The 55,872-nt window shown below is 68.5% G+C and carries 55 protein-coding genes and 1 tRNA gene (1 of these 56 cut by a window edge); 20 read left to right on the top strand and 36 right to left on the bottom strand.

What is annotated here, in order from left to right; genetic code table 11:
• Nucleotides 1–958 carry the 5' portion of a class II fructose-bisphosphate aldolase gene (gene fbaA, locus ACRX5W_RS01140; protein WP_436785975.1) on the bottom strand. 65 nt of this gene lie to the left of the window's left edge, so only the first 958 of its 1,023 coding nucleotides appear in the window; it begins with the start codon at nt 956–958; its stop codon lies beyond the left edge, outside the window.
• A gap of 155 nt (nt 959–1,113) precedes the next feature.
• Nucleotides 1,114–2,496 carry an FAD-dependent oxidoreductase gene (locus tag ACRX5W_RS01135; RefSeq protein WP_436785974.1) on the bottom strand — a complete coding sequence of 461 codons (1,383 nt, stop codon included), beginning with the start codon at nt 2,494–2,496 and terminating at the stop codon, nt 1,114–1,116.
• Between the two features lie 209 nt (nt 2,497–2,705).
• On the opposite strand from ACRX5W_RS01135, the gene ACRX5W_RS01130 reads away from it, so the two are divergent.
• Entirely contained in the window at nt 2,706–3,404 is a 699-nt protein-coding gene (locus ACRX5W_RS01130) for a DedA family protein (protein ID WP_436785973.1), read from the top strand.
• 132 nt (nt 3,405–3,536) lie between these two features.
• Here the strand turns inward: ACRX5W_RS01130 and pyrE are convergent, their stop codons facing one another.
• From pyrE to ACRX5W_RS01110, 4 genes are all read right to left on the bottom strand, one after another.
• The gene (gene pyrE / locus ACRX5W_RS01125) at nt 3,537–4,076 is read right to left on the bottom strand and encodes an orotate phosphoribosyltransferase (protein ID WP_436785972.1); all 540 of its coding nucleotides are present in this window, start codon (nt 4,074–4,076) and stop codon (nt 3,537–3,539) included.
• A 107-nt stretch (nt 4,077–4,183) separates the two neighbouring features.
• Nucleotides 4,184–4,879, bottom strand: coding sequence for a CoxG family protein (locus ACRX5W_RS01120; protein ID WP_436785971.1), 696 nt, complete (start codon nt 4,877–4,879; stop codon nt 4,184–4,186).
• Between the two features lie 137 nt (nt 4,880–5,016).
• Complete coding sequence (locus tag ACRX5W_RS01115) at nt 5,017–5,910, bottom strand: hypothetical protein (protein ID WP_436785970.1); 894 nt, start codon at nt 5,908–5,910, stop codon at nt 5,017–5,019.
• Nucleotides 5,907–6,407 carry a DUF2617 family protein gene (locus ACRX5W_RS01110; protein ID WP_436785969.1) on the bottom strand — a complete coding sequence of 167 codons (501 nt, stop codon included), beginning with the start codon at nt 6,405–6,407 and terminating at the stop codon, nt 5,907–5,909. The genes ACRX5W_RS01115 and ACRX5W_RS01110 overlap by 4 nt, the downstream gene beginning before the upstream one ends.
• A 273-nt stretch (nt 6,408–6,680) precedes the next feature.
• On the opposite strand from ACRX5W_RS01110, the gene ACRX5W_RS01105 reads away from it, so the two are divergent.
• Complete coding sequence (locus tag ACRX5W_RS01105; protein ID WP_436785968.1) at nt 6,681–7,859, top strand: pyridoxal phosphate-dependent aminotransferase; 1,179 nt, start codon at nt 6,681–6,683, stop codon at nt 7,857–7,859.
• Nucleotides 7,860–7,995: 136 nt separating this feature from the next.
• Here the strand turns inward: ACRX5W_RS01105 and ACRX5W_RS01100 are convergent, their stop codons facing one another.
• The 3 genes from ACRX5W_RS01100 to clpB form a co-directional block, all read right to left on the bottom strand.
• Nucleotides 7,996–8,478 (bottom strand): YbjN domain-containing protein, encoded by a 483-nt coding sequence (locus ACRX5W_RS01100; RefSeq protein ID WP_436785967.1) that lies wholly within the window; start codon nt 8,476–8,478, stop codon nt 7,996–7,998.
• Between the two features lie 103 nt (nt 8,479–8,581).
• A complete protein-coding gene (locus ACRX5W_RS01095) occupies nt 8,582–9,664 on the bottom strand; it encodes an RNA ligase (ATP) (protein WP_436785966.1) in 1,083 nt (360 codons plus the stop codon).
• Between the two features lie 125 nt (nt 9,665–9,789).
• Complete coding sequence (gene clpB, locus ACRX5W_RS01090) at nt 9,790–12,417, bottom strand: ATP-dependent chaperone ClpB (protein WP_436785965.1); 2,628 nt, start codon at nt 12,415–12,417, stop codon at nt 9,790–9,792.
• Between the two features lie 289 nt (nt 12,418–12,706).
• Between clpB and ACRX5W_RS01085 the strand changes: the two genes are divergently transcribed.
• Together ACRX5W_RS01085 and ACRX5W_RS01080 are read left to right on the top strand one after the other, a co-directional pair.
• Complete coding sequence (locus ACRX5W_RS01085) at nt 12,707–13,111, top strand: pyridoxamine 5'-phosphate oxidase family protein (RefSeq protein WP_436786744.1); 405 nt, start codon at nt 12,707–12,709, stop codon at nt 13,109–13,111.
• Between the two features lie 30 nt (nt 13,112–13,141).
• On the top strand, nt 13,142–14,320 hold the full coding sequence (locus tag ACRX5W_RS01080) for a protein kinase domain-containing protein (protein WP_436786743.1): 1,179 nt from the start codon (nt 13,142–13,144) through the stop codon (nt 14,318–14,320).
• A gap of 19 nt (nt 14,321–14,339) precedes the next feature.
• Here the strand turns inward: ACRX5W_RS01080 and ACRX5W_RS01075 are convergent, their stop codons facing one another.
• The 3 genes from ACRX5W_RS01075 to ACRX5W_RS01065 all read right to left on the bottom strand — a co-directional run bounded on the left by ACRX5W_RS01075 (nt 14,340) and on the right by ACRX5W_RS01065 (nt 16,176).
• Entirely contained in the window at nt 14,340–15,377 is a 1,038-nt protein-coding gene (locus tag ACRX5W_RS01075) for a hypothetical protein (protein WP_436785964.1), read from the bottom strand.
• Between the two features lie 153 nt (nt 15,378–15,530).
• Nucleotides 15,531–15,914: an ATP-binding protein gene (locus ACRX5W_RS01070; RefSeq protein ID WP_436785963.1), complete on the bottom strand. Its 384-nt coding sequence runs from the start codon at nt 15,912–15,914 to the stop codon at nt 15,531–15,533.
• 13 nt (nt 15,915–15,927) lie between these two features.
• Nucleotides 15,928–16,176 (bottom strand): hypothetical protein, encoded by a 249-nt coding sequence (locus tag ACRX5W_RS01065; protein ID WP_436785962.1) that lies wholly within the window; start codon nt 16,174–16,176, stop codon nt 15,928–15,930.
• 114 nt (nt 16,177–16,290) lie between these two features.
• Between ACRX5W_RS01065 and ACRX5W_RS01060 the strand changes: the two genes are divergently transcribed.
• Entirely contained in the window at nt 16,291–17,013 is a 723-nt protein-coding gene (locus ACRX5W_RS01060; protein ID WP_436785961.1) for a GntR family transcriptional regulator, read from the top strand.
• Between the two features lie 80 nt (nt 17,014–17,093).
• A complete protein-coding gene (locus tag ACRX5W_RS01055) occupies nt 17,094–20,549 on the top strand; it encodes a hypothetical protein (protein WP_436785960.1) in 3,456 nt (1,151 codons plus the stop codon).
• Nucleotides 20,550–20,761: 212 nt separating this feature from the next.
• Here ACRX5W_RS01055 and ACRX5W_RS01050 read toward each other — a convergent pair whose 3' ends face one another.
• The 5 genes from ACRX5W_RS01050 to ACRX5W_RS01030 form a co-directional block, all read right to left on the bottom strand.
• Complete coding sequence (locus ACRX5W_RS01050; RefSeq protein ID WP_436785959.1) at nt 20,762–21,238, bottom strand: heat shock protein transcriptional repressor HspR; 477 nt, start codon at nt 21,236–21,238, stop codon at nt 20,762–20,764.
• A 1-nt stretch (nt 21,239) separates the two neighbouring features.
• Nucleotides 21,240–22,409 carry a molecular chaperone DnaJ gene (dnaJ, locus tag ACRX5W_RS01045; protein WP_436785958.1) on the bottom strand — a complete coding sequence of 390 codons (1,170 nt, stop codon included), beginning with the start codon at nt 22,407–22,409 and terminating at the stop codon, nt 21,240–21,242.
• A gap of 37 nt (nt 22,410–22,446) precedes the next feature.
• The gene (gene grpE / locus ACRX5W_RS01040) at nt 22,447–23,076 is read right to left on the bottom strand and encodes a nucleotide exchange factor GrpE (RefSeq protein ID WP_436785957.1); all 630 of its coding nucleotides are present in this window, start codon (nt 23,074–23,076) and stop codon (nt 22,447–22,449) included.
• Complete coding sequence (gene dnaK, locus ACRX5W_RS01035) at nt 23,073–24,926, bottom strand: molecular chaperone DnaK (RefSeq protein ID WP_436785956.1); 1,854 nt, start codon at nt 24,924–24,926, stop codon at nt 23,073–23,075. Before dnaK ends, grpE begins: the two co-directional genes overlap by 4 nt.
• A gap of 135 nt (nt 24,927–25,061) precedes the next feature.
• On the bottom strand, nt 25,062–26,720 hold the full coding sequence (locus ACRX5W_RS01030) for an outer membrane protein assembly factor BamB family protein (protein ID WP_436785955.1): 1,659 nt from the start codon (nt 26,718–26,720) through the stop codon (nt 25,062–25,064).
• A 244-nt stretch (nt 26,721–26,964) separates the two neighbouring features.
• Here ACRX5W_RS01030 and ACRX5W_RS01025 point away from each other — a divergent pair, with 244 nt between their 5' ends.
• From ACRX5W_RS01025 to ACRX5W_RS01015, 3 genes are all read left to right on the top strand, one after another.
• Nucleotides 26,965–29,337 carry a (Fe-S)-binding protein gene (locus tag ACRX5W_RS01025; RefSeq protein WP_436785954.1) on the top strand — a complete coding sequence of 791 codons (2,373 nt, stop codon included), beginning with the start codon at nt 26,965–26,967 and terminating at the stop codon, nt 29,335–29,337.
• Nucleotides 29,338–29,507: 170 nt separating this feature from the next.
• Nucleotides 29,508–30,395 carry a Yip1 family protein gene (locus tag ACRX5W_RS01020; protein ID WP_436785953.1) on the top strand — a complete coding sequence of 296 codons (888 nt, stop codon included), beginning with the start codon at nt 29,508–29,510 and terminating at the stop codon, nt 30,393–30,395.
• Nucleotides 30,396–30,693: 298 nt separating this feature from the next.
• Nucleotides 30,694–31,326: a bifunctional DNA primase/polymerase gene (locus ACRX5W_RS01015; protein ID WP_436785952.1), complete on the top strand. Its 633-nt coding sequence runs from the start codon at nt 30,694–30,696 to the stop codon at nt 31,324–31,326.
• Between the two features lie 244 nt (nt 31,327–31,570).
• Here ACRX5W_RS01015 and ACRX5W_RS01010 read toward each other — a convergent pair whose 3' ends face one another.
• Nucleotides 31,571–32,068: a phosphoribosyltransferase gene (locus ACRX5W_RS01010; protein WP_436785951.1), complete on the bottom strand. Its 498-nt coding sequence runs from the start codon at nt 32,066–32,068 to the stop codon at nt 31,571–31,573.
• 15 nt (nt 32,069–32,083) lie between these two features.
• Entirely contained in the window at nt 32,084–32,659 is a 576-nt protein-coding gene (gene dcd, locus ACRX5W_RS01005) for a dCTP deaminase (protein ID WP_436785950.1), read from the bottom strand.
• A 134-nt stretch (nt 32,660–32,793) separates the two neighbouring features.
• Between dcd and ACRX5W_RS01000 the strand changes: the two genes are divergently transcribed.
• Nucleotides 32,794–32,867 (top strand) — tRNA-Gly (locus ACRX5W_RS01000).
• Nucleotides 32,868–32,917: 50 nt separating this feature from the next.
• Here ACRX5W_RS01000 and ACRX5W_RS00995 read toward each other — a convergent pair.
• From ACRX5W_RS00995 to ACRX5W_RS00940, 12 genes are all read right to left on the bottom strand, one after another.
• Nucleotides 32,918–34,099: a tyrosine-type recombinase/integrase gene (locus ACRX5W_RS00995; protein ID WP_436785949.1), complete on the bottom strand. Its 1,182-nt coding sequence runs from the start codon at nt 34,097–34,099 to the stop codon at nt 32,918–32,920.
• Nucleotides 34,099–34,326, bottom strand: a complete 228-nt coding sequence (locus tag ACRX5W_RS00990) for an excisionase family DNA-binding protein (protein WP_436785948.1) — start codon at nt 34,324–34,326, stop codon at nt 34,099–34,101. The genes ACRX5W_RS00995 and ACRX5W_RS00990 overlap by 1 nt, the downstream gene beginning before the upstream one ends.
• Nucleotides 34,323–35,897 carry a replication initiator gene (locus ACRX5W_RS00985; RefSeq protein WP_436785947.1) on the bottom strand — a complete coding sequence of 525 codons (1,575 nt, stop codon included), beginning with the start codon at nt 35,895–35,897 and terminating at the stop codon, nt 34,323–34,325. Before ACRX5W_RS00985 ends, ACRX5W_RS00990 begins: the two co-directional genes overlap by 4 nt.
• Nucleotides 35,898–35,929: 32 nt before the next feature.
• Nucleotides 35,930–36,262 carry a hypothetical protein gene (locus tag ACRX5W_RS00980; RefSeq protein WP_436785946.1) on the bottom strand — a complete coding sequence of 111 codons (333 nt, stop codon included), beginning with the start codon at nt 36,260–36,262 and terminating at the stop codon, nt 35,930–35,932.
• A complete protein-coding gene (locus ACRX5W_RS00975; protein ID WP_436785945.1) occupies nt 36,259–37,587 on the bottom strand; it encodes an FtsK/SpoIIIE domain-containing protein in 1,329 nt (442 codons plus the stop codon). The genes ACRX5W_RS00980 and ACRX5W_RS00975 overlap by 4 nt, the downstream gene beginning before the upstream one ends.
• Nucleotides 37,588–37,697: 110 nt before the next feature.
• Complete coding sequence (locus tag ACRX5W_RS00970) at nt 37,698–38,096, bottom strand: plasmid replication, integration and excision activator (RefSeq protein ID WP_436785944.1); 399 nt, start codon at nt 38,094–38,096, stop codon at nt 37,698–37,700.
• Nucleotides 38,097–38,218: 122 nt separating this feature from the next.
• The gene (locus ACRX5W_RS00965) at nt 38,219–39,052 is read right to left on the bottom strand and encodes an integrase (RefSeq protein WP_436785943.1); all 834 of its coding nucleotides are present in this window, start codon (nt 39,050–39,052) and stop codon (nt 38,219–38,221) included.
• 10 nt (nt 39,053–39,062) lie between these two features.
• Nucleotides 39,063–39,905, bottom strand: coding sequence for a sigma-70 family RNA polymerase sigma factor (locus ACRX5W_RS00960; RefSeq protein ID WP_436786742.1), 843 nt, complete (start codon nt 39,903–39,905; stop codon nt 39,063–39,065).
• Nucleotides 39,906–40,059: 154 nt separating this feature from the next.
• The gene (locus tag ACRX5W_RS00955; RefSeq protein ID WP_436785942.1) at nt 40,060–40,440 is read right to left on the bottom strand and encodes an ATP-binding protein; all 381 of its coding nucleotides are present in this window, start codon (nt 40,438–40,440) and stop codon (nt 40,060–40,062) included.
• A gap of 121 nt (nt 40,441–40,561) precedes the next feature.
• Nucleotides 40,562–41,395: a helix-turn-helix domain-containing protein gene (locus ACRX5W_RS00950; protein WP_436785941.1), complete on the bottom strand. Its 834-nt coding sequence runs from the start codon at nt 41,393–41,395 to the stop codon at nt 40,562–40,564.
• Nucleotides 41,396–41,711: 316 nt separating this feature from the next.
• The gene (locus tag ACRX5W_RS00945; RefSeq protein ID WP_436785940.1) at nt 41,712–43,373 is read right to left on the bottom strand and encodes an ATP-binding protein; all 1,662 of its coding nucleotides are present in this window, start codon (nt 43,371–43,373) and stop codon (nt 41,712–41,714) included.
• A complete protein-coding gene (locus ACRX5W_RS00940) occupies nt 43,373–43,882 on the bottom strand; it encodes a hypothetical protein (RefSeq protein WP_436785939.1) in 510 nt (169 codons plus the stop codon). The genes ACRX5W_RS00945 and ACRX5W_RS00940 overlap by 1 nt, the downstream gene beginning before the upstream one ends.
• Before the next feature lie 372 nt (nt 43,883–44,254).
• Here ACRX5W_RS00940 and ACRX5W_RS00935 point away from each other — a divergent pair, with 372 nt between their 5' ends.
• From ACRX5W_RS00935 to ACRX5W_RS00925, 3 genes are all read left to right on the top strand, one after another.
• Nucleotides 44,255–44,773 carry a hypothetical protein gene (locus ACRX5W_RS00935; protein WP_436785938.1) on the top strand — a complete coding sequence of 173 codons (519 nt, stop codon included), beginning with the start codon at nt 44,255–44,257 and terminating at the stop codon, nt 44,771–44,773.
• A 368-nt stretch (nt 44,774–45,141) separates the two neighbouring features.
• Nucleotides 45,142–45,516 (top strand): DUF6247 family protein, encoded by a 375-nt coding sequence (locus ACRX5W_RS00930; RefSeq protein WP_436785937.1) that lies wholly within the window; start codon nt 45,142–45,144, stop codon nt 45,514–45,516.
• Nucleotides 45,513–45,803 (top strand): hypothetical protein, encoded by a 291-nt coding sequence (locus tag ACRX5W_RS00925; protein ID WP_436785936.1) that lies wholly within the window; start codon nt 45,513–45,515, stop codon nt 45,801–45,803. The genes ACRX5W_RS00930 and ACRX5W_RS00925 overlap by 4 nt, the downstream gene beginning before the upstream one ends.
• Nucleotides 45,804–46,232: 429 nt before the next feature.
• Here the strand turns inward: ACRX5W_RS00925 and ACRX5W_RS00920 are convergent, their stop codons facing one another.
• On the bottom strand, nt 46,233–46,652 hold the full coding sequence (locus ACRX5W_RS00920; RefSeq protein WP_436785935.1) for a helix-turn-helix domain-containing protein: 420 nt from the start codon (nt 46,650–46,652) through the stop codon (nt 46,233–46,235).
• 153 nt (nt 46,653–46,805) lie between these two features.
• Nucleotides 46,806–46,928, bottom strand: a complete 123-nt coding sequence (locus tag ACRX5W_RS00915) for a hypothetical protein (protein WP_436785934.1) — start codon at nt 46,926–46,928, stop codon at nt 46,806–46,808.
• Nucleotides 46,929–47,105: 177 nt separating this feature from the next.
• On the opposite strand from ACRX5W_RS00915, the gene ACRX5W_RS00910 reads away from it, so the two are divergent.
• Nucleotides 47,106–48,437, top strand: a complete 1,332-nt coding sequence (locus ACRX5W_RS00910) for a class I SAM-dependent methyltransferase (protein WP_436785933.1) — start codon at nt 47,106–47,108, stop codon at nt 48,435–48,437.
• Nucleotides 48,438–48,469: 32 nt separating this feature from the next.
• Here the strand turns inward: ACRX5W_RS00910 and ACRX5W_RS00905 are convergent, their stop codons facing one another.
• Both ACRX5W_RS00905 and ACRX5W_RS00900 read right to left on the bottom strand, forming a co-directional pair.
• Nucleotides 48,470–49,168, bottom strand: coding sequence for a DUF4232 domain-containing protein (locus ACRX5W_RS00905; RefSeq protein ID WP_436785932.1), 699 nt, complete (start codon nt 49,166–49,168; stop codon nt 48,470–48,472).
• A gap of 540 nt (nt 49,169–49,708) precedes the next feature.
• A complete protein-coding gene (locus ACRX5W_RS00900; protein WP_436785931.1) occupies nt 49,709–50,125 on the bottom strand; it encodes a Fur family transcriptional regulator in 417 nt (138 codons plus the stop codon).
• Between the two features lie 82 nt (nt 50,126–50,207).
• Between ACRX5W_RS00900 and ACRX5W_RS00895 the strand changes: the two genes are divergently transcribed.
• The 3 genes from ACRX5W_RS00895 to ACRX5W_RS00885 all read left to right on the top strand — a co-directional run bounded on the left by ACRX5W_RS00895 (nt 50,208) and on the right by ACRX5W_RS00885 (nt 53,703).
• The gene (locus tag ACRX5W_RS00895; RefSeq protein ID WP_436785930.1) at nt 50,208–50,453 is read left to right on the top strand and encodes a hypothetical protein; all 246 of its coding nucleotides are present in this window, start codon (nt 50,208–50,210) and stop codon (nt 50,451–50,453) included.
• Between the two features lie 425 nt (nt 50,454–50,878).
• A complete protein-coding gene (locus ACRX5W_RS00890; protein ID WP_436785928.1) occupies nt 50,879–52,387 on the top strand; it encodes an alkaline phosphatase D family protein in 1,509 nt (502 codons plus the stop codon).
• 113 nt (nt 52,388–52,500) lie between these two features.
• Entirely contained in the window at nt 52,501–53,703 is a 1,203-nt protein-coding gene (locus ACRX5W_RS00885; RefSeq protein WP_436785927.1) for a hypothetical protein, read from the top strand.
• Between the two features lie 158 nt (nt 53,704–53,861).
• On the opposite strand, the gene ACRX5W_RS00880 is transcribed toward ACRX5W_RS00885, so the two are convergent.
• Complete coding sequence (locus ACRX5W_RS00880) at nt 53,862–54,365, bottom strand: O-acetyl-ADP-ribose deacetylase (RefSeq protein ID WP_436785926.1); 504 nt, start codon at nt 54,363–54,365, stop codon at nt 53,862–53,864.
• Nucleotides 54,366–54,588: 223 nt separating this feature from the next.
• Between ACRX5W_RS00880 and ACRX5W_RS00875 the strand changes: the two genes are divergently transcribed.
• From ACRX5W_RS00875 to ACRX5W_RS00865, 3 genes are all read left to right on the top strand, one after another.
• On the top strand, nt 54,589–54,870 hold the full coding sequence (locus ACRX5W_RS00875; protein ID WP_436786741.1) for a MerR family transcriptional regulator: 282 nt from the start codon (nt 54,589–54,591) through the stop codon (nt 54,868–54,870).
• Between the two features lie 287 nt (nt 54,871–55,157).
• Nucleotides 55,158–55,361, top strand: coding sequence for a cold-shock protein (locus tag ACRX5W_RS00870; RefSeq protein ID WP_436785925.1), 204 nt, complete (start codon nt 55,158–55,160; stop codon nt 55,359–55,361).
• Between the two features lie 117 nt (nt 55,362–55,478).
• On the top strand, nt 55,479–55,781 hold the full coding sequence (locus ACRX5W_RS00865) for an SCO5918 family protein (protein ID WP_436785924.1): 303 nt from the start codon (nt 55,479–55,481) through the stop codon (nt 55,779–55,781).
• The last annotated feature ends 91 nt before the right edge of the window (nt 55,782–55,872 follow it).

The raw sequence follows: 55,872 nt of genomic DNA, 5'->3' as shown, positions 1-55,872 counted from the left end.
ACGTCTCGGCGGCCTTGCCGTACGAACGCGGGTCGTACTGCTTCTTGTTGCCGACCTCGCCGTCGATCTTGAGCACGCCGTCGTAGTTGCGCATCATGTGGTCGACGATCGGGCGGGTGAAGGCGTACTGCGTGTCGGTGTCGACGTTCATCTTCACCACGCCGTAGTCGACCGCCTCGCGGATCTCTTCGAGCAGCGAGCCCGAACCGCCGTGGAACACCAGGTCGAACGGGCGCTCCTTGCCGTGCTTCTCGGCGACCGCGTCCTGAATCTCCTTGAGGATCGACGGGCGCAGCACCACGTTGCCCGGCTTGTAGACGCCGTGCACGTTGCCGAAGGTCGCCGCCAGCATGTAGCGGCCCTTCTCGCCGAGACCGAGGGCCTCGACGGTCTTCAGCGCGTCCTCGGGGGTGGTGTAGAGCTTGTCGTTGATCTCGTTGTCGACGCCGTCCTCCTCGCCGCCGACGACGCCGATCTCCACCTCCATGATGATGCGCGCGGCCGCGCACTTGGCGATGAGCTCCCGGGCGATGGTCAGGTTCTCGTCGAGCGGCACCGCCGAGCCGTCCCACATGTGCGACTGGAAGAGCGGGTCGAGGCCCTTCTTGACGCGCTCGGCCGAGATGTCGACGAGCGGACGCATGAAGCCGTCCAGCTTGTCCTTCGGGCAGTGGTCGGTGTGCAGGGCGATGTTGACCGAGTACTTCTCGGCGACGACCTTCGCGAACTCGGCGAACGCGACCGAACCGGTGACCATGTCCTTCACGGTGGTGCCGGAGAGGAACTCCGCGCCGCCGGTGGACACCTGGATGATGCCGTCGCTCTCCGCCTCGGCGAAGCCGCGCAGGGCGGCGTTCAGGGTCTGGGACGAGGTCACGTTGATCGCGGGGTAGGCGAACCGACCGGCCTTCGCGCGGTCGAGCATCTCGGCGTAGACCTCGGGAGTTGCGATGGGCATGCGTTTGGCTCCTCGTCAAACATGCGTGCGGCGGATATGAGGGTTTCGACACGGATGGCCGTATCACCGCTTGTCGCCCATCCTGGCAGACCGGTTGTGCGGAGACACGTTCCTCCCCCGGCCGCTGTCCACTTGAGTCGTACCCCGCGGGCCTTTCAGCTCACCGTCCCCGCGACCTTCCGCGCGGCCTTGCGCGCGGCGACGAGAATCGGGTCCCAGACCGGCGAGAACGGCGGCGCGTATCCGAGGTCGAGGGCGGTCACGTCCTCGACCGTCATGCGCGCGGTCAGCGCGACCGCGGCGACGTCGATGCGCTTGGCGGCGCCGTCGCGGCCGACGATCTGCACGCCCAGCAGCCGCCCGCTCACGCGTTCGGCGATCATCTTCACCGTCATCTTGTCCGCGCCCGGGTAGTAGCCGGCCCGCCCGGTCGATTCGATGACCGCCGTCTCGTACGCGAAGCCGGCCGCGTCGGCGTCCTTCTCGCGCAGGCCGGTGCGGCCGATCTCCAGATCGCAGACCTTGCTCACCGCGGTGCCGACCACTCCGGGGAACGTCGCGTACTCGCCGCCGATGTTCATGCCCGCCACCCGGCCCTGCTTGTTGGCGTGGGTGCCGAGCGGGATGTGCTGGAAACGCCCGGACACCAGGTTCAGCACCTCGACGCAGTCGCCGGCGGCCCAGATGCCGGCGTGCCGCTCGTCGCCGCCCCACACGCGCATCCGCAGGTCGGTGCGGAGGCCGCCGCTGTCGCCGAGCGGCAGCCCCGCGTCGCGGGCGAGTTCGGTGGCCGGGCGTACGCCGGTGCCGAGCACGACGATGTCGGCCGGGTACTCCGCGTCGGCGGTGACCACGGCCCGCACACGCCCGTCGGCGTGCGTGTCGACGCCCTGGATGTCGGCGTGCGTGACGACGTCGATGCCCAGCGCCTCCATCTGCGTGTGCACCAGGACGCCCATGTCGGGGTCGAGGGTGGACATCGGCTGCGCGCCGCGGTCGAGCACCGTCACCGCGAGGCCGCGCTGCTTCATCGCCTCGGCCATCTCGATGCCGATGTAGCCTCCGCCGACGACGACCGCCCGCGTCTGCGACGAGTCGAGCGCGTCGATCAGCGCGCGGCCGTCGTCGAGCGTCTGCACACCGAACACCCCGGGCGCGTCGATGCCCGGGACGGGCGGCCGGACCGGGGTCGCGCCCGTCGCGATGACCAACTGGTCGAACTCGATGCGGTCGCCGGCGCCGGTCGCGGTGTCGCGTACGTCGACCGCTCGCTTGTCCAGGTCGATGCCCTCGGCCTCGGTGCGCAGCCGCACGTCGAGGCCGCGCCTGCGGTGTTCCTCGGGCGTCCGGGCGACCAGCGCGTCGGGGCCGGTGACGACGCCGCCGACCCAATAGGGCACGCCGCACGCGGAGTACGAGGTATATGGGCCGCGTTCGACGACCACGATCTCCAGTTCGTCGGGCCCCCTGCGGCGCCGCGCCTGCGACGCGGCGGCGGCACCCGCCGCGTCGCCGCCGATGACCACCAGTCGTTCCATGCGCTTCAGCTCCGTAGTCCCGCTGTCACCTGCGCTCATCCTCACCCCGCGGCTCGGCCGTCGTGCCACCGGGCGGCGGTCGGGAACGCCGTACCGCAAGTGCGGGAGCGGGAGGCGGGGTTCGATACGCCGGATCCGAACGCGGATGCGAACATCCCGCTCTGCCGACCGAATTCCGCGCGCCCGCGAATTGCGGCTACCCTGCGCAGGTGGATTCCCTCGCTGTGAACGTGCTCGACGCCACGTCACTCATTTCGACATTCGGACTCATCGGCATCCTCGCGATCATCTTCGCGGAAACGGGCCTTCTCGTCGGGTTCTTCTTCCCCGGCGACTCGATGCTCTTCCTCGCCGGCGTGGCCGCCTCCAGCTCGGCCGAGAAGGTCGTCGGCACGAGCCTGCCCCTGACCTGGCTGCTCATCGGTTCGCCGCTGTGCGCGATCGCCGGTGCGCAGCTCGGCCACTTCATCGGGGCCAAGGCCGGTCCCAAAATGTTCAACAAACCGAATTCAAAGCTTTTCAAAAAAGAGTACGTCGAGAAGGCCGAGCATTACTTCGACAAGTTCGGCCCCGCCAAGGCCGTCGTGCTCGCCCGGTTCATTCCGATCGTGCGCACCTTCCTGAACCCGGTCGCGGGCGTGCTGGAGATGCCGGCGAAGAAGTTCTTCCTGTGGAACGTCGTCGGCGGCATCGTCTGGACGCTCGGCATCATCCTGGCCGGCTACTTCCTCGGCGACGCGATCGGCGACAGCATCGACAAGTACCTGCTGCCGGGCATCGCGGTCATCGTCCTGGTGTCGCTGCTGCCGATCTTCATCGAGGTCTTCCGCGAGCGGCAGGCGAAGAAGCGCGGCACCGCCGCGGTCGCCGAGACGGTCGACGAGCCGGTCGCCCAGAACAGCAACTGATCCCGGCGAACTCCGAGCACCGGCTAGGGAGTCCGCAACCCGGCACACGGCGAACGACCAGGCGCCCACGGCTTTTCGGCCGGGGCGCCTGGTCGTTCGCGATTATGCGGGGTCGTCCGGGGCCTCCTGGGCTCAGCCGAGGCCGAGGTCGGCGAGGGTGTACGCGGTGACGTAAGGCAGCCCGGCGGCCTCGATCGCCGGTGCGGCACCGCGTTCGACGATCACCGCCACGCCGACGACCTCGGCACCCGCCTCACGCAGTGCCTCGACGGCGGTGAGCACCGAACCGCCTGTGGTGGAGGTGTCCTCGACCGCGAGCACGCGTCGTCCGGCCACGTCGGGCCCTTCGATCCGGCGTTGCAGGCCGTGTGCCTTCCCGGCCTTGCGGACGACGAACGCGTCGAGCTTGCGGCCCCGGGCCGCGGCGGTGTGCAGCATCGCGGCCGCGACCGGATCGGCGCCGAGGGTGAGACCGCCGACCGCGTCGTAGTCGAGCCCGGCGGTCGCGTCGAGCATCACGGAGCCGACCAGCGGGGCCGCTTCGGCGTCCAGCGTCACGCGGCGCAGGTCGACGTAGTAGTCGGCCACCTTGCCGGACGAGAGGGTGACCCGGCCGTGCACGACGGCCTTGTCCTTGATCTGGGCGAGAAGGGCATCACGGTCGGCGCTCATGCCGGAAAGCCTAGTCCGGTGCCCGGAGCGGCCCGTCCCGCACCTTGGCCGCGGGACGGAATGTGCCCGACGAAGCTTTTCCTCCCACGGCCGTGGCCGCGGTCCGATCAGCCCTGGTCGCGCGCCTCGTGCCGGCGACGGCGGCGGGCGCGGAACGCTCGGAGGCCGCGGCCGGTGAGGATCACGCCGACGACCAATACGGCGGGCGGACCGACCTTGCGCAGGAGCGGCCGGCCGCGCACCGGCTCGGGGTCGGGGGTGGCGACGACCACCGGGCGGCCGTTCGGGGCGCTCGCCCTGCGCGCGGTGGTCCGGCGTACCGGCACGATGTCGGGCACTTCCTGGTCGCGGACGGGAGCGAGCTCCTCGGCGAGCGCGGCGGTGAATCGGTCCGCCAGGCGCCGCCAGGCGGCGGACAGTTGCTCGGACGGCAGTTCGGCGGTGCGGCCCTGCACGGTCACCGAGCCGTCGAACACCAGTCGCGTGGAAGCGCCTTCGTCATCGAGGCGGATCGTCAGCACGGCCTTGATCGGTGCCTCGCCGCGCGCCTCGGCGCCTTCGGCGGCGACCACGATCGCGAGCGGCAGATCGTCGGCCTCGGTGACGGCGATGGTGCCCTTGTACGTCACCGTCGTACCGCCCGCCCGCAGGCGCAGCCGTCCGGTGAGCTGCGGCCCCTCGCCGCCGTTGCGAGGGGGAGCGTCGTTGATGAGTCCGGGGACACACTCGGCCAAACGGGCCGGATCGTGGAACAGTCCCCACACGAGCCGGACCGGAATCGGCACCACGACCTCGTATGCCACGGCTACGCCTTCCCTCCTCCGCCTGCGGACGCCCGCGGGTTCGCCGCAACGGATCCTGTCGGCTTGGCATGCGCTTGCGCGTTACCACGGGGGCACCGCAGGCACAACTGTGCGACACCGCGCGCACCGGAGGAAGCCTACGCACCGGTCCGACAAGCGGACGAACATGTCGGCCTGTCACCTTCGCGCGTCGCCGTCGGTGGCGTTGGGCCGAACGCAGCAACCACGGCGATGACGACGAGCACGGAGGCCACCAGCAGGCACATCCGGCTGCGCGCCCGCCCGCCCAAATCCGCGCGGAAGAGCCAGAGCACGACGCATGTGCCGACCAGCGCGTTGACCGCGCCGACGACCGCGACAGTGCCGACCTCGCCGAGTGCGGGCAGCAGGAGAAAAGGGAAGAGCAGGCCGCCGCCCAGGGCGCCGACGTAGTCGGCGGCAAACAGGTCGGCGACCGCGTGCCCGGCGTCCTGCCTGCGGATGCGCTGCACGAGGGTCATCAGGAGCGGGATCTCGGCGCCGACGAGGATGCCGGTGGCGACGCAGACGGCGAGCATGCCCACGCGGTAGAGGTCGAGGTAGTGCGCCGCGGCGTACACCGCGGTCACCGACGTGCCGCCGACGGCCGCGAGCACACACTCGACGACGGCGAAGGCCTCCGCCGGCCGGTCTCCGAACGGCTTCGCGGCCAGCGCGCCGATGCCCATCGCGAAGACCATGACGGACAACACGATCGAGGTCTCGGCGACCGGGTCGGGTCCGAGCGTGCCGGCGAGGGAGACCAGGGCCAGCTCGTACACCAGTCCGCAGGCGGAGCAGACGAGCACCGCGGCAAGGACCAGCCATCGGGCGGCGGTCGGAGGGAGGGGGAGGGCGGACGGGACATGTTCGGCAGCCGGTTGATCGGCGACTCGGTGTTCTGTCGCGTGAGGCGCCGCGGCCTGGTCCGCCGGGGCTTCGCGAACGGGTGTTTCGAGGCCTGCGGCCGGCCGGGCTCCGGTGTGGGCGATGTCGGGCTCGGGCCGCTTCACGTGGCGCGGCTGCGGGTGCTCACGATCCGGCCTTCCTGCGGGTACGTGTGCCACGTCCACCAGCCGATCCCCGGACCGCAGTGCTCGGCCGTGATCGCGGTGACCGCGTTGGGCACACCGGGATAGGCGCCGACCATCCCGCCCGGATGGCTCTCGACGGAGGCGACCAGGCATCGCACGCGGGCCTCGAAACGGTCGTCCGGGAGGTATTCGACCAGCGAGGTGAACTCGTAGTCCCACCCGTCGACGCGTTGTGCGGCGCGGGCGGGCAGCGGGACTCGCGGGCCGGAGCCAAGGCATGCCACGGTCTCCGAGAACACGCCGCGCGGGGCGTGGACAAGCACTTGGTGCGACGCGCCGAGCAGGCGCAACTCCAGGCGCACGCCGTCCAGTTCGAGCGGTCGCAGGGCAAGGGGGCGTATCGGGCGCAAGCCCAGGTACCAGCCGAGGGCGTCGGCCCGGGTGTCGGTGTACGCGGTCGTCAGTTCGGCATGCATGGCGGCGAGTCGGCTTCGGCGCGGCGCGCGATATCGGCGCGTGTGTTCGCGCGGGCGGGCGGAGAGACGTGAGGGGGCGTGAAACACCCCGATGCGCGGGGTTCAATTCACGTTAAGCGCTGAGCGCTACTCCGTCGTCACCCGTGACGGTGAAAGATGTTCACTCGCCAGAGTGAATTTCCGGGTGGAGGCGGCAGGCTGTTCGAGGATCGACCCGGATACCGGTGTCGCCGGAGCTGTTGACCTCCGTCATCTGAAGAGGAAGTGGTGCCCATGGGCAGGCCCCTGCTGAACCGCCGTCTGGACGGCCTGGGCACGACGATCTTCGCCGAGATGTCGGCCCTGGCCGCGAAGACCGGTGCCATCAACCTCGGCCAGGGGTTCCCGGACACGGACGGGCCCGACGAGATCCGCGAGGCAGTCGTCGCCGCCCTGCGGGACACGGAGGCGCACTACAACCAGTACCCGCCCGGTCCCGGGCTGCCGGATCTGCGGCTGGCGATCGCCGAACACCGCGAGCGCTTCCACGGCATGCGCTACGACCCGGACACCGAGGTACTGGTCACCACCGGCGCCACCGAGGCCATCGCCGCCGCGGTGCTCGCGCTCGTCGAGCCAGGCGACGAAGTGGTGGCGCTGGAGCCCTATTACGACTCGTATGCCGCGTGCATCGCGATGGCCGGCGGAGTGCGTGTGGGCGTACCGCTGCGCCCGCCCAATTTCCGACTCGACACCGACGCGCTGCGCGCCGCCGTCACCCCGCGCACGCGCCTGATCATGCTCAACACGCCGCACAACCCGACGGGCACCGTTCTCACCCGCGACGAGCTCGCCGCGGTCGCCGAAATCGCGGTGGAGCACGACCTGTTGGTGGTCACGGACGAGGTGTACGAGCACCTGGTCTTCGACGGTGAGCACATCCCGCTCGCGTCGCTGCCGGGAATGCGCGAGCGCACGGTGACGATCAGTTCGGCGGGCAAGACGTTCTCGTTCACCGGTTGGAAGATCGGATGGGTGTGCGCGACACCGGAGTTGGTCGCGGCGGTGCGTACGACGAAGCAGTTCCTGACGTACGTCTCCGGCGGCCCGTTCCAGCCCGCGGTGGCCCGTGCGCTGCGCCTGCCCGACGCGTATTACGCGGCGTTCCGGGACGACATGCTCATCAAGCGCGATGTGCTGGTGGCGGGTCTGGAGGCGGCCGGGCTGACGGTCTACCGGCCGCAGGGCACGTACTTCATCACGACGGACATCACCCCGCTGGGCTTCGACGACGGTCTGGCCTTCTGCCGCCGGCTGCCGGAACTGTGCGGGGTGGTCGCGGTCCCGGAGATGGTCTTCTTCGACGACACCCCACAGGCGCAGAAGATCGGGCGGCCGCTGGTCCGGTTCGCGTTCTGCAAGCGCGTGGATGTGCTCGCCGAGGCCGCGAAGCGGCTCGCGACGCTGTCTTGACGGGGGGCACGAACCGCGGGTCGACGGCGCGAAAAGGGCTCGTGCGGGCTGACGCCTACGACCGCACGTCGCGGACCACGGGAGGAAACCGCCGTCTTCCGGCACGTTTCCCCCCATGGTCACGCGGGGCGCGCAGTCAGGTGGTTCCGGCGTCCGCCGGGGGGATCTGCTCGGTGAGCCAGTTCGAGAACGAGATGCACGTGCTGATCCACGCGCGGGTCGTGAACACGAACAGCTCGCGGTTGATCCCGGGCTCAAGGTCGAGCTGCGCCTCGGCGATGACGCGCAGGCGGCCGTCGTCGTGAACGTGGGTGTAGGCCTTCGGCCAGAAGTACTGCCGGTGCCAGTCGTCCAGGACCTCCAGAATGCGCAGCTTCTCGGTCACGTCGAACTCACGATCGAGGAACATCCGGACCGTGTAGATCTCGGAGCTCTCGCCCTTGAGCATGAAGTAGATGCGGAAGCCCTCCCACGGCGCACCGACATCTCCCTCTTCGTCGACGAAGTGGTTGATCTGGAGCTCGGTGAGGACTTGCTTGATCAGATCCTGCGTCGGCCGGACGACCGGCGACGCGGGAACGAAGTTCGGCCTCGGGATCGAGGACGGGTCGATGCTCATTGCTTTCCTCTCCTGACGTCTCCCCGTCATCCTCCCCCATTCGGCCGTTCCCCGGTGAGCGCGGTCACACGAGGTCACCGGGCGTTTCCGTGCCGTATGGGGATCACTCGTACTCGGTACCGCCCTTCCGGGTCAGGTAGGCGTCCGACACCAGCTTGCCGATGGCCCGCGAGCCGGTGACGTCGCTGCGGCGCTCCCTGGCAGGTCGTACGACCAGGCCCTCGCGCAGGTGGGCGGCGGTGCCCGAGACGGTTTCGCGGCCCTCGGCGAGGGCGATCAGCGTGGCTTCGTCGTACGGCCCGGCGAACAGCCGCGGCGCCGTCGGGAGGCGTACCGACAGCCCGGCGAGGACGCCTTCCAGCTCCTCGGCGTCCACCCACCGCACGGCGCCGCTCGCGTCCGAGAGCGCGACGTCGAAGACGGCGTAACCCGGCAGTTCGGCACTCGCCTTCGCGCCGTACGCGAGGTCCTGGACGCCTTGGCCGAACACCTCGCCGAAGACGCCCACCCGTTCGGCGCCGAAAATGGCCGCGAGCTTGGCGGCGGCCTCCGGCACCCGGTGGCCCAGCACCGTGCGCCAGTAGAGGTTCTTGTCGTCGCGGGCGAGCGCGAGGCCCTTCGCGCCGAAACCTTTCGACGACACGAAGTCACCGTCCGGTGTCAGCGTGTAGAGGCAGGCGGTGCCGTGGATCTTCTCGGTCGCGACCACCGGCTCACCGGCCGTGAAGAGCCCGGGATAGCGCTTGATGTTCTCGATGTCGTGCCACGGCAGCAGCCCGGCTGCCGCGACGACATTGCCGCTCATGTGCACGGGGATCGGCGGGACCCACTTCACGATGCCCAACTCGGCGGCGAAGTCCCGGCCTTCGGTATGCGCGGCGGCCAAGTCGACACCCCCGAGCGCCTCGGGACGGCACACGATGCCCTGCGACAGCTCGCCGCGCAGCCGGATCGCCTTGACGCGGTTCTTGTCCGCGCCCGCGAGCCGTCCGGTGAGCCCGAGTTCGTCGATCAGCGTGTCGGGGAGCACCGCCTGCTCGGGTATGTAGACCGCCCAATCCCCGTCCCGGTAGGCGCCTTTGGCCACGACGGCCCGGTACAGGCCGACCTGGGCAAGTTCGAGCGCGTCGGCGTTGGGGTGCGGATGGATCGTCACCCGCTCTGCGGTGACACGGAGTGTGGACATGTTCCGCAGGGTGACACCCGGACAGCCGTTCCTGCGAAAGGTTTTCGCGCGGCGGAGTCCGTTGCGTGCGCAGCCGCTTCATGCGGAAGGCCCGCCGGATGGGCGGGCCTTCCGTGCGCCCCGGGTCAAAGGGTCTTGGCCGACCCGGCGTGTGTCCTCGCCGCCTCCGGACGGACGACGAGGGTGTCGCTGATGAGATCGACGTCGACGATCACCGTGTCGCCGTCGCCGACTTCTCCGGCCAGGAGTTCGCGGGCCAGTTGGTCGCCGATCGACGTCTGGACCAGTCGGCGCAGCGGCCGGGCGCCGTACGCCGGGTCGTAGCCGGTCAGGGCCAGCCATTCGCGTGCGGCGTCGGTGACGCGGAGCGTGATGCGGCGGTCGGACAGGCGCGCGGCGAGGCGGGCGACGGCCAGGTCCACGATGTGGGCGAGTTCGTCGGTGCCCAGGGCGTCGAAGACCACGATGTCGTCGAGCCGGTTGAGGAACTCCGGCTTGAACGACATGCGGACGACGTCCATCACGCTCGCCTTCTGCTCGGCCGGCTCCAGGGTCTGGTCCACGAGGAACTGCGACCCCAGGTTGGAGGTCAGGATCAGCACGGTGTTGCGGAAGTCGACCGTGCGTCCCTGACCGTCCGTCAGGCGGCCGTCGTCCAGCACCTGGAGCAGGATGTCGAAGACCTCCGGGTGGGCCTTCTCCACCTCGTCGAGCAGGACGATCGTGTACGGGCGGCGCCGGACCGCCTCGGTGAGCTGGCCGCCCTCCTCGTAGCCGACGTACCCGGGCGGCGCACCGACCAGGCGGGCGACCGAGTGCTTCTCGGAGTACTCGCTCATGTCGATGCGGACCATCGCGCGCTCGTCGTCGAAGAGGAAGTCGGCGAGGGATTTGGCGAGTTCGGTCTTGCCGACACCGGTCGGGCCGAGGAACAGGAAGGACCCGGTCGGACGGTCGGGGTCGGCGATGCCGGACCGTGCGCGCCGCACGGCGTCGGAGACCGCGCCGACGGCTGTCTTCTGGCCGACGAGGCGCTTGCCGATCTCGTCCTCCATGCGCAGCAACTTCCCGCGCTCGCCTTCCAGAAGGCGGCCGGCGGGGATGCCGGTCCACGAGGACACGACGTCGGCGACGTCGTCCGGGCCGACTTCCTCCTTGACCATCGACGCGGTCGCGGCGGCGGTCTCGGCGTTGTTGGTCGCTTCGTCCAACTCCCGTTCGAGCGCCGGGATCTGGGCGTACATCAGCTTCGAGGCGGTCTCGAAGTCACCGTCGCGCTGGGCGCGTTCCGCCTCCCCGCGCAGGTCGTCGAGCTGCTTCTTGAGCTCACCGACCTTGTTGAGGCCGGCCTTCTCCTGCTGCCAGCGCGCCGTCAGCGCGTTCAACTGCTCCTGTCGGTCGGCGAGATCGCGCCGGATCTTGTCCAGGCGTTCCTTGCTCGCGGCGTCGGACTCCTTCGCGAGTGCCAGCTCCTCCATGTGCAACCGATCGACGGCACGCTGGAGTTCGTCGATCTCGACGGGTGAGGAGTCGATCTCCATGCGCAGCCGCGAGGCGGCCTCGTCGACGAGGTCGATCGCCTTGTCGGGCAGGAAGCGCGCGGTGATGTAGCGGTCGGAGAGCGCGGCGGCGGCAACGAGCGCGGCGTCGGCGATCTGCACCTGGTGGTGCGCCTCGTACCGGCTCTTGAGACCGCGCAGGATCGCGATCGTGTCCTCGACGCTCGGCTCGCCGACGATCACCTGCTGGAACCGCCGCTCCAACGCGGGGTCCTTCTCGATGTGCTTGCGGTACTCGTCGAGCGTCGTCGCGCCGACCAGCCGCAACTCGCCGCGCGCGAGCATGGGCTTGAGCATGTTGCCCGCGTCCATCGCCGAATCGCCCGTCGCGCCCGCGCCGACGACTGTGTGCAGTTCGTCGATGAACGTGACGATCTGGCCGTCGCTGTCCTTGATCTCGGTGAGCACCGCCTTCAGGCGCTCCTCGAACTCGCCGCGGTATTTGGCGCCCGCGACCATCGCGCCGAGGTCGAGCGCGATCAGCCGCTTGCCGCGCAGCGACTCGGGGACGTCGCCGGCCACGATGCGCCGCGCGAGCCCTTCGACGACGGCGGTCTTGCCGACTCCGGGTTCGCCGATCAGCACCGGGTTGTTCTTCGTACGCCGCGACAGCACCTGGACGACGCGACGAATCTCGGCGTCACGGCCGATCACCGGGTCCAGCTTGCCGTCCCGCGCCTCGGCGGTGAGGTCACGCCCGTACTTCTCCAGCGCCTGGTAGGTGCTCTCCGGGTCCGGCGACGTCACGCGCGCGCTGCCGCGCACCTGCGTGAACGCGTCCAGCAGCGCCTGCGGGGTCGCCCCGAGCGCTTTGAGCGCGTCGCCGATCGCACCGCCGTTCTCGGCGATACCGACGAGGAGGTGTTCGGTCGAGACGTACGCGTCCCCCAGCGCCTCCGCGCGCTCCCCCGCGTCGTTGAGCGCGGCCAGGGTCTCGCGCGCGAGTTGGGGCGCGGCGACCGTCGAGCCCTGGGCGCGCGGCAGACGGTCGAGCGTCTGCTCGGCAGCGGTTTTGACCTGCGCCGGAGCGACGCCGAGTGCGGACAGCAGGGGGATGGCCGTGCCCTCCGGCTGGTCGAGCAGGGCAAGCAGCAGATGCGCGGGCTCCACCTGGGGATGCCCGGACGCCGCCGCCTTGCGCACGGCAGTGGAGAGGCTTTCCGCAGCCTTCGTGGTGAGCTTGTTGGCATCCATGGGCGCGCCGCGACTCCTTCGCTTGATCTGTACTTGTGTGGTGCGGGTCTGGGGCTTTCGGCTTCCTTCGATGGGATTCTTTCCTGTCCCACCAGGTCAACCGCGTCTTGGTTGAGTCTATTCCACTCAACTTCATTGCGCGTACACCTGGCACTATGGCTGGCGCCCGGCTCCGGGCCCCTTGCGCATTTCGTCCCCCACAGCGCCCGCTGCCGGGCCCCCGGCTACCGTCGGCCCCGTGACAGCCACTCCCCACACCCCCGAATCCGCCGAGGGCGGCACAGGCCGCGTGACGGACCCGCTCACCGCCGCACTGGACGCCACGTACATCGCCTTCTGGCGCGAGCGCCACCTGTGCACCCTGACGACCCTGCGCCCGGACGGCACTCCCCACGTCGTCCCGGTCGGTGTCACCTTCGATCCCGCGACGCGCGTCGCCCGGGTGATCACCAGCCGCGACAGCCGCAAGGCCCGCAACATCCGCGCCGCGGGCGAGTCCGGCTCCCGCGCGGCCGTCTGCCAGATCGACGGCAAGCGCTGGGCGACTCTGGAAGGCACGGCGTACGTGCGCGATGATCCGGGTTCCGTGGCCGACGCCGAACGCCGCTACGCCGAGCGGTACCGGCCCCCGCGCCCCAACCCCGAGCGCGTCGTCATCGAGATCCACGTGGAGCGAGCGCTGGGCCGAGCCTAGGCGTGTCCGGACGCCCGGGAAGGGGGAGCCATCGCCCGCCACGAACACGCGCCTCGGCCCGAACTCCCGGAACGTTACGACCTGATCGAGCAAATCGGCATCGGCGGCAGAGGACGGGTGTGGGCGGCGGTCGACTACCTGACCATGACATCGGTCGCTGTCAAAGTGCCGCGGATCGAGAAAATCGCCGCCGTCGACCGCCGTGCTTTTGAACGGGAAGCCAAAATCGTCGCGAGCCTTCGCCACGACAACATCGTCCACGTTGTGGACGCAAATACCTCGGGCACGGAGTTCGATCCTTATCTGACAACCGAGTTGATCTACGGGGAGACTCTTGCGCACACCATGAGATGGCGCGGAGCCATGGCCGCCGGCCAGGCCGCGAGTGTGGGAGCTCAGCTCACCGACGCCTTGACGGCGGTGCACCAAGCGGGATACGCCCACAGGGACGTCAAGCCGGAGAACGCCGTGGCATCTCACGGGGACGGCGAAGTCAAGCTGATCGATTTTGGGCTTGCCGCGCCGACGAACGCGCCGGACGGACGGCCTTTCGCCGGAACAAACGGATACTACGCTCCGGAAACAGCCAAGGCTTATCTGTTGAGCGAGATCGAGGGACTTGAAGTCGGAACTCCGCTCCCTTCACCCGCATCGGACATTTACGCCGCCGGCCTGGTCGTCCACGAGATGACCACCGGAAAACATATTTTCGATGCGGGTTTGCAGGGAATTCTGCAGCAGGCGCGAGGCCAGGTGCCTCCCTTGTCGCAGATACGGTCGGACGTTCCGCGCTCACTCGACAAGCTGATCAGGCACATGACCGCGCATGACCCGAAAGACCGGCCCACGGCGGCCGAGGCCTCGGACGGGCTTCGGGAGATCGCCGCGGAGCACCGGGACGCTCGCGGGGGAACAGTCATACCGGTGCAGGGGCTTGATCGCCGCCAAGGCCCGGAGGTCGCCCTTCCGCCGACACCCGCGCAGGAGCCGCCGGCCCCCCGCGCGTCGACCGGCGGCCTGTCGCCCGTCTCCGAGGTGGAAAAGCACCGGTCCGCTCCGGCACTTCCCAACCGCGAATCCGCCGCCTCGAACCAAGTCCGGCACCAGAGCAGTCAAGGGCCGGCACGCCCTCAAAACCATGCCGCCGCGGACCCGGCGCGGAAGCAACCCGGCCAGGGGCGGGCACTCCGCAAAGAACTTGGGCCGTGACGGGCGCCGCGGGGCGGGTTTATCCGCGCGCTACCCTGACTTTTTGCAGGGCGCTCTTGTGCACGTCGTGCATGTATTCTTCCGATGAATAGGCCCACGGGAACCGGTAAAGCCGGGAGCCGGTGGCGTTGAAGGTCTCCGCCATGGCGAGCCAACTGCCGCTCTGGGCCTGGGCGTACGAGAGCATTGCGGCGTCCGCGAGGAACGTCGGGCCGCGCTCGACCGAGGAAACGGGCCACAGTTCCTGGATGGCCTGGAGGTCCGTTTGCACGCCGGCGCTGTTCCAGTATTCGGCCGGTGAGAAGTCCGGGTTCCTGTGCTGCTCGTGGAGCGCGTACTCGACGTGCGCGTGCAGCATGATCAGCACGAGGGGCGAACCCTTCGGGGCACTCGCGGCAGCCCGGGCGGCGAAGGCGAACATGTCCTGGTGCGAACCGTGCCACTTCTCGCACAGGTATTGCAGCGCCTGGTCGTGGCCGTACCGGTGGTAAGGCGCACGCGCGGCCAACTGCTCCCAGAGCCAGTCGAAGTCCTGCCGGGGCCGGGCCAGGCCCCGGGCGACGGTGACCCAGGTCATCCACGGCGTCGGGTCCTCGTTGTTCGCCGTGACGGCTTCACGGCAGGCGTCGTCGGCCTGGCCCAGCAGTTTGTGGAAGGCCTGGACGGCCGATTGGTCCGTCTGGTCGGCGCGCGCGGCGCCCCGTGCGGCCCAGGCGGCCATGACCAGGGACTGCGCCCGGACGACGAGGAAGTCCGGCGAGTCCGGCGCGGCGTGCTGCCACGCGAAGAACCAGCCCGGATGGTCCTGTGCGACCGTGCCCAGCGCACAAGCGGCGATCGCACGCTTGTCCCAATCCCCGCCGATGCTGCGCATCAGCTCCGCCGCCGGCTGCCACTTGCCGGTCGCGATGGCGGTGTCCCGCGCCTGCGCGATGTCCGCGTGGCCCAGCGCCTCGTCCGTCACACGAACCGGCACGGGTGGTTCGGCCGGGGAGACAGCGGACGATGAATTTGAGGAAACGGCCTGACCGCGCCGTAACCGACCGAAGAGTGCCATGGGCCTGAGCCTATTGAGCGCAGTTACCGACCGCTACGGGGCAGTTGGCGAGAAAACGGACAGAATTCGTCGGGCTGACCTTCCCTTGTGAGGGTGATCACGGCCCGGCGCCGGCCTGACGCGGTACGGCAGGCCCATCCTGGGGGACGGCGACTATGCGGTTTCAAACTCGGCGTACACGACTTTGCCGAGCCCGGGCGCGCGTTCGTATGACCCCCACCGATCGGAGATCTGCCGAAGAAGGAGGAGTCCCCGCCCGGACGCGTCGAACTCTGCGGGTGTGCGAGGGGAAACCGGACGGGATGCCCCATCGTGCACTTCGAGGCGGAGCTGTTGGCGTCGGAGCCAGAGGAAGAGGGCGAGGAGATCGGAGTCGGCGTGGAGGAGGACGTTGGTGACGAGTTCGGAGGTGGAAAGGACGGCGTCGTCACGTCGGCCGCGCACGCCCCAAGCGTCGAGCGCGTCGGAGACGAGCCCGCGGGCCTGGCGGACGACGGAGGGCTGAGGGTTGATGAAGATGCGGGCGAGTTCGGGCATTGAAGTTCCTTTGTCAGTTTTCGATTTCGATCCACAGCTGCGGTGGCACACCAGGCAGACCCGACAGAGACAAGCCCACCCTTTTCGCGCGCAAGGCCAGTTGCGCGACCTGCCGCGACTGCTCGGCGTCCAGTTGGCGCCGCAGTTCGACGGCGATGCGTACGACGCCTTCGCCCTGAGGCTCGGCGCACGCACGACGGCCCGTGATCAGTTCGAGTGCGCGGGCCATGGCTGCGCTTTCGCCATCAGAGCGATCACTCATCTCACTCCATGGGTTCGGTAAGACACGGAGCGTTTAGCTAGGCCCTAGCTTGGCACCTAGGGCCTAGGATTGCAAGCGGCAGGTACCGAACTGGCAGCAGGAGGACCTTTGCGCGTGCCCAAGTGGCGCGACATCGCCGACGCCATCCGCGCCGACCTCGACAACGGGCTCTGGGAAGCGGGCGAACGACTGCCCGGTCGAGCCGAGTTGGCCGAGCGCTACGGGACCTCGATCGACATGATCCGTGCGGCCCAAGAGCACCTGATCCGCGAAGGCCTCCTTGAAGGGCGTCCCGGATCGGGCACGTACGTACGCGGCGGCAGCGCGCAGTTCATCCAACTGCGGGCGCTCGACGGCCAGTCCGCGATTGTGCTGCCAGACGGCATGACACGCGAAGGCGAGAGCGAGAGCACCACCGCGACCGCCCACATCGCACACCGCCTGGAGGTCGCAGTCGGTGCCCCCGTCATGCACACACGCCACGAATACATGATCGACAAGCGCCCGGCCATGCTCCTGAACTCCTGGGAGCCCCTTGCCATCACCGCAGGCACATCCGTCGTCCTGCCGGACCTGGGCCCGCTCGCAGGCCGTGGAGTCGTCGAGCGCATGGCGGCGATCGGCATCACCATCACGCGCGTTTCGGAACGCCTCACCAAACGCATCGCCTCCAGCCCCGAAACCGAGGCCCTCGGCCTCCCTGCCGAGACGCATCTCCTCACCATCCGCCGCACCCACTACGACGCCAACAACCGTCCCGTCGAAACGGCCGACATCCTCGTCCCCGCCGACCGGTGGGAGATCGGCTACGAACTCCCCGTCAGCCACGCCGACTGACGTCCCGTCCGGGGCGCTTTGTGGACCGCGCGCGGCGAAACCCGGGAGACTCCGTCTCCCTCACTGCGGATACTGGGCCGATGGCGATGATCGAAGCTCGGTCAGCAGACGAGGCAGCGCGCGAATTCCTGGCGACTCTCGACCCGTTGTCGTATGTGGATCGGCGGCGAAAGTGCCGGGACCAGGCACGCTCGCTCGCAGCGGACGGGCAACTCGCGCCACTGATCGACGCGCTGCATTCATCAGGCCGGTTCGGGCGCGAAGTCGCGCTGGCCATGGCGGTCGCGGGGCGGGAGGACGCGTACCTCGTCGCGGCGATGCGGGCCGACGAGCACGACCTCGCGAAGTGGGCGGTGCGGGCCGCTGCAAAAGGGGCGGCGTCTGACGACGCGCTCCTGTCGGTCGTGGAAGACGCGCCTCAGGCATTGCGCAAGGTGCTGTATCAGGCCGTCCGCCAAGCGCAGCGGACCTCGGCGGCCGACCGGCTCGTCCTGGCAGTCGCCGAGGCTCACGGTCCGGTCGAGGTCGCCTTCCTGCTGCCTGCCTGTTCGTCGGAGGTCATCGCCGAGTGGCTTCCCCAACTCCCGCACAGCAACGCGTTGTTGCGTGCGGTCGCGCGGCGCACTCCTGACATCGCTCTTGACGTGGCCGACCGAGAACTCGCCGGTCTCTCCGACTCGTTGCGTCGAGTCTGGTGGTCGCGGCACACGCAGGCCATCGCAACGGCCGCCCGCACACATGCACTTCGGGTCATCGACCTGCTGGAGCGCTTCACCGAGCCCGGCAGCGAACTGCCGTGGAGCCTCGCCGGCAGTCTCAGCGCGCTCGTCGCCGCCGACGCGCGGCGTACGGTCGACCTCCTCATCCGCAGCGGAGCAGACAACGCCGACCTTTCCCCAGGCCTCGCGCACCGGCTCGTCACCGCCGACCCGCCCAACCTGGCGCAATTGGGCCGCCTCGTACGCGACGACGACGCCGAGCTCACCCTGCTCCTCCGGGCCACGCCGCCCCGTCACCGCGAAGCGTTCTTCGACGCGGTCCACGCCGACGTCGACATGACCAACCGGCCCATATCCCGCGACGTCCTCGAACTTCTGCCCGCAACAAGGCGGATCGCCGAGGCGCGGCGCATGGCCGCGCGTGCCGAGCGGGCCGGGGAGACCGCCGCGCGTCAGGCTTTCCTGGCGCATCTGCCCTACGACGAGGTACGTGGAGAACTCCTCGCGCAGACCCGGCGTCCCGACGCCAACACGCGCGCGGAGGGCTACCGGGCCCTGATCGGCTGCGCGGCGCGCACGCGCGACCCCGCACGCTTCGCCGCCGCACTCCGGGACGACCTCGCGCGCCTGCGCAAAGAGCAGGATCCCGTACGCGTCGCCGCCATCCACGCCATCGCGGAGGCACCGCCGTGGCTCTTCACCGGCGAGGCCCTCGACGCCCTGACCACCCTCACGAACGACGCCTACGCGGCGCCCGACCTGTCGTCCGCCACCCGCAGTTGGCTCCACGCGCTCGCCGCCCGCATTCTGAGCGCTCACGTCGGCAACGGCGAACCGGCGCTCGTGGAATGGGCGTTGGCGACGATCTGCGACCCCCGTACGCTCGACAACCTCTGGCTGCCCCGCCGGTCGCTGAACGGCTGCGAGACCCGCGTCGTCGAAGCCCTGTGGCCCGCGCTGCGAGCCGCAGCCGACCGCCGCAACTACCGGCCGGTCCTGTCGCTGGCGCGGCAACTCGTGCGCGCGGCATGGGACATCGACGCCTTGCAGGAGGTGCTCGGCGAGGCGGTGCGGCACGGCGACAGCTACACCGTCCAGCTTGCGGCCGAGCTTTGGCTCGCCGATCCGCGCCGACGTGACGCCCGGGTCGCGGAGGTCCTGGCGGCCGACCCGTCCACGATCACGTTCGACTGCGTGCAGAACGCCGTGGCGTGGCGCCGTACGGACCTTCTCGACCCGTTCCTCACCGGCGCTACACCGCCCGGACGCTTCACCCCCCAGGATCCCGACGACGGAGACGACGAGGACTCAGACGACGACCTGGACCACGATCCGGACCACGACCTGGACGACGAGGAAGACGACTCCGGCCCCGAGGACTGGGTGCCCTGGATCGCCGCCGCGTCGAGCCGCTGGGTGCCCCGGCAGCGCGAGGCATACGCCCGGCTTCTGGGCGAGCTCATCGCCCACGACGAGTTCCCCTCCGACGAACGCGCCGACTGGCTTCGCAGCCTCGCACTCGTCCCGGAAGCAGGCCGTCCCGCCGTACTGCGACACGTCGACTCCGACGACCCCCTCGTGCGCGCCGCCGCACTCGGCAGTCTCGCGCGCGTCGAGCGGCATGCCGCGTCTTTGTCGCTGCTCTTGGCCCGCGCCAACACCGACGACGCCCATGCGGCCGTGTACGCCGCAAGCCGCGTGACGCGCTACGTGCCGCCGAGTCGGCTCGGGCCGGAACTGAGCGCGGTTGCCGTCTCCCGAAGCATGAAAGTAACCGCCCGCAAGGAGGCTGTGCGACTGCTGGTGGCCCGGGCCGTAACGGACGGCGTGGAACGCGTTGCCGATGCCGTCATCAGCGACGACGTCCATCCCGATGTGCTGCGCGCCGCGATCGGCGCGGTGTTGTCCAGGCTCGACCGGCCGCGCGCGTGGCAATTGTCGGTGCAGGCGGCCACCGCTCCGCGTGACGTCGCGGTGGCGCTGCTGTCGACGCATCCCCTGGGGGTGGCGGAAAGCCATCGGGCGCGGTTCGCCGCCGTGGTCGCCGCACTGTGCGCACACCCGGACGCCGAGACGCGCCGAGCGGCGTACCGGCGGTTCCCGGTCTGGGCGGGCTGGGCACCGGACCATGTGACGCAACTCCACACCGTGGTACGCGATCTGACCGTGCGCGACGGCTGGAAGGACGCCGCGAACGCCGTACACGCCCTGTACACCGACGGATTCGGCGGCGAAGCCTACGCCGGCACCATCGACGCACTGGCGTCGACGGCCGCAGGCGAAGGCACGAACGCCGGCGCCGACCGCGACCGCCCCGCCGCGCAACGCCTCGCCTACCTCGTTCGCATGGCCCGCTCCTGGGCACGCAACAGCCCCCATGTCGCGGGTGCCGCCGTCCGCACACTCGCCCGGCGGCTGACGGACCGGCACGGGCTGACCCACGAAGGCGTGCTGCTGCTCGCCGAAGCCGTCCCCCTGGGCCATGCCCCGAGCGACGCGGTGACCGCAGATCTCCGCGACCTCGCGCAGCGGTGCGGGGACCGTCCCGTCCTGGCGTTCCGCGCAAGCGAACGCCTCGCGGCCCGCGCGGACGATCCCGCACATGGCATGACGCCGCATCAACTCCTGCCGACCGCAACGGAGTTGACCGCAGAGGGCACAGCGGCAACAGGCTTCTTCGCCCTCGCCCTGATCCGCGCGGTCGGCCCCGAAAGCGGATGGCCCGCCGAATGGCGAGCCCTGGTCAGCACCCTGCGCGCACACCCGGACCCCGACGTACGCGACGCCGCATGTGGCGTCGCGACCGCGCAGGAGTGACGCGGTCGTGTGAGCCCTCTACACGGCACCATGGCTCGTACGAACGACGTGGACGCTCGTTCGATGCGACGTGCTCCCGGCGCGTGTACGGGTTTTCGGCGGCTTCCCAGGCACGGACAAGGTGGACCGTGCTCCTGCTCCCCGATCGCGGTCCCTGACGTGAAAGTGGCCCCGTCCCACCCGGGAACGAGGCCACCGAAATTCTTCCGTCGCTACTCCGCACGCCCCCGCTTCGGGCGCCACACCACGAGTGCGGATGCCTGGGGCTGTACGCGGACGAGGTCACGGCGGTAGGACGCGTGCACCGCGGCCTCGCGTTGTGCCTGGGCCGCGCCCGCTTCGGCAGCCGCGGCCTCCAACTCGGCGACGCGCATGCGCAACGCCTCGACGTGGTTCTCCAGTTCGAGGATGCGCTTGATGCCGGCGAGGTTGATGCCCTCCTCCTGGGAGAGCCGCTGCACCTCGCGCAGCAGCACGATGTCGCGCGCGGAGTAGCGGCGACCGCGCCCGGCCGTGCGGTCCGGGGAGACCAGGCCGAGCCGGTCGTACTGCCGCAGCGTCTGCGGGTGGAGGCCGGACAGTTGGGCCGCGACCGAGATGACGTACACCGGGGTGAGGTCGCTCAGTTCGTACGGTCCCGCCCCGGAGAGGGGGCCGGTGCCCCCGGGGACGCCTCTGTCCGCTCTCATGTCACGCTCCCTTCGCCGCTTCCATGAGGTTCGCACGCGGGTCCTGCGACGCGGTCGCCGCCCGGTACGCCTCCAGCGCCTCCAGCGCCTTCGCGTCCAGGTCCTTGGGGACCGTCACCTCGACGGTGACCAGCAGGTCGCCGCGGGTGCCGTCCTTGCGGGCCGCGCCACGGCCCCGCACGCGCAGGGTCGCGCCGTTCTTCGTGCCGGACGGGAGCTTGAGTGTCACCGGTGCCCCACCCAGCGTCGGTACCGCCACTTCTGCCCCGAGAACGGCCTCGGGGAACGTTACCGGAACCGTGACTGTCAGATTGTCGGCCTTGCGGCCGAAGACCTGATGCGGACGCACATGGACAACCACGTACAAGTCACCGGCCGGACCGCCGCGTTCGCCCGGCGCGCCCTTGCCCTTCAGGCGTATGCGCTGGCCGTCCTGCACCCCCGCGGGCACACGGACCTGCATCGTGCGCGCGCTCTTCCCGCGCCCGCTGCCGTGGCACACGATGCACGGGTCGTCGACGATCAGCCCGCGGCCCTTGCAGTCGCGGCACGGCTCGGAGAAGGCGAACCCGCCCTGGTTGCGGCTGGTCTGGCCGGTGCCACTGCACGTCGGGCACGTCCGCGGCATGGTTCCCGCGGCGGCGCCCGTGCCGTTGCAGTGGCGGCACGGCTCCGAACTGGTCAGGCGGATCGGCACGGTGGCCCCGTCCACCGCGTCGGTGAAGTTGAGGGTGACCTCGGACTCGACGTCCTGGCCGCGGCGCGGCGGTGCCTGCCGCGCCCCGGCCCGGCCGAAGAGCCCACCGAAGAGGTCACCCAAACCGCTTGCGCCCCCCGGTTGTTGGCCGGCCCCCGCGCCTCCGAAGAGGTCGCCGAGGTCGAAGGGGAAGGCGCCGGCCCCGCCCGCACCGCCTTGCGGACGGAAGCCGCCGTTGCCGAACAGCGTGCGCGCCTCGTCGTACTCCTTGCGCCGCTTCTCGTCGGCGAGCACGTCGTAGGCCTCGGAGATCTCCTTGAACCGCTCCTCCGCCGCGACGTCCCCCTTGTTGGCGTCGGGGTGGTACTCGCGGGCGAGCTTGCGGTAGGCCTTCTTGATCTCCGCCGCGCCGGCGTCCTTCGGGACACCGAGGACCTTGTAGAAGTCCTTTTCGAGGTAGTCCTTGGTACTCACGGCGTCCCGCCTCCCTTCTGTCCGGCCGGTCGCATGGTCAGTTGTTGTCCGATTCCGAAGCCGGGGCCTCGGTGGCCTCCGCCGGCTCGGCGACCGCGACGCGTGCGGGACGGATGACCCGCTCGCGGAACTGGTAGCCGGGCTGGAGGATTTCGACGCAGGTCGGCTCGGTGACGTCCGGCGCGTAGCTGTGCAGCAGCGCCTCGTGGACCATCGGGTCGAAGGGCTCGCCCTTCTTGCCGAAGCTCTGGAGCCCCATCTTGGCGACCGTCGACTCCAGCGACTCGGCGACGGACTTGAAGCCGCCGGAGAGTTCGCCGTGGTCGCGGGCGCGGCCGATGTCGTCGAGCACCGGGAGAAGGTCGGTCAGCACCTTGACGAGCGCCAGCTCGCCGGCCGTCTGCCGGTCGCGCTCGACACGCTTGCGGTAGTTCGAGTACTCCGCCTGCAACCTTTGGAGATCGAGCGTGCGCTCGGCCAACTGGCTGCGCACGTCCTCGAATTCGGACGAGGCCGGGGCACCGTTACCGGCGCCGCCCGCGTCGGGGCCGTCCTCGCGGGCGGCCCCTTCCGCAGCGGTGGCACGGACTTCACCGGTCTGTGGGTCGATTCGTCGCTTGTCGCGGATCACCGGCTCCTCGGGGAAGCCGTGCGTCCCCTCCGTCACGCAGCACCACCCTCACGCTTGTCCTCGTCCACGATCTCGGCGTCGACGACATCATCGTCCGCCGACCCCGCGGTGTTACCCGCGGAAGCACCGGCCGCACCCGCGTCGCCCGGCTGTGCGTTGGCGTACATCGCCGAACCCAGCTTCTGGCTCGTGGTGGCGACCTTCTCGGCCGCGTCGCGGATCTTGGCGATGTCGTCGCCCTTGAGCGCGTCCTTCAGCTCCGTGACGGTGCCCTCGACCTCGGACTTGACGTCGCCGGGCACCTTGTCGCCGTTGTCGGCGAGGAACTTCTCGGTGGTGTAGACCAGCTGCTCCGCCTGGTTGCGCGTCTCCGCGTCCTCGCGGCGCTTCTTGTCCTCCTCCGCGTGCTCCTCGGCCTCGCGCATCATGCGCGCGATGTCGTCCTTGGGCAGGCCGGAACCGCCGGTGATGGTCATCGACTGCTCCTTGCCCGTCCCGAGGTCCTTCGCGGACACGTGGACGATGCCGTTCGCGTCGATGTCGAAGGTGACCTCGATCTGCGGGACACCGCGCGGCGCCGGGGGCAGGCCGGTCAGCTCGAACATGCCGAGCTTCTTGTTGTCCTGCGCGAACTCGCGCTCGCCCTGGAAGACCTGGATCTGCACGGACGGCTGGTTGTCGTCGGCCGTCGTGAAGATCTCCGAGCGCTTCGTCGGGATCGTGGTGTTGCGCTCGATCAGCTTCGTCATGATGCCGCCCTTGGTCTCGATGCCCAGCGACAGCGGCGTGACATCGAGCAGCAGGACGTCCTTGACCTCGCCCTTGAGGACACCGGCCTGGAGCGCGGCACCGATCGCCACGACCTCGTCCGGGTTCACGCCCTTGTTGGGCTCCTTGCCACCGGTCAGCTCGCGCACGACCTCGGCGACCGCGGGCATACGGGTCGAACCGCCGACCAGGACGACGTGGTGGATCTCGGAGAGCTGGATCCCCGCGTCCTTGATGACGTTGTGGAACGGCACCTTGACGCGGTCGAGCAGGTCCTGCGAGAGCTGCTGGAACTGCGCCCGGGTCAGCTTCTCGTCCAGGTGCAGCGGGCCCTCGGCGGACGCGGTGATGTACGGCAGGTTGACGGTGGTCTCGGTCGAGCTCGACAGCTCGATCTTGGCCTTCTCCGCAGCCTCGCGCAGACGCTGCAGCGCCATCTTGTCCTTGGACAGGTCGACGCCGTGCGCGTTCTGGAACTGCCGCACGAGGTGGTCGACGATGCGCTGGTCCCAGTCGTCGCCGCCGAGGTGGTTGTCGCCGTTGGTCGCCTTGACCTCGACGACGCCGTCGCCGATCTCCAGCAGCGACACGTCGAAGGTGCCGCCACCGAGGTCGAAGACGAGGATGGTCTGCTCGTCGCCCTTGTCGAGGCCGTACGCCAGCGCGGCGGCCGTCGGCTCGTTGACGATGCGCAGGACGTTGAGGCCCGCGATCTCGCCGGCTTCCTTGGTCGCCTGCCGCTCGGCGTCGTTGAAGTACGCCGGGACGGTGATCACCGCGTCGGTGACCTTCTCGCCCAGGTACGCCTCCGCGTCGCGCTTCAGCTTCTGCAGGATGCGCGCGCTGATCTCCTGCGGCGTGTACTTCTTGTCGTCGATCGCCACGGTCCAGTCCGTGCCGATGTGACGCTTGACCGAACGGATCGTCCGGTCCACGTTCGTGACCGCCTGCCGCTTGGCGACCTCTCCGACGAGCACCTCACCGTTCTTCGCGAAGGCCACGACGGACGGTGTGGTCCGGGACCCCTCCGCGTTGGTGATGACGGTCGGCTCGCCGCCTTCGAGAACGCTGACGACAGAGTTCGTCGTACCGAGGTCGATTCCGACCGCACGTGCCATGTTGGGGACCTCCGAGGGAAAGATTGAGTGGTACGGGCTCAAGGATGAACGACCGGTTCAACCGCGTCAAACCGCTTGAGTATTCCCGACTCAACTTTACTGATCCGAAGTGCGCATGGTCGTGGAACGACCGCGTCACGGCGCCCCGAAAACCTGGACCACGGCCTGCGAACTCCGCCCGCTGAACAGCACCACCCGCCCGCCCGCGACGGTCACCGTCCCCTCGCGGTCGAAGGCGAGGTCTTCGGAGACCAGTTCGTGGACGACCGCCGGGGGCCCGCCCGCGAACGGGAAGCGCAGCAGCGTCGCCCGGCCGGAATAGCTCTCCGAGATGATGAACAGCACGCCCTGCCCGTCCACCGACACCGGGGTCGGGTAGCCCGGCAGCCCCGCCGGCGCGGACCATGTGCGCTTGCCGGTGGCCAGGTCGTACGCCCCCACACTGCGCGGATCCTGCGCCGCACCGAGAGCGGCGTAGAGGACACCGTCGCGCACGAGGACGCTCCCCGCGTGGCGGTTGGTGTCGTGCAGGCTGCTGCGCTCGAACACGATGGCGTTCTCTTCGCCCACCGGCAGCTCAGAGACGGCCTTCAGGGAGTCGTCGTACACGATGATCTTGCCGTCCCTCTCCCCGAGCGTGCCCGTGGCGTTCCATTCGTCGAAGACGACGACGGGCGACGCCGAGAGCAGGCTCGGCCAACTGTCGGGGCCGTTGTCGAGCGCGACCTCCCCCCGCAGCGCCCCGGTCGCGATGTCGAGGACCGCGACGCCGCCGACGTACTTCACCGAGTACGTGTCGTCGCGCTGCAACGTCACAGCGACGTTCGCACCGGACACGAGCACATCTCGAACATCCCAGTTATCGCGATATATGCCGTCCCCGGCCTCGGGCGCCGGCCACGTCCACAACTGGGCGCCGCTGCGCAGGTCGTACGCGAACACCGACGACGCGGCAGCGACCACGGCCTTGCCGCCGTCCGCGCTCAGCGCCATCTCCCAGGCGGACTCGAACTCGGCGATCCGGTGCGTCCACAGGACGGTGCCCTGGTCGAGGTCCACCGCAAAGACGGTGTCGCAGTCGCCCGAAGGGCCTTCCGAACCGATCAGGCCGACTCCGCCGACGGGCTGCGCGACCGATTCGCAGATGGTCAGGGGGGCCGGAAGCCCGGCGACGGGAGCCGCCTCGGCGCCGGTCGCCGAGTCGTACACCGCTATGCCGGTCTCCCCCACCACGAAGACCTTCGTCTCCCCGACCCAACCGCCGCGCCGATCGCCCGACTTGGACGCGCCTGCGCCCGCGGGGGTCCATGCCTCGTGCAGTTCGACGGGTGCCGCTTTCGGGGCGGGCGGCACCGACGGTTGCGCGGCCCCGGACGCGCCCGCGGGAGGAGCCGGGCTCGCCGAGGAGGACTTGCCGTCGTCGTCGGACCCCGAGAAGGCGAACCACGCGCCGATCCCGGCGACCAGGGCCAAGGCCACGCCCGACGCGACCAGCGCCGAGCGCTTGCGCCGCGCCCCGGGGGGTGCGGGCGGAGCGGGCGGGTACGCGGGTGGGTATCCGGGCGGAGCGGGGGGATGCCCCGGCCCGCCCGGCTGCGCGAACCGACCGAACTGACCCGGCTGCCAGGACGGAGGCGCGGGCGGCTGCACCGCGGCGTTGGACGGCGGCGAAGGCGTCGTCTCGGGGCCCGGTTGGCGGCTCGGCTGGTGGCTCGGCCGCGGCGGCGGAGGCGTCGGCTCGGGGCCCGGTCGGTAGCTCGGCTGCGGCGGCGGAGGCGGCTGCTGGTCGGACATGCGCCGGATGCTAGATCGGCGCGCGCTCCGGCTCATCGGAGGCACAGATGGGGAGGTGGCGCAAGGGCGCATCACGCGCCATGACAGCATGACGGTAAGGAAGGCTGACGGGCCGATTATCGACCGTGATGGAGATCATTCGTTCGGCGGATTAGTTACTTGTCGGTAAGATCCCAGCACGGCCTTACGCTGACGGCCGTAATACGCCCCGGAAGGGACGTCCCACCGGAGGAGCAGAACCGCGATGCAGCTTGCCGCCATCGTCATAGCGCTGGTCATCAGCGTGGTCGGCTTCGCCCTGCTCGGGCGCGCCGCCGCGTACATCTATCAGTACGTGAAGCTCGGTCAACCGGTACTCGGTCGCTCGGGACCGGTCGGCACGCGCCTCGCGAACATGCTCACCGAGATCCTGGGTCACACCCGGATGCTCAAGTGGGGCATTGTCGGCTTCGCCCACTGGTTCGTCATGGTCGGGTTCGGGGCGCTGTTCCTGACCCTGGTCACCGCGTACGGCCAACTGTTCGACGCCGAATTCCACCTGCCGATCATCGGTCACTGGGTGGTCTGGAACTTCTTCGAGGAGTTCATGGGTCTGACGACGATCCTGGCCATCGTGGCGCTGATCGTCATCCGTCAGCTCAATCACCCTCGCCTGGCAGGACGCAAGTCGCGCTTCGCGGGTTCCACGTTCTGGCAGGCGTACTTCGTCGAGGGCGTCGTCCTCGGTGTCGGCCTGTGCATCATGACGCTGCGCGGACTGGAAGGCGCGATCAACGGCGAGGAGTCGTGGAACGCGCACTACCCGTTCTCGTACCCGCTGGTGAAGGCGTTCGAGGGACTGTCGACGGGCAGCCTGGAGAACCTCATCTACGTCGTCGCGATGCTCAAGATCGTGATCTCCATGGGCTGGGCGACCACCATCGGCCTCAACCCCTCGATGGGCGTCGCGTGGCACCGCTTCACGGCGTTCTTCAACATCTACTTCAAGCGCGAGCAGTCCGGCGGTGTCGCGCTCGGCGCGCTCCAGCCGATGACCTCCGGCGGTCAGCCGATCGACTTCGAGGACCCCAAGGACGACGACATCTTCGGCGTCGGCCAGGTGGAGCACTTCTCGTGGAAGGGCCTGCTCGACTTCGCGACCTGCACCGAATGCGGACGCTGCCAGTCCCAGTGCCCCGCGTGGAACACCGGCAAGCCGCTGTCTCCCAAGCTGCTGATCATGTCGCTGCGTGAGCACGCGTTCGCGAAGGCCCCGTACCTCCTCGCCGGCGGCGGCAAGGACCTCGGCGGCGACGAGAAGGGCACCGAGGAGCAGCTCGCCAAGGTCCCCGCGGCGGCCCTCGCGGAGGCCGAGCGCCCGCTCGTCGGGACCGCGGCGGACGGCGGCATCATCGACCCCGACGTGCTGTGGTCGTGCACGACCTGCGGCGCCTGCGTCGAGCAGTGCCCGGTCGACATCGAGCACGTGGACCACATCGTCGACATGCGCCGCTACCAGGTGCTGATCGAGTCGGCGTTCCCGTCCGAGGCGGCCACGATGCTCAAGGGCCTGGAGAACAAGGGCAACCCGTGGGGCCTCGCGGCCAAGGCGCGCCTGGACTGGACCAAGGAGCTCAAGAAGGCCACCGGCATCGAGGTGCCGATCATGGGCCAGGACATCGAGCCGTCCGAGGTCGAGTACCTCTACTGGGTCGGCTGCGCCGGCGCGCTGGAGGACCGCGCGAAGAAGACCACCAAGGCCTTCGCCGAGCTCCTGCACATCGCGGGCGTCAAGTACGCGATCCTCGGCAAGGAGGAGTCGTGCACCGGTGACTCCGCCCGCCGCCTCGGCAACGAGTTCCTGTTCCAGATGCTCGGCGCGCAGAACGTCGCGACGCTGAACATGGCCTTCGGCGAGGACGACGAGGACGAGTCGACCAAGCTGCCCGCGTCGAAGAAGCGCATCGTCACCACCTGCCCGCACTGCTTCAACACGATCGCGAACGAATACCCGCAGCTCGGCGGGCAGTTCGAGGTCATCCACCACACGCAGCTCCTGCAACACCTGGTCGACGAGGGACGCCTCGTGCCGGTGGGACCGGTCGAAGGGCTCATCACCTACCACGACCCGTGCTACCTCGGGCGGCACAACAAGATCTACACACCGCCGCGCGAAATCATCGCCAAGGTTCCGGGCCTGCGGAACGAGGAGATGCACCGGCACAAGGAGCGCGGCTTCTGCTGCGGCGCCGGCGGTGCGCGCATGTGGATGGAAGAGCGCATCGGCAAGCGCATCAACAACGAGCGCGTCGACGAGGCGCTGGCGCTCAACCCGGACATCGTCTCGACCGCGTGCCCGTTCTGCCTCGTCATGCTGTCCGACTCGGTCACCGGCAAGAAGCAGAGCGGCCAGGCGAAGGAGTCGACGCAGGTCGTCGACGTCTCGCAGCTCCTGCTTCAGTCGGTGAAGGCGCCGGAGCTGGTGGGCGCGGCCGTGGGTTCGGGCACGGCGGATGCCGCCGGATCCGCACCGGCCGCCGGTTCGGCGAACGGGACGTCCGCCAACGGCACTTCGCCGGCTGCGGAAGCGTCCGGGACGCCCGGTGCATCCGACGCGTCGGGGGCCGAGGCGAAGTAACTTCCTCGCGATCGGGATCGTTCAGCGAACGCTCGATCCGCGGACGAAAACGGCGGTGGACCGGTCGGGTCCACCGCCGTTTTCCGTGCTGGGACACGGGGTTGCACCGGCTCGGCAACAACTGCGCTCCCGCCGCAGCGCCGCTTCCCGCACACCGGTACCTTCGGGGTGTGACCGGCAACGACCGCTACCCATACGAGCCGTACGACGCGTACGACCCTTACGGCCAGCAGCCCGAACCGCCCGTGCAGTACGACCAGTACGGTCGGCCGCTGCCGCAGAACCGGCCCCGGCCGCCGCAGTCCAACGGGTCGCCGCAGCCGCCGCCGGCTCCCGCGTCCGCGTACAGCGCCGGTCCGCTCGCGCTGCCCGACGAGACCAGCATCTACGTCTACGGCGAAATGCCCGCCGGCTACACCCAGGTAACGCCCGCCGTACCACCGCCCACCCCGAGGCGGTCCGAACGGAACCAGGGCTACCCCGGCCAGCCGTACGCCCCGCCCGCCGCACCCGCGCGCCCGCTCATCTGGCAGGAAGTGCTCAGCGGCCTGGCCACGCGGCCGCTGTCGACCCTGGACCGGGCCCGCGACCAGGCCTTCTGGTGGCCGGCGCTGATCGTCTCGGCGATATGCGGCGTGCTGGCGATGATCGCCAACGACACGGCACGGGACCAGATCCTCACCAGCACCCTGAGCACAAGCGTCCCGGCGGTGCTGATCAGCGCGGTGCTGGTGCCCGCGTTCCTCCTCGTGCTCGGCTGGGTGTCGACGATCCTCGCCCGGTCGCTCGGCGGGAACGGCGACGCTGGCCCGTTCATCACACTCGCCGCTCTCACCACGTGGCTGGCCGATGCCCCGCGGCTGGTTGTGTCGTTGTTCGCGAACGACGAGAATACGGCTCTCTTCGCTCTCGGGCTCGCGTCCTTGGCGCTCACCGCGTGGCTGCTCACCGCCGTCGCGATGCGCGTACACGAACTGCCTTGGCCGCGCGCCCTGGGCGCGGTGTCGGTCCAGCTGATCGCTCTGCTGGTCGCGTTGAAGCTCCCGGTGACCGGCTGACGGTACCCGAGGAAATCACCGCGAACCGGATGAACCAGCCGGTCCGAGCAAAGCGGACCACAAGCGGACCACCCGGACCACAAGCGGTCACAGACGGTCCTCGGATGGATCTTCCCGTCGCGTGCGCGACGCGGTTTCCTCGTTTCAGTCGGTGATTCCGTCGGTCTCACCGAACCACGACGAGAAGGAACGGCACATCCAGCACACGCGACCACGCGGCGGTCCCTCACTCAGGTGCGGGGCCTGTCGGCTCCGGACCAGTCACGGGACGTCCGACCGCCGCGGTTAAGGACCGGACATGCTCGTGCGGAGACGCACCCGGGCGGCACTCCAGGCAGCCGCCCTCTTCTACGCGACGGACCGAGGCTGGCCCGTGGTGCCCGGCGCGTACGTCGACCAGGGCCGCTGCTCCTGCCGGTCACCGCGCTGCCCAGAGCCCGGCGCCCACCCCGGCGACGGGGCCGACGTCACCGCGGCCAGCCGCTCGGCGGACGTGATCAGGGCGTGGTGGGGGCGGCGGCCGTACTCGGTCCTGCTCGCCACCGGGCTCGAATTCGACGTCCTCGACGCCCCCGCGCACGTCGGCTACGCGGCGATCCACGAGCTGGGACATCTCGGGTTCGCATCGGGGCCGGTGGTGCATGTGCCCTCCGACCGACTTCTGTTCCTCGTACGCCCCGGCGCCCGCGACGTCTACTGGTACACGATCGACCACAACGACGCCGCACACGTCGACGTACGCCACCACGGCCTCGGCCACGTCACCCCCGCCCCGGCCGGACCCGGCGGCTTCGGCGGCGTGGAACCGCGCTGGGCCGTCGCCCCCGACCCGGCCGACCGGCGGTTGCCCGAAGCCGTGGAAGTCCTGGGCACGCTCGTCCGCTGCTGCCTCCAGGACCCGACCGCGCCCGACACATGCATGAGGAGGTGAGTGGTTGAACGCTGCCTGCCCACCCGGTCCGACCGCCCGCCGCGCGGCCGCCTTGCCCGGCCAGGCCACGCACGCACCACCCGACCCGGCACCGCCTGCCGGGTCCAGGACCGGCGTGAGCACCGCGTAGTCCCGTGCGCCGCCCCCGCCGCCCTCGGAGCCGCCCACTCCGTCGGCGTCGGGGTCGGCGGCGTTTGCGTTTCTCTCGGCTGTCCCCGGGTGGTTGTCTCAGCCGCTTCCGCGTCTACGCGTCGAGGACCTGGCCGTCCCGCCGGGCCACAGGCGGCAGCACCGACCACGGGAAATTGATCCAGTCCTCGGTGTACTTCCATACGTATTCGCACTTCACGGACGACTGCGGCTTCTCGTAGATCACCGCACACCGAACATCGGCGACGGCGTCCTCGCAGAAGTCCCTGACCAGCCTCAAGGTGTTGCCGGTATCCGCGACGTCGTCGGCGACCAGCACCTTCTTGTCCGTGAAATCGATGATGTTCGGCACCGGTGCCAGCATGATCGGCATTTCGAGCGTGGTGCCGACGCCCGTGTAGAACTCCACGTTGATCAGGTGCAGGTTCTTCACATCGAGTGCGTACGCCAGCGCCCCGGCCGCGAACACCCCGCCGCGGGCGATGGAGAGGATGATGTCCGGCTCATAGCCGTCGGCCACCACTCGCGCGGCCAACTCCCGTGTGGCTGCGCCGAGGAGATCCCAGGTCAGATTCTCACGCACATCGGACATGCCGGAACGCCCCGATCAGATAGGGGTGCGATGGAAATTCTGGAACGACCGCGACGCCGTCGGCCCCCGCTGCCCCTGATAGCGCGACCCGTACACCGAGGACCCGTACGGAAATTCAGCCGGCGACGACAACCGGAACAGGCACAGCTGCCCGATCTTCATCCCGGGCCACAACTTGATCGGCAGCGTCGCCACATTCGACAGCTCAAGCGTCACATGCCCCGAGAACCCCGGATCGATGAACCCCGCCGTCGAATGCGTCAACAACCCGAGCCGCCCCAGCGAACTCTTCCCCTCCAACCGGCTCGCCACATCGTCGGGCAACCGGATGACCTCATACGTCGACGCGAGCACGAACTCCCCCGGATGCAGGATGAACGGCTCATCCCCCTCCGGCTCGACAAGCCGCGTCAGATCCGGCTGCTCCACAGCGGGGTCGATATGCGGATACCGATGGTTCTCGAAAACCCGAAAAAACCTGTCAAGCCGGACATCGACACTGGACGGCTGGACCATACCCGGCTCAAAAGGGTCGATCCCCACCCGACCGGCGTCGATCTCCGCACGAATGTCCTTGTCCGAAAGCAGCACACAGCGAGCGTAGTCGCTGCCCAGACCAGACACCCAACCGCCGTCCCCAACCCCGGCCCCTGTGGAAAGCCGCTGCACCCGCTCCGCCCCATCGGGTACAGTGTGACCCGCGAGACCCTCAGAGGGACCGCTGCGCGGGCGTAGTTTAATGGTAGAACATGAGCTTCCCAAGCTCAGAGCGCGAGTTCGATTCTCGTCGCCCGCTCCAAGGTAAAGGCCCAGGTCAGAGACCCGGGCCTTTGTTGTTTCCTGCAACTGTCAAGCGTCTCGTGCCCTAGGCGTGCCCTTAGCGTGCCCGTCGGTCGGTCCGGTGCCCTTGCCACGGTCACGGTCACGGCGTACCTTCGCGTCCAGGCCGTCCGCGATCTCGCGTTGCCGCTCGTCGGTCGAGTGCTGATAGATCATCGCGGCCCGCTCGGTCGAGTGGCCGGCGCGGACCATCAGCTCTTTGAGCGTCGCGCCCGACTGTGCAGCCAGCGTGTTGCCCGTGTGCCGCAGGTCGTAGAAATGGAAGTCGTCAGAAAGGCCGACTGCGGTACGCGCCTTGCGCCACTTTCGCCCGAACGTCGACCGCCGGAACGGCGCGCCTTTCTCGCCGACGAAGAGCAGTCCGTCCGGTTCTTTCTCCGCGAACCAGTCCAGGTGCCGCTTCACTTCGAGGTCCAGGAACGCCGGGTAGACGACCTTGCGCCGTCCCGCCGCCGACTTCGTCTCACCGGTGACCCGGCGGCCCGTGGTGAGTTCGGGCGACGCTTGGGTGATGGACAGCGTCCGCGCTTCGGTGTCGACATCCTCGCGCCGGAGTTCGGCTTGTTCTTCCGGCCGGAGTGTCGCGTACGCCGCGAAGTAGACCATCAGCCGCCAGCGAGGCCCCACCGCGTCCGCAAGTGCGTCGACCTGGGCGACGGTGGCGATCGACCGTTCGGGAGCCGACTCACGCCCGCCGTTCTTGATCCGGCACGGGTTGCGCCGGATCAACTCGTCTTCCTCGAAGGCCGTTTGAAGGATGCCCTTGAGCAGGCGGTACGACTTCGCGACCGTCGTCGCCCCCGTCGCCCTCCTGCGTTCCGCGTGCCAGGCCCGGACGCGCGGAGGCGTGATCTCGTCGAGGTCGAGGGCCCCGAACGTCGGAAGGATGTGCAGACGCAGCAGCCGCCGGTACAGCTCTTCCGTGGTCGCGGCGAGTTCGCGTTCCTCGACCCACAGCAGTGCGTACGTTTCGAAGTTCACCGCGCCAGCGTCTGGGTCGCGCCAGCTCTGTTGCTTGATCTCGGTCTGCTTGGCAGCAAGCCAGTCGTCCGCATCCGTCAACGTCTCGAACGGATCGGGCGCCGAGTAGCGGGCCCCGTCCGGACCGGTATACCGCGCCTGATACTTGCCCGACGGCAGCCGACGAATCGCACCGAAAGTCCGACGGTTCTGCTTACGCTTGCGCGCCATCAGGCAGCCCCCCGCCACCGAGGCCGAACGCGACGCCGCACCGGCTCAACCGTGTTCGCGAGCAGATACGCCTCAAGCACGCTCGCCCGAATCCGGACGTGCGAGCCCACCTTGACGTACGCGATCCGCCGTTCCGCGATCAGTCGCCGCGGGAAGCGCTCTGTTGTGCCGAGCAGTTCGGCCGCTTCCTTGACCGTCAGCAGGCGGTCAGTGTTCTTCGCGGTCATGCCGCCCTCCCCCGAGTTGCCGAATTTTCGTACTGTCCGTCTGCCGCCGCTCTGGCCGCGTCGAGTGCGTTCCGCCAGCGCACGCGTTCGGAGACCGCTCTTAAGAGGCGGTGTGAGATGGACGGGACGTCGGGGTCTGATGGGGCCGCGTGTTCCCAGACGTAGCGGTTGGGGTCGTCGCCTTGGTCGGCCATCTCGCCGAGGAGGTCGAGGACCCAGGCGCGTCGTTCGTGCTTGTGGTCGGCCAGGGACTTGCCGGACCACTTGCGGGAGACCAGGACCCGGCGTCCGCCGTAGCCCAGGTGCGTGCGGCGGTGAGCTTTCGCCTTGCAGTGGCCCGGCCGCATGCCATCGCGTGCGTTCTTCGGTTGGACGCCGTACCGCAGCCAGTTCGCGCACGCAGGAGAGCACGGTTCGTACCGGAGTTCGTCCATCAGCCGGTCGACGTGCGCGCGTTCGGCGTCGCTCGCCGGCTCGTGGCATTCGTGCGCGGACTTGTTCAGGTATTTGGCCAGGTAGCCGATGCAGCGGCGCGCGTCCGCCGAGCCGACGAGGACGCCCTTCGCGTCGACCTGCACGCCGAACCGGGCGACGTGGACCGGTTCCGCGTCGTCGTCCGCGTCCAGGTCGTCAAGCGCGTCGTCCCAGGTGGGCAGTGCGACGCCGGTTTCCGCATCGACGTACGCCTGTTGTTCGTCGTCCCAGGCCGGGGCCGCGTCGTCGGCGTACACCGGCTCATCGCAGTTCGGCCACCACACTTGGTGGTACGTCGCCGCCGCGACTTGCCGCAGCTCCGCCCGGGACACGGTCCCGCGGATCGCGAGGTGAATGTGTGGCGCCAACCGCCGTTGGGGTTCGACGGCCGCGAAGTATTGGACATCGAAGCCGACGAAGCGCCGCAGGTTCTGAATGAACCGGTCCACCAGCTTCGAGAAGTGCAGGGCGTCACGCGCGGCCCGCCGGTAGTCGTACGACGTCGGATCGACCGGCGTTCCGTCCGACCGCACCCGCCCGTACGAGGGCAGGGTGAGCGTGACGAACAGCGACGGCCGGAACGTCTTCCCGTCCGGTGTCGTGTACGCCTTGCCGACCGTCCGCGCCTCAACGGGCCGCCTAGGCAGGTCGACCACGTCCTGTCGTCGCCGAGTCGACCGCACCCGACGGGATGTCTTGTCCGGGTCCACCTTGCCCCGCACGCCCGTGGACGCGATCTCCTCATCGAGCGCCGCCAGGTCCTCACCGAGCTGTTCGCGTTCGGCCCCGCCGGCCGCGTCATGCGCCGCGGTGAGGTCCGCGCGGCTTTCGACCAACCACCGCTGCCAGTCGGACGGTTCGTCCGCCGCAAGGTCCGGTTCCTCGGTCAGGTGCCATCCCTCGCGGCACTGCGCCATCCGAAGCTGCCGCTTGCGTTCCGCGCACGACGGGCACACGCTCGCCAACGTCGCCCCACACGGGACATCGATGATCTCGACAGCCCCCGTCGTGATGTCCGTGCGCCGCAGCGCGACCGGACGGATGCACACCCCGTGTTCGAGGGCAGCGGCCCGCACGACTGCTTTCGCGAGAGGCATGCGGGCCCGCTCCGCCCGCGTCGTCCGGGCGGTCATGCGTCACCGCCGACCGACTCGTGGAGCCAGACCGCGATCAGGTGGCCGTGAACCGTGCCGGACACTTCGTGCTGCACCGTACGGGGGCTCAACTCCCGCGCCGTGATCACCGCATCGTCAATCGCGCAGCTCCACAGCGTCAGCGCGTCGACCGACACCGGGTGGTGCAGCTGCCCGGAGAACGACCAGCACCGATCCACGTAGGACCAGGCGAGCCGGACGTCGGCGAGCTTGGGCAGGGACGGGCGGCACGCGATGAAGTCCGCGAAGCACCGCAGCGCGACCGCCGCCCGCCCCATGTCGATCTCAGAACCCGTGTCGACGATCACGCCGCGCCACCGCCCGCCGGGAAGTCACGGACCAGCGCGTCAATGTCGGCGTCAGAGACGTACGCCGCCCGTACCCGCACCGGTTCCGGTTGCGTCTCGCGCTTGACGAACCCGACGCCCGCCCCGAGTTCGGGAACCGGGGAGATCAAGTCAGCCGTCGCGCCTCGGTCCCGTGCGCCGTTGCCCAAGACCATGTCGACCTGTCCCGGCTCATCGAGCCGCAGCGCGATGCGGTCCGGGAACAGGTTCCGGATGTTCATGACTTCCTTGCGCGGGTCCTGGAGCGCCCCCAGGACGCAGAACCCGACCGAGCGGCCCTGACTGGTCAGGGTCGCCAACGCCGCGTCCGCGCGTTTCCGCAGGTCCCGGTCCGGCTGGTACGCGGTCAGGAACGCGAGTTCGTCGACCATCACGACGATGAACGGGCAGTCGGTGGACGGTTCGTGCTTCCGCACTTTGCCCGCGAACCGGTCCGCCCGCGCGGACATCTCCGCCACCGCGTCTTCGAGCATCTCGACCATCTCGGCCGGGTCGCTGGAGTACCGCTGAAACAGAGCCCGGCCGTACGAAAGTTCCATCCGCTTCGGGTCGCACGCCCACAGCTCGACCAGGCCAGCGCGGGCAGCGGGGAGGAGTCCGCGGGTGACGCCCCACAGGATCGAGCCCTTGCCGGCCCCGGTCACACCCGCCACCAGGACGTGAGTGCCGTGGAGCCGCAGCACCCACGGCGAACCGTCGTCGCACCGCCCGAGTTCCACCGAGTCGTACGTCGGCGCCCACGGGTCAGGCAGCGGATCCGCTTTCGCCTCGACGTCCCGCAGCCCCGGCATGGCCAGCGCCGTCGGACCGAACGGGCTATCGAGCGGATCCGCTACCCACGCCCGCAACACGACGACCCCGCGCATGGGAGACGAGCAGTCGACCCGGAACACCCGCCACGCGTGCGCGATCGCTTCCGTATGGTCCCCGAGGTCCCCCGGGGTCTGACCGGGCAGCAGGGTCACCCAGACCGTGAACCCGCCTTGCACGCGCTTGACCCGCGTGATGCTCGGCCAGGTGTAGGAGAACTCTTCGTTGATGCGCTTGATCGGGTCCTGCTTCCACAGGCCCAGGCCGTGCGTCAGCTTCGGCCAGCCGCGCCGCACGTGACCCGCGAACGAGAAGAACCACCACCACACCACCGCCACCAGGGCGACGATGAGGCCCGCGGCGACGAGGAACGAACCGGCCGGGCCGAACTGCGCTTCGGCCAGCGTGTACAGCAGGACCAGGCCGCCCGCGACGTACGCGACCGTGCGCCAGTCCAGCCCCCGAGATGTTGACATGATGGACAACGCCCCTTCGAAAGATCGTCAGATCAGGGAGAGGGAGCGGTCCCGGTGCCACGACCCGCCAAAGTCCCCGGCACCGGGACCACCCATGAAGTCGCAGGCAGTCAGCCCGCTTTCGCCGCCGCCTTGACCGGCACACCCGACGGCGCCCGCAGGCCCGTCGCCTTGAACGAGTACGCCAGACGCCCCGACCCGTTCACGTACGGGGTCACAGTCAGCCCCTCGAACTCCACCGGCCGGAACGGCAGTCCCGGCAACTCATCGGGCAAGGTCGGCTCGACGGACGCCGGGATCTTGACCTTCGCCGAGGTCTCCCGCGCGTCCGGGTCCGGGTCGGTCACCGAGACCGCCCACATCGGAAGGCCCGTCGCCTTGTCCCGCGCCTGAACCCGCGAACCACCCTTCGACGCATCGAAGTCCGCGACCGCCTCGACCTTCGTCGCGAACGCACCCGCCGGGAACACGTCCCCGAACGCCACCGGAATCGCACCCTTGAGCGCCACCGCGCCTCCCTTTTGAGTACCCCCCTAGACACGACCAGCGGACGCCGACCCCGAAATGTCTAGGGGGGTTGACGACCACAGTAAGCGACGATGCGCGAACTGTCTAGGGGGGTACTCAGAGATCAGGCCGTGTCGCCATCGAAGCGGCACAGGACAGCGGTCGCGTCGTCTTCCGCCTTGCCCCGCGGCCAACGCTCCCCTGTCGGGTCCTCAGCCTCAGCGGCCCGCACTCGGCGGATGAGTTCCGCCGGCCCGGAGTCGACCACAAGCCCGGTCAACTCCGACCAGCACGCCAGCCCGAAGCAGTCCACCAGGCGACTGGCCCCGTCACTCAACAGCAGCGCCGAGCGCAACCCGCCCACCGGAACAGCGCCCGTGAAGGCTTGAGCAGCGGCTTTCGGGTCCGTACTCGCAACCCAAAACCCGCCCGGACGGTTCCGATACTGGGCAGTGCCCGCGACAGCCCGCCGCAAAGCCGCCGCGTGTTCGTCCGTGCCCAGCCGCAGACTGTCCAGCGTGTTCGGGCGGGAACGCCCCAGCACGTCAAGCCGGTCATCGGTCACGACCAACGGACCGTCTGGACGATCGAGGACGAGGACCGAGTCCGACAAGACCAGGTAATGAAGTTCGGGCCCCCGAAGCCGGACCGCCACCACCGTTGCCGACGGCGTCAACGGGTTCTCCAGGTCGCATGTGGATGCGTGGCGGTCGGCCACGTCGTCGATGGCTGTCGCCAGGCAATCCGCAAGCGACCGTTCCTCGTTGCCGGTGATCTCCGCCAGGAGCATCGCGCCCAGCGTCCGTGCGAACCACGCGACGCCGTGAACGCACCCGGTATCCAGGCCGGATGGTGTCCCCGCGCCGTCGAGAAGGACCGCGGCACTCGGCGTCGCCGCCGTGAAGTCCTCGTTCACCGCATGGTGGTTTGCGGGCAGGGTGGCGGAGCGGACGAGCACGGGTCCTCCGTCAGGAGCCGTCGTGGCGATAGAGCGGAGTCAGCAGTTCGACGTTTCTCGGTTCGTGCGTGTCCGGGTCGAAGTCGACACTCACCAGCGTCGAGAAGGCGTGCGAACCGACCCGCCCGAACAGGGCCGCCAGATCGTTGACCAGGAGGTGAACCACGCCGAGCGAGCCCGGCGTGTGAATGCCCGCGATCGTCAGGATCAGGCCCTTGCCGTCCGGTCGCGGCAGCCGACCGAGGTACCCGACATCTTGCGGACGGGAAGGGTCGTCGTCCATGCCCGACCGGTGCACGATGCCGGTACGCGTGTCCCGCAGCGTCCACGGCCCGTCGTCCGGTTTCTCCCAGCGCAGCACCGGGTCACGGCCGTACGTCGCTTCCATGTCCGCCGACATGCGCGGACCGCAGACCGCGATCAGGCCGTCTCGGTTCAGGTCCAGGTCGCCACTCACCGGCACATGTTCGGACGCGACGTCCAGGCCGAGGGATCGCGCCAAGTCTTCTAGCCGCTTGCCCGAGGTCACGTCGTCCACCGCGACGACCGTACGAGCATCCGGTGCGTCCTTGCGCAACGGCGTCGCGATGACGACCCCGCCGACGCCGAGGAACGAGCCCTCAGGTGCCGGTCCCGACTGCCGAATCTGATGAATCCGCCCGCGACTCAACCCCGCGGCGTCCGCGATCTGCGCGTAGGACATGCCTTTCGCGTGCAGGTCCTGCACGACACCCCGACGCAGACGCGCCAGCTCGGTGACCTCACGTTGCGCATCCGCGAGACGCGCGGTCACCGCCCGCAGCAGCTCAAACGGGTCGTCGATCTCAGCGAAGCGCGCCAGGTCGACGGACACCGTTTCCTCCTTCATCGGATGCAGGAAGTCTAGGGCTCTAGACGAAACGACCGGAATAGGAGTGCCGGTCAGCGCGTCCACGACCAGGAAGCCCTGACGGCGACGCGGTACCCCACGCGGGCTCATTTAGCCTGCTCACGGTGAGTAGGCAAACTCAGCACGCCGCATCCCGCGCGAACTCGGCCCAGACGACACGTCCGTCGCGGGTGCCCTCCACTCCCCATTCCTTGGCCAGCGCCGCGACGAGGAACAATCCGCGCCCGTTGAGGGCCGAACGGTTCGCCGCGTCAGCGTGAAGGACCGGATCATGCCGAGCGCCGGCATCTTTGACTCCCACGCGTACGCGGTCCGAACGGACCTGAACCACCACGATGAACCGGCCGCCGCGACCACTTGCCGTATGAAGGACCGCGTTGGTCGCCAACTCACTGACCACAAGCCGCGCGTCCTCAGCGCATGGCCAGCCGATCAGCAGCGCAGCGACGAAGTGGCGAGCCTCAGCGATCGACGTCGGCTCACCCGGGAACGCTTGCACCCACACGAGTGCAGACATGACTGATCACACCCTCCGTCTAGGGGGCTATACACCCAACGAAGGCGAGAATATTCCCCTCAGTCACGCACTACAAGGAATACGAGGAATATCAGCCTTCCGGCTAACCCTCGCCCAACTCCACCAGGTCGCGAACCACCCGGCCGATCAACGCGTCAGCCTCAGCGCCGTACACCGCCGCCGCCTCATACTCCGCGAACAGCCGCCGGTACCACCCGACTTGCGCGACATCAGTGACCTGATGCTCTTCCCCGAAGGTCTCCAGTACGACCGAACGATCGTCGTACACCGTGAACCCCTGCCGAGGCGGAACCGCCAGCGACACCGACCACGGAACGACGCCGACCCGCACCGCGGAAAGCGTCTGCACCATGGCCAACCGATCCAACTGGGCCCGCATCACGGCGAGTCCGCCGGTCCAAGTCCGCAACGCGCCCTCAGTCACGACGAACGCGAACGACCGGCCATCCTCGTACAGCGCGCTCTGCCGCTCGACCCGCGCCGCCACCACCCGCGCCGCATCCTCATCCGACACATTCCACGCCGTCGCCATCACGCGCCGCGCGTACTCAGGCGTCTGCACCAGCGGCGGCATCATCGAGCACTGAAACGACCACACCGCCGACGCGCCACGAACCGGATCGTCATCCCCGACGAACCACCGCACGCCACGACGACGAGGCCCCATCTCAAGTTGCGCCTGAGCCAACTCCGCCAGCAGCTCAGCGCGCACGTCGCCGGCCACACCCAAAGCGTCAGCAAGTCGCCCCAGCACATCCGGACTTGCCACCATGCGCCCAGTCTCGATCTTCGACACCGCCGGTTGGCCCACACCAGCCCGAGAGGCCAGCTCCGCCCCGGTCAACCCAGCATCCGTACGCAGGCGACGAACCCGCGCCCCCAACCCCCGCAACCGCTCGCGACGTTCGTCAACCATGCCGCACGTTCTACCAGCTCACCACCGCACGCAAGCTGCGGTCGGCACCGCCGACCAAAACCCGGGCTGGAGTGCTTGCGACGCCTGCCACTCACCTTGAGCTTCCGGACCCGCGCGCGTAGGTACTGACCCGCCTGCCACTCACCCTTCGGTGGCGCAGTCCCCGCCCCTGATCAACTGCCGAATTAATCTCTACTGGATCAAGGGCGCGCCCGCAGGCGGGCGCGCCACACCCGGCCGGCCGGGGCCCCGCCGCGCGTGCGGCGTGGCCGCCGGTCACGGCGGTCCCCCACCGACCAGGGCGTAGAACACCCGTTCAGCCTTCGCTCTGGCGGACCCGTACCTTCTGAGCGAGCTGCCCCAAATCAACGATAGGCGCACGTCGCAGCTCGTCACGCAGTAGCGAGCCAGTCAGTTTCTTCTCTGACCCTGCCTTACCACTCTGACGGTGAGTCCATTTGCCATCTTCAAGATCGAGGATGCTCAGCCCACGCTTAAGACGCACATCGGAATATTCGCTGAGATCGAGAAGATAGACCTCATACTTAACCCCAGGCCGGTGCTGGTCAGACAGGGTAGCCTGAATGAGGTGGGCGAAACGCAAATCCACCAACTGGGCAAGCAGCTCATAAAAGCTGTGCGACTTCTGGGAGACGTCAACTCGAAAGTATGTGTACTTTTCATTTCGGACATTGATCGACAACTCTTCAAGCGCAGCCAGAAGGGCGTCCGCATTATCGGAAGAAACATCTTGCTCAAGATCTCGCTTCTTCCCCCGGGCCGCTTTCCCGGCAGCGTCCGCAACATCCTCCTTACCAATTTCCCGGGCGTTGGGGCGAGAACGAGCCGCCAGAATGGATGAGGCGAAAAGATTCAGGTAATCCCTGGGCACACCGCCAGAGGCAAGCACCAGCCGACCCAGCGCCGCATTCCTCGCAATGCTGGAAGGCTTCTTGATTCCAACGGTAGAAGTATAGTTAGCCAGAACTGATTCGAGGAAAGTTTGGGTGGCGCCGGGATCTTCCAAGGTAACATCGAGATCGATCTTCGACGCATCGTGAGGGACTTCAATTCCCATTCGAGACGACGGTTCAAATGGGCGCGTCAACCGTTCGATACTCGCAACCTTGAGCCATCCGTCACAGTCACGCAGCATACCGGTAACACAGTCAAGAAGGTAAGGCTGAGCATCGATCGAGTAAAGATAGAAATCGTCGATGTATAGATACAGGCGCACCAAGCCTTCCCGCAGGACGGCCCGCAGAGCCTGATTAATGCTGACGATTGTCTCGCCGAGCTCAGCGTCTGAGACCGCCCCTTTCGCCCGCAGCGCGGTCACACGCTGATTCAACTCCCTGAGGCGGACAAATGGCTCGCCTTGTGAAGAGCCAGCATGGTGAATGAGGGAATTAAGTGCGACTTCAGCAATCGCAAGGAAAGCGGCGTGGGTGTCTAGGCGCCGCAAAGTCTGTGCATTGATCCAGGCCGCAACGAAGCCGTCTCTCTCTGCGAGTCTTTTTGCTTCGAGGAGCAGAGCTGTTTTTCCAACGCCTCGACGGCCATACACAAGATGGTGCCTCGATGCACCGATTGCTGCGAGGCTTGCCCGCGGATCCTCCATGTACTTCAGACTGGGCAGCGCGTCCGATGTACGCGATCGAGCTTCAAGCAACTGGATAAGTTGGTCCACACGCGCTTCGGAAAGAGCACCAGATCGCGTTCTCGCCTGAACCTCTTGTGCTTCAGCCCTATGTGGCCGGAACGTTACGACGAGCGATTGATTATCACTGCCGAAGGCAGCATTAAGCTGATGTTCAATCAAACCAGCCAAGCTTTGCGCAGTGGCTAGCTCACTCTCCTCGACCAGTACGATGAACCATTTCTCACCGGGGAAGTTCCTCTCATCGACCCGCACAATAGAGATCTCTGCTTGCGCAAGCGCCTGCGAGATAAGCTGCTCATACGTTTCGGTCGACATTAGACGTGCCCATTCGATGAGGCGAAGGTTTCACAGGATTGAACAAAATTGGCGGCAGTTACTGCGAGTCCTCGCGCATCGGATTCCCAGCTCGGCTCACCAATCGGATATACGTCATAGTCGGCCTGGTTGCGAAGAAGCCGAGCATCTGTCAGTTCCGCCTCACGCATGGCCACGTCAGTAAGATGCTGAGGAAGGTTCCGCGGGAGAATGTTGTGGCGCTCATGGTCATCGCCCTTTATTTCAGCGAAAACAACCGCCCTGGCGGCTTGATACATCGCATAATAGTAGCGGCTAATTGCCGACCTATAATGTGCAGCAAAAAGCAATTGATCCCCAGCGCGAAGGTGTTCGCCAGCAAGAAGAAGGCGATCAGTTGTCGCTTGGCGAATCAGATCAGCAAGCGGGAAAGGGTGCTTCGCCCCAGAAGCCGGAAATGCGGCAAGTACGGCTTGCTTGCTGGTGGAGATGCTCAATAGCATCTGATCAGTGATCGTGAATGCGGGCATCTTCCCCGTGCCGCCTCCGGTGATGTGAGCCTTCGAAGGCTAGTCCACGCCTGGAGAACTACGCCACTGGTTTGGCGACGATCGTACCGCCAATGCAGCCCGCTGGGACGTGCGTACTGCCCTACAGGATCCCCCACTGGCAGCGCCAGCTGCCGACTCTGTCGACGCCAACTCCGATGGCTGCAAGTTGGGAATCCCCCATAGCAACCGTTGAGTTATGCAGCAGTCATGCAATGATCTTGCGCTTCTGCGGTGTCTCGCGCGGCACCTGCCCAGGTCAGAACCCATGTCCGCCACCGGCGGGCGATCCGTTCCGGAGCCGTGTGCAGAGGCGCAGGGGGTCAGGTCCTCCGGCTGTGGTTGGGTCGTCTCGTGGGCATATGGGATGTCAAGGGGAACGACGAACGCATGCGATGGACGTCGCAGCCACTCGTCGGTGTGGGTCCGCTGAAATTCGGGATGCTCCCGCACGAGGTCAGAGAGGCCTTGGGCGGCCAGCCCATCAGCACGCAGAAGCAGTTGGGCAGTCAACTACTCACCATCGAAGATGAGTTCGCGGACATCGGCGTGCGCGCCTACTACACATCGTCGACGCGCTTGGCCTGCGTCGCCGTCGATGCGCGTAGGGGCCCTCAAGTCAGCCTCGCAGAAGTCCCGTTGGTTGCACGCGTTCCGTCAGAGATTGAACAGTGGATCGTCGACTACACCCGCGAAAACGAACTGGATCTGCGGTACACGCACGCAGCAGACCCGGCGTCGACGGACCTCGGACTCATCCTGCGCGCACAGCGAGCCGGTGACGTCGTCATCAGCCGACCGCTCTTCATGGTCGGAAGCTGGGCTGTCGACCCGTGGGACACCGTGCCGCCCAGAGAGTGGGAGACGTTCTGACCGGCGTGTCAGCCCGCCCTGCCCACGTGCCCCAGGCGTGCCCGAAGGGCCGGTGAACCGCGGTCAGGAGAGGCCCCTAGCGGCCCCAGCCACAAGATCATGGGGTCAACGCTTTCCCAGGTCAGGGGCCTAACCGGCTCTGTTGCAGCCTTGATTCCCAAGCTCAGAGCGCGAGTTCGATTCTCGTCGCCCGCTCTTATGGTTAAGGCCCAGGTCAGAGACCTGGGCCGTTGTGTTGTGCGGTTCATCCAAGCGCTCCGGGCCGCTGGCGTGCCCGTTGGTCTTCTGGCATTGCCGGTGCGGGTGCCTTGGCCGACGCCGTACCGTAGGTGGCGCAGCGGACGCACCGATGCGCACTGGAGACCACGATGACCACACAGCCTGACGGGCCGAGTCCTGTGCACCGCATCGCGCAGCCGGCAAGTACCCCGGAGGATCTGCGCGCCGCGCTTGCTGTGGTCGCCCCGGATGCATTGGCGACATTCGATGCCGAGCGCGCTGCGGCGCTCCAGCAGGCCCGTGAACAGGTGAGCGCCGCGCCCATGCGGCGTTTCGCGGGGCAATGGGCGGTGTACGTCGCTGTCGAGCGCCATCCGGAACGCGCGGCCCGGCTCAGAGCGCTGGAAGCCCGCGCGGCCGAGGTGGACGACATCGACGAGGCACGTGAACTCGCGGGCGAGATCGGCCGGATCCTGGACCAGGCTTGCGCCGAGGCCGGTATCGAGCGTCAGGACGCCGTGTGAGCGACCAGCATGAATGGCGCTGGGAGTACGATCCTGACGCCGAACACGTCGTTGCGGGCTTACCGCCGCATGTGGTTGCCGAGGTCGAGCGTCTCGCAGGTGAGATGGTCGTACTGGCACAGGTGGGCATCGATGTGACGGACCTCGGAGAAGGCGCACGGCGCGGCGTGCCGGGCGGTGTACGTCGAATCCCTCTTCTTACCGATGGCTGGTTCTACGCACTACCGCTCCCGCGCCTGCAATTGATCGCGATTACGCGAGTAATCCCCCCGTTCACCCACCTCTAGTGCGCCGGGTGCCGACTCCGTACATCTCCGTGGTCGTCAACCGCGTGCCAGATCCGTGCCAGAAAGGTCGGAGAGCGACGGTCAGACGCGGTCAGGACCGAGAACTTGGTGTAGATCACGAACGGGTGATTCCGCTGGTCAGGCCATGTGAATGACCTGATCATCCGGTGATTCCCAAGCTCAGAGCGCGAGTTCGATTCTCGTCGCCCGCTCCAACGTAAAGGCCCAGGTCAGAGACCCGGGCCTTTGTTGTTTCCTGCAACCATCAAGCGTCTCGTGCCAGATCCGTGCACCAGATTCCGACTCTTGGGGGCGGTGGCCTCAAGCCCCGTGCGTTGCTGGACTCGCCGGCCCACACCGCCATCACGCACTTGAGCGTCGCCGCGGCATGAGTCGCCAAACGTGTTCTCGGAGTGCCGCCTGGACCCTCTACGCATCCGCCTTGAGCTGATGCACCGTCTGCCCGCCAGAGGTCTCTCTTCGCAACGTGCGGGGCAAACCCGCCAACAAGGACGAAGCTCCGCGCGTCGGAGCAGACACGGAGGCACGACGCGTGGACCGTGTCGCGCGTCGGGCAGTCGGCTTGAAAGTCACAACCGGATCGTCACTGCGCAGTTCTACGATGAAGTGGCCGCCCAGGGCGCGCCCCAGTCGAAGCAGCGTCGGCGTGGTCACCGGTCGATCCCCGTCCTCCAACCGACGAATCACCCGCTCGTTCATCCCCGCGCGGCGGGCGAGCTCCACCTTCGTCCAGCCCAGTTCAGTGCGGCGGTCGTAGACAGCCTGTGCCATCGCGTCCCCGAGGGCCGCCTCCGCGTATGCCTGGTCGAACTCTTCAACCTCAGCCATGAGCATGCCGTCCGCGCGGGAAGTGTCGGGGACGGATTCGGCGGCTGCCTTCGCGGCCCTTTGACGCATCGCCTCACGCGCATTTCATCCTCGTGCCTCCGTCACTCGTCGTACCTACTGTCGTGAGTCTCCTGGTAGTTCGTCCGCAGCGAGTCATCGGCCACCCAGTTCCAGCAACTCCCCGGCGAAGATGACCGCGACCGGCGGACCCACGTGGTCGCTCTGACACGTTTTCATCGCCTGCCTGGCGCGCTCGACGTGCACGCGCTCGTTCATCCTCTGCTTGTGGAACACGGTCGAAGCAGAGCCGCAGGATGTCCCCATTGCGCTCGCCGGATTGTGCACAGTCGCTGTTTGAGCGGCCGGACGGTCGCTACGGTGACCGCTCACGGATCGCAGGAAAAAGGGCGGTCTGTTCCTTTCGCCCGCCTTGCAACCGCCGGGAGGCTGAACATGACTGACGCCGCCGAGCGTCTTGCGAGACTCGTCCGGGTGCCATTGGGCGGTCCGCTGCCGTTGCGGCTCCGTGCCTGGGACGGCAGTGAGGTCGGTCCGCTGGGCGGGCCGGTCCTCGTCGTCCGCAACCGCCGCGCGCTGCGTCAACTCGCGTGGAAACCCGGTGAGTTGGGCCTGGCACGGGCGTGGGTCGCCGGCGACCTCGACATCGAAGGAGACTTGTACGAGGCCCTGATCCGTCTCTCCTCCGTCGCGCGGGCCTGCCGGACCGAGGGATCACCCGAGCACCGAGTCGGCCGGCGCACGCTTGCGGCTCTGCGTTCTCCCGGGAACCTGCGGCTCGCCGTCGAAGCCCTCGCCTTGGCCGGCGTCGGCCTGCCCCCGCCGCCGCCGCGCGAGGAGGCGGTCAGTCGTCACGGACGCCTTCACGGCCTGCGCCGGGACCGCGAGGCGGTCACCCACCACTACGACGTGGGCAACGACTTCTACTCCCTGGTCCTGGGCCCGTCGATGGTCTACTCATGCGCCTATTGGGAGAACCCGCAGGCGACTTTGGAAGAGGCCCAGTGCGCCAAGCTCGATCTGATCTGCCGCAAACTCGGCCTGCGCCCAGGACAGCGGTTTTTGGACGTGGGCTGCGGTTGGGGCGAACTGGTTGCGCATGCCGTCGAGCACTACGGTGTGCAAGCTGTCGGCATCACGATCTCCGAGGAACAAGCCGTGTTCGCACGCAAGCGACTCGCCGGCGCCGGGTGGTCCGACCGAGCGGAGATCCGCGTCCAGGACTACCGCGAAATCGAGGACGGGCCCTACGACGCGATCTCGTCGATCGGCATGGCCGAGCACGTCGGATCGGCACAGTTCCGCACGTACGCCGACATCATGCGCACCCTCCTGCGCCCCGGCGGACGTCTCCTGAACCACCAGATCGCCTGTCGGCCCCGCGCAGACGGAGTGCCCCACCGCGCCGGCGAGTTCATTGGCCGCTATGTGTTCCCCGACGGCGAACTCGCACCTGTCGGCACGACGACGGCTCTGCTTGAGGAAGCCGGGTTCGAGGTCCGCGACGTCGAGGCCTTGCGCGAGCACTACGCCCGCACCCTGCGCGCATGGGTGGCCAATTTGGAACGCAACTGGGCGGAGGCGGCGCGGCTCACCACGATCGGCCGCGCCAGGGTCTGGCGCATGTACATGGCTGCGTCCGCGCTCGCCTTCGAGGAGAACCGCATCGGCGTCAACCAGATTCTGGCGGTCCGGACCACCGCGGCCGGGAATGCGAAGATGCCGCCCACGCGGACCCAGTGGCTGACCTGCACCACAGCAAACTGACATGGCGTTCGTCGGGATCGGCGGTGGGCGGGTCAGCCGCCCTGGCCGGCGCTTCCGATGGGGCCGACCTGTACCGGGGAGCCGGGGGTGTCGGTGACGGGCAGCGAGCTGTTGCCCGGCCAGGTGAGGGTGACCGACTTGGTCTCGTCCGGCGGGGTCACCACCAGGTCGGTGACGCGCACGCCGGAGCCGCCCGATGTGTTGCTCGGGTAGGTGACGGCGAAGGCCACCGACTTCCCGTTCTTGAGGGTTGTCGTGTCGGCCTGTTGGCCGGTGCGCTGTGCGGAGATCGTCCCTGCGTTGGTCAGCAGGTCGACGCCGGCGTATCCGGACAACGTGCAGTCCTGGCCGCTGGTGTTCGTCAGCTCCACGGCGACGCTGCCTTCGGGGTCGCCGGTGATGGTGTGGTCGATCGCCCTGATGGTCAGGTCGTCGGTACGGCACTTGCCGGCCGTGTCGGTGTTGCCGGAGCCGCTCCCGGCGGCGGCGCCCTGGCCGCCGGAGCTCTTGGCGCCGGAGCTTTGCCCGGGGGATTCTTTCGCGGTGGTGTTCTGCCCGCTGCCCTGGTTGGCGCTCGACGAGCCCGACGCGGGGACCGCGTCGGCGGACGGGGCGGAGGAGGAACTGCCCTGCGCGTCAGAGGAGTCCGAGTCTTGGCACGCCGTCATCAGCATGGCGCCGGCGACGAGGGCGGTGGAGGCGAGGACGGCCTTGCGACGCTTGCCGAACATGAAAGACCCCTAGGTATCCGGTGGTTGGAGCCGAAGCGGGTTCGGCTCCCGGTGCTTGCCTGATCACTATGGAAGGGCCGTGAACCGCGTGGATACCTGCGTCGTCGGTCCACGACGTCGCTGTCGCCGACCGGTGACATGGTCACAGGTGGGAACAACGGACAGTCTGGGACGTCGTGTTCGGCGTGTCGGCATCACGCGCGTACGAACTCGAATGTGCATGCGCTGCTTGCCGACCGTCGCGGACGTGGTCGGTGGCCGGCGGTCGCGATGCGGAATCGGGGGCGAAGTCCCCCGCCGTGCTGCGGGGTGCACGGTTCGCGTGACGGGTAAAGCGGGCGGCACTGATTGCCGCACGCGCCGCCGAGACGTCCTGCGTCGGGCACCCGTACGCTCCCGCTCAGGGCGTTCGGCGGAACCACTAGCGGCGCGTAGTGACGCGCAGGAAGCGCCGGGACTACGGACGGCCCGAACTGCGACAGTGCGGCAGGGAGGTGCCCCGGTGTGTGGCCTTCCGTGCGGGGCCGCCAGGGGCCGGGCTCAGCGGTCCTCGGGCCGACGGCGGTCCGGTGCGGCGCAGGTGACGCAGATTCCGGTGACTTCGACGGTGTGGCGGACCTCGGTGAAGCCGGTGCGGGCGGCGATGCCGTCGGCCCAGCGTTCGACGGGACCGGCGTCGAGGGCGCGGCTGTGGCCGCAGTGTCGGCACATGAGGTAGTGGCGGTGATCGTTCGCGGGCCTGTGTCGGTAAAGGCGTTCGCCCGCATCGTCGCGTACGAGGTCGACGCTTCCGAGGCGTACGAGGTCGTGCAGAGTGCGGTAGACGGTGCTGAGTCCGACGTTCACGCCGGCTTCCGCGAGCCGGCGGTGCAGTCGGCGCGCGGACAGGAACTCCTCCTCGGCCGCCAGCGCCTCCGCGACCGCCCGGCGGCGCGGCGTCGAAGGCAGTGCACCCACCTTGCGCCCGCGCGTTGCGAACCTGCCGCCCATGCAACCCCCGTCGGTGTCCCATGGGCGACATTAGATGACTGTGATTTTCATGTCCAGCAAGCGTGGTGGTTGCCACGGTCCGCCGCTGACCACGATCGTCTTCGACCTCGACAAGGTCGTCCGCCGCCGCGCCGGCATCGGACGGCGGAGCGCCGGGTTTGTCGTCGTCACCGCAGCCGGTCAGCGCGAGCATCGCGACGACGCAGGACGCCGCTGCGACGACGATCGGCGAGCCGGCCTCACGCGTGGAACGCAGAGCGAACATCGGGCGCGGGTACCTCTCGTCGTGGAGTGACCCACACGAGTCTTCAGCGGACGGCCGGCCGGCGAACGAGAAAGTCGCGCCTTGCTTTTCACGAACGGATCGAATAGCGGGAATCAATCCCGCACCGACAGCAATACGACAGGAACGAAACTGCCGAAAAATCATATCCGGAATATGTCGGCAGCCGACGCGTACTCTACGCGGAGCCGATGCTCACGGCCCTCGCCGGGTGCGGTCCGCCACGCCCGCGGCACGGGCCGCCAAGCGCACGAAGACGATCCGTCAAACGCGACACTGCGTGTTCGCCGAATGTCACGCTGGTATTTCTTCCGCCGTAACCGGGCGTCCGGCCAGGGGTCCTGAATGCGCCCAGGAGACAAAGGCGCCCGGAAAAGCCGGTGAACAGCGCGTACGGCTCTTGGGCGCGGTGCAGGCGGTGCCCTACCAACATGGGCATGGACGCAATGCAGCGACGGACGTTTCTCCTCGGCGGGGCCGCGGGCGTCAGTGCCGCCCTGTTCAGCGCGCGGACCGCGAACGCCGCCCCCTATCCGTTCACCTTGGGCGTCGCCTCGGGCGAACCCACCTCCGCCGGCGTCGTGTTGTGGACGCGCCTGGCACCCAGCCCGCTCGACACCGACGGCTTCGGCGGCATGTCCACCGCGCCGGTGACCGTGGAGTGGCAGGTGGCCCACGACCGCAACTTCACCCAACTGGCCGTCACGGGCTCCGCGACCGCGGTCCGGGCGTCCGCCCACACCGTGCACGTCGAGGTAGGCGGGCTCCAGCCGGGGCGGGAGTACTGGTACCGGTTCCGCGCGATGGGGCACATCTCGCAGGTCGGGCGGACGCGGACCGCACCGGCAGTCGGCACGAGCCCCGCGATGACGATGCTCTTCGCGTCCTGCTCCCACTACGAGGCCGGCTTCTTCACGGCGTACCGCAGGATGGCCGAGGAGCACCCCGATCTGATCCTGCACCTGGGGGACTACATCTACGAGGGCGGCGCGGGCTCCGGCGTGCGCACCCACCAGCCCACCGCCGAGATCGCCGACCTCGCGGACTACCGCGTGCGGCACGCGCTGTACAAGCGGGACACGGACCTCCAGGCCGCACACGCCGAGGCGCCGTGGCTGGTCGTGTGGGACGACCACGAGGTGGAGAACAACTACGCCGGTCTGATACGCGCCAACTCCAGTCCCGCGGGCGACTTCCGGGCCCGCCGCGCCGCGGCGTACCAGGCCTACTACGAGCACATGCCGCTGCGCCCCGCGCAGGCGCCCGTCGGCGAGAACATGCAGCTCTACCGGCGTGTGCGTTGGGGCAGCCTGGCGACGTTCCACATGCTCGACACCCGGCAGTACCGGGACGACCAGGCCTGCGGCGACGGCACCAAGGTGTGCCCGGAGGCCGACGACCCCACGCGCACGCTCACCGGCGCCGCCCAGGAGGCCTGGCTGCTCGACGGCCTCGCGCAACGCCTCGGCACGTGGGACCTGCTGGGGCAACAGGTGTTCTTCGCACAGCGGTTGGCGGACGCGAGCGGCGCCAAGAGCATGGACGCCTGGGACGGCTACACCGCCAACCGGTCGCGCCTGCAACAAGGCTGGGTGCAGCGTGGAAACACCGGCACGGTCGTCCTCACCGGCGACGTGCACCGCTCGTGGGCGAGCAACCTGATGGCCGACTACACGACGCAGGACCGCGTCATAGGCACCGAGTTGGTCGCCACGTCGATCACCTCGGGCGGCGACGGCAACGCGGCCGACACCGGCCTGTCGAGCCTCAACCCGCACGTGAAGTTCTTCAGGAACCTGCGCGGCTACGTCCGCACGGTCACCACGCCCTCGCAGATGAACGTGGACTTCCGGGCCCTCGACCGGGTGACCGTTCGTGACATGCCGGTCAAGACCGTGCAGAGCTACGTGATCCAGGCCGACAATCCGGGACTTCAGGCACCGTGAGCGTGAATGGGCAGGAAAAGATGCGTACTTCCCGCGCAGACCACACGATGTCGCATGTGCCGCAACGGAATTCACGGCAGTTCCCGAAACCGCGGAAGCGTTTCCTGGCTGCCGTGACGGCTGTCGTCGTCGCAGGCGGTGTGTTCGCCTCGTCCCCCGCGTCCGCCGCCGGAACCACGGTGGACGACATCACCTGGACCGTGGCGAACGGCACGGCCACCGGCGACCAGGACAACTCCGCACTGGCGTCCGTGCGCACGGGCTACACGGCGGTCGTCTGGGAGGACGACCGAGACTCCGCCACCCCCGCGGACCCGGTGCACAGCGACGTGTTCATGCGCCTTTACCGCGACGGCTCGCCGGTCTACGAGAAGAAACTGTCAGCGGGCGGCACCGGGAACTGGCAGCACGTGCAGCCCGACGTGGCGCTGCGCGAGGACGGCACGGCGATCGTCACGTGGGCCGAGGACCCGGACGGCAACAGCTACTTCAACATCGCCGTCCGCACGGTGAACTCCGCCGGCACGGTGACCGGTTCGGCGAGGGCGAACGCCGACGCGGACGGGCAGCAGCTCAACGCCAAGGTGGCGGCCGACCCCGAGGGCCCGGGCTTCGCGGTGGCGTTCGAGGACCGGCAGGGCACCGCGGCGCCGACCGTCCGGGTGTCCGGCTTCACCTCGGTCACCGCCAAGGCGTACGAGGTGCGCGTCCACGGCGCGACCGGAACGCACCGGCAGCCGGACGTGGCCATGGGCGCGGCAGGCAACGCCATCGTGGTCTGGGACGAAGACACCGACGCGAACGGGTACTCCAACATCGCGCACAAGATCCTCACACCGGCCGGCGGCGTCAAGGCGGCCCAGGCCCCGGCCAACGCGGCTGGCGGCGGCCAGCAGCGGCGCCCGTCGGTCGCGGCGAACGTGGGCGGCGACTTCGTCGTGGGCTGGGAGACCGACCACACCGGAACCGCGCAGATCGGCGTACGTTCGTTCACCGCGACCGGTACCCCCCGTTCCGCGGCCGACGCCCTTGTGCCGGGCGCCGATCCGCAGGTGGGCATCGACGACCAAGGCCTCGTGGTGGTGAACTGGGCCGAGGCGTCCGACGTTTACGCCCAAGGCCTGAACCCGGACGGCACCACCGCCGGCCGCCTGCCCAGGCTGCGGGTGCACACCACGATCGCCGAGCGTCAGGACGAGCCCGCGCTCGCCGTGGATCCGTGGGGGCTGATCACCCTGGCGTACACCGACGATCACGACGGAAACGGCTTCGACCAGGTCTACCTGGGCACCGGGCTGACCAACAGCGTGTGGTGACCTGAGCGGGTGACCCGCCCGACACGCACGGGCGTCGGGCGGGCCGCCCCGAAGATCACCCGCCGGATACGTGGGCGTCATGCGCCCCCGGTCGGATCCCACGTCGGTGCGAAAACGCTTGGACGGCCACGCAGCAGGATTCCACCGTTCAGGAGCAGCTACGAAGCGAGCGCGGCGGTCAGCAGGTCATGGGCCTGGGTGTCGAAGGCCACGAGCCTGATTCGTTCCACGCGGGTCGGGGTGGATCGCAACGTGCGGACCGCGATGCGCGCCGCCTCGTCCGGCGGGAAGCCGTAGACGCCGGTGGCGATCGCGGGGAATGCGATGCTCGCGGCGCCCAGTGCATCCGCGACCGCGAGGCAGCGCCGGTAGCAGGAGGCGAGGACGTCAGCCTCGCCGTACGCTCCGCCCTCCCAAACGGGACCGACCGTGTGGATCACGTGCCTCACCGGAGGAGTGAGGTCGAACGCGGGCGTGGCCATCGCGTCCCCGGGTGCACACGGGCCGACCGCCGCCCCCGCCTCGGCCAACCTCGGCCCGGCGGCGCGGTGAATCGCGCCGTCCACACCGCCACCGCCCATCAGCGACTCATTCGCCGCGGTGACGATGACATCCGTGTCCTGCGAGGTGATGTCACCTTGGACGACGTCGATGACGGGCATGGTCCGATGATCCCACCTGCAACAGCACTGCACCCGGAGTCCATCGGCATGCAGTCCCCGCTCACGCGGCAAGGTGCCGGACCGGCGACGCCGTATGCCGGTGGCGCGGGACAACCTGCAAGACTGGGGCAACTGGCAGAAACCGTGAAGAGGTGCAGTGGTATCCAGTGACCGCCCCGGGCGTCCCGACACGTTGGACGACGACGGCTACCCCGCTTACACCATGGGCCGCGCCGCCGAGATGATCGGCGCAACCCCCGGATTCCTGCGTGTCCTCGGTGAGGCGCGCCTGATCACGCCGCTGCGTTCCGAAGGCGGCCACCGCCGCTACTCGCGCTACCAGTTGCGCATCGCCCGCCGCGCGCGTGAACTCGTCGACCAGGGCACGCCCGTGGAAGCCGCCTGCCGCATCATCATCCTCGAGGATCAGCTCGAAGAAGCCCTCCGCATCAACACGGAGCTCCGCAACGCGGGCCCGCGCCAACCCTCCGACGGCGGCACGTGATCCTCGCCAATATGTGTCCCAGCGAACACATAAATCGGCGTGACGCGCGCTGAGAATTTCTGGCACGACCGGCGCGGACAAAAATCGAGCCACCCGTTTCTTATCACGACGTGCTACTGTCGACTCAGTTGCAGTTGTGGTTCCCAAAGAATTCAAGCGATTTCACCGTGGCATTACATCCGGTGAGAGCGCTTTTTTATCCCGGAATTTTCCGGCGGGGCAATCATCGCGGCGACGCGGAGTCCGCACGGTGTGGGCTCCGGATTTGCCCCGAAGGAGATTTCGACATGGCAACTGGCACCGTGAAGTGGTTCAACTCGGAAAAGGGCTTCGGATTCATCGCGCAGGACGGCGGCGGCCCGGACGTGTTCGCCCACTTCTCGAACATCGCAGCCCAGGGCTACCGCGAGCTCCAAGAGGGCCAGAAGGTGAACTTCGACATCGCGCAGGGCCAGAAGGGTCCGACGGCCGAGAACATCGTCACCGCCTGACACTGGCGATGCATCGCAGCCGATGCCGCACCCTCGGGTCTCGGCATCGGCTGTTTGCATTTTCAGGCGTGCTCGCCAATCCCGTTCGCGAACCGCTCTTCCCACCTGTGAGGCAACATGCGCTGCGTCATCGCCGGCTTCCCGTTCGACTTCACCAAGAGCGGAGTGGCGTCCGCTTTGGAAGGCGTCAAGCCCGAGCCCGTCACGGGCGGCTCCGTGCTCATCGGCCGTCGTCACTACCCCCTCAAGCAGGTGGGCGCCGTACTCACGGGGCAGGACCGGCGTGACTTCACCGCCGAGGAAGTCAGCCGGGCCATGACCCGGCTCGGGTTCGTGTGCAGTGCCTCCGATGCCGCGGCCTCCACGAGCGCGCTCACGCCGATGCAGACCGCATCGGCCTTGCTCGGGACCGGCGCGTAGCCGACCCTCGCGGGAGCATGCCGAGAGCCTTGTGGGCCCTGTCGACACCTGTCGGCAGGGCCCACGGCACGTGGGGCCGCCGGGGCCTGTG

It is taken from the genome of Yinghuangia sp. YIM S10712, from assembly GCF_051388935.1.
Taxonomy (GTDB): Bacteria; Actinomycetota; Actinomycetes; order Streptomycetales; family Streptomycetaceae; genus Yinghuangia.
This window is presented reverse-complemented; position numbering and strand designations above follow the sequence as displayed.

What these genes read in the sequence shown, in the direction of transcription:
- ACRX5W_RS01135 (WP_436785974.1), bottom strand. Translation starts at nt 2,496, where the DNA reads ATGGAACGACTGGTGGTCATCGGCGGCGACGCGGCGGGTGCCGCCGCC.
- pyrE (WP_436785972.1), bottom strand. Translation starts at nt 4,076, where the DNA reads ATGAGCGCCGACCGTGATGCCCTTCTCGCCCAGATCAAGGACAAGGCC.
- ACRX5W_RS01110 (WP_436785969.1), bottom strand. Translation starts at nt 6,407, where the DNA reads ATGCATGCCGAACTGACGACCGCGTACACCGACACCCGGGCCGACGCC.
- ACRX5W_RS01105 (WP_436785968.1), top strand. Translation starts at nt 6,681, where the DNA reads ATGGGCAGGCCCCTGCTGAACCGCCGTCTGGACGGCCTGGGCACGACG.
- ACRX5W_RS01100 (WP_436785967.1), bottom strand. Translation starts at nt 8,478, where the DNA reads ATGAGCATCGACCCGTCCTCGATCCCGAGGCCGAACTTCGTTCCCGCG.
- ACRX5W_RS01095 (WP_436785966.1), bottom strand. Translation starts at nt 9,664, where the DNA reads ATGTCCACACTCCGTGTCACCGCAGAGCGGGTGACGATCCATCCGCAC.
- clpB (WP_436785965.1), bottom strand. Translation starts at nt 12,417, where the DNA reads ATGGATGCCAACAAGCTCACCACGAAGGCTGCGGAAAGCCTCTCCACT.
- ACRX5W_RS01075 (WP_436785964.1), bottom strand. Translation starts at nt 15,377, where the DNA reads ATGGCACTCTTCGGTCGGTTACGGCGCGGTCAGGCCGTTTCCTCAAAT.
- ACRX5W_RS01070 (WP_436785963.1), bottom strand. Translation starts at nt 15,914, where the DNA reads ATGCCCGAACTCGCCCGCATCTTCATCAACCCTCAGCCCTCCGTCGTC.
- ACRX5W_RS01065 (WP_436785962.1), bottom strand. Translation starts at nt 16,176, where the DNA reads ATGAGTGATCGCTCTGATGGCGAAAGCGCAGCCATGGCCCGCGCACTC.
- ACRX5W_RS01055 (WP_436785960.1), top strand. Translation starts at nt 17,094, where the DNA reads ATGGCGATGATCGAAGCTCGGTCAGCAGACGAGGCAGCGCGCGAATTC.
- ACRX5W_RS01050 (WP_436785959.1), bottom strand. Translation starts at nt 21,238, where the DNA reads ATGAGAGCGGACAGAGGCGTCCCCGGGGGCACCGGCCCCCTCTCCGGG.
- dnaK (WP_436785956.1), bottom strand. Translation starts at nt 24,926, where the DNA reads ATGGCACGTGCGGTCGGAATCGACCTCGGTACGACGAACTCTGTCGTC.
- ACRX5W_RS01030 (WP_436785955.1), bottom strand. Translation starts at nt 26,720, where the DNA reads ATGTCCGACCAGCAGCCGCCTCCGCCGCCGCAGCCGAGCTACCGACCG.
- ACRX5W_RS01025 (WP_436785954.1), top strand. Translation starts at nt 26,965, where the DNA reads ATGCAGCTTGCCGCCATCGTCATAGCGCTGGTCATCAGCGTGGTCGGC.
- ACRX5W_RS01015 (WP_436785952.1), top strand. Translation starts at nt 30,694, where the DNA reads ATGCTCGTGCGGAGACGCACCCGGGCGGCACTCCAGGCAGCCGCCCTC.
- ACRX5W_RS01010 (WP_436785951.1), bottom strand. Translation starts at nt 32,068, where the DNA reads ATGTCCGATGTGCGTGAGAATCTGACCTGGGATCTCCTCGGCGCAGCC.
- ACRX5W_RS00995 (WP_436785949.1), bottom strand. Translation starts at nt 34,099, where the DNA reads ATGGCGCGCAAGCGTAAGCAGAACCGTCGGACTTTCGGTGCGATTCGT.
- ACRX5W_RS00990 (WP_436785948.1), bottom strand. Translation starts at nt 34,326, where the DNA reads ATGACCGCGAAGAACACTGACCGCCTGCTGACGGTCAAGGAAGCGGCC.
- ACRX5W_RS00985 (WP_436785947.1), bottom strand. Translation starts at nt 35,897, where the DNA reads ATGCCTCTCGCGAAAGCAGTCGTGCGGGCCGCTGCCCTCGAACACGGG.
- ACRX5W_RS00975 (WP_436785945.1), bottom strand. Translation starts at nt 37,587, where the DNA reads ATGTCAACATCTCGGGGGCTGGACTGGCGCACGGTCGCGTACGTCGCG.
- ACRX5W_RS00950 (WP_436785941.1), bottom strand. Translation starts at nt 41,395, where the DNA reads ATGGTTGACGAACGTCGCGAGCGGTTGCGGGGGTTGGGGGCGCGGGTT.
- ACRX5W_RS00945 (WP_436785940.1), bottom strand. Translation starts at nt 43,373, where the DNA reads ATGTCGACCGAAACGTATGAGCAGCTTATCTCGCAGGCGCTTGCGCAA.
- ACRX5W_RS00940 (WP_436785939.1), bottom strand. Translation starts at nt 43,882, where the DNA reads ATGCCCGCATTCACGATCACTGATCAGATGCTATTGAGCATCTCCACC.
- ACRX5W_RS00930 (WP_436785937.1), top strand. Translation starts at nt 45,142, where the DNA reads ATGACCACACAGCCTGACGGGCCGAGTCCTGTGCACCGCATCGCGCAG.
- ACRX5W_RS00920 (WP_436785935.1), bottom strand. Translation starts at nt 46,652, where the DNA reads ATGGCTGAGGTTGAAGAGTTCGACCAGGCATACGCGGAGGCGGCCCTC.
- ACRX5W_RS00915 (WP_436785934.1), bottom strand. Translation starts at nt 46,928, where the DNA reads ATGAACGAGCGCGTGCACGTCGAGCGCGCCAGGCAGGCGATGAAAACG.
- ACRX5W_RS00910 (WP_436785933.1), top strand. Translation starts at nt 47,106, where the DNA reads ATGACTGACGCCGCCGAGCGTCTTGCGAGACTCGTCCGGGTGCCATTG.
- ACRX5W_RS00905 (WP_436785932.1), bottom strand. Translation starts at nt 49,168, where the DNA reads ATGTTCGGCAAGCGTCGCAAGGCCGTCCTCGCCTCCACCGCCCTCGTC.
- ACRX5W_RS00895 (WP_436785930.1), top strand. Translation starts at nt 50,208, where the DNA reads ATGTCCAGCAAGCGTGGTGGTTGCCACGGTCCGCCGCTGACCACGATC.
- ACRX5W_RS00890 (WP_436785928.1), top strand. Translation starts at nt 50,879, where the DNA reads ATGGACGCAATGCAGCGACGGACGTTTCTCCTCGGCGGGGCCGCGGGC.
- ACRX5W_RS00880 (WP_436785926.1), bottom strand. Translation starts at nt 54,365, where the DNA reads ATGCCCGTCATCGACGTCGTCCAAGGTGACATCACCTCGCAGGACACG.
- ACRX5W_RS00875 (WP_436786741.1), top strand. Translation starts at nt 54,589, where the DNA reads ATGGGCCGCGCCGCCGAGATGATCGGCGCAACCCCCGGATTCCTGCGT.
- ACRX5W_RS00870 (WP_436785925.1), top strand. Translation starts at nt 55,158, where the DNA reads ATGGCAACTGGCACCGTGAAGTGGTTCAACTCGGAAAAGGGCTTCGGA.
- ACRX5W_RS00865 (WP_436785924.1), top strand. Translation starts at nt 55,479, where the DNA reads ATGCGCTGCGTCATCGCCGGCTTCCCGTTCGACTTCACCAAGAGCGGA.